General features: G+C 52.1%; 64 protein-coding genes and 1 other RNA gene (1 of these 65 cut by a window edge). 32 read left to right on the forward strand and 33 right to left on the reverse strand.

Translation table 11 applies throughout. The features are described from left to right. The coding region (locus CAG64_RS13050) for an EAL domain-containing protein (protein WP_161489321.1) at window positions 1-481 on the forward strand (481 nt) is incomplete at its 5' end. Between the two features lie 373 nt (window positions 482-854). On the opposite strand, the gene ffs is transcribed toward CAG64_RS13050, so the two are convergent. Both ffs and CAG64_RS13060 read right to left on the reverse strand, forming a co-directional pair. Beyond that, an RNA gene (ffs, locus tag CAG64_RS13055) (signal recognition particle sRNA small type) lies at window positions 855-951 on the reverse strand. A gap of 156 nt (window positions 952-1107) precedes the next feature. Continuing rightward, on the reverse strand, window positions 1108-1845 hold the full coding sequence (locus CAG64_RS13060; RefSeq protein ID WP_161488871.1) for a hypothetical protein: 738 nt from the start codon (window positions 1843-1845) through the stop codon (window positions 1108-1110). 51 nt (window positions 1846-1896) lie between these two features. Between CAG64_RS13060 and CAG64_RS13065 the strand changes: the two genes are divergently transcribed. Then, window positions 1897-2199, forward strand: a complete 303-nt coding sequence (locus CAG64_RS13065) for a DNA base-flipping protein (protein ID WP_161488872.1) — start codon at window positions 1897-1899, stop codon at window positions 2197-2199. Window positions 2200-2229: 30 nt separating this feature from the next. Here the strand turns inward: CAG64_RS13065 and CAG64_RS13070 are convergent, their stop codons facing one another. Continuing rightward, window positions 2230-2658 (reverse strand): YbaY family lipoprotein, encoded by a 429-nt coding sequence (locus tag CAG64_RS13070; protein WP_161488873.1) that lies wholly within the window; start codon window positions 2656-2658, stop codon window positions 2230-2232. A 139-nt stretch (window positions 2659-2797) separates the two neighbouring features. Here CAG64_RS13070 and tesB point away from each other — a divergent pair, with 139 nt between their 5' ends. Then, a complete protein-coding gene (gene tesB, locus CAG64_RS13075) occupies window positions 2798-3661 on the forward strand; it encodes an acyl-CoA thioesterase II (protein WP_021704198.1) in 864 nt (287 codons plus the stop codon). Window positions 3662-3695: 34 nt separating this feature from the next. On the opposite strand, the gene CAG64_RS13080 is transcribed toward tesB, so the two are convergent. Further along, window positions 3696-4163, reverse strand: a complete 468-nt coding sequence (locus tag CAG64_RS13080; protein ID WP_021704199.1) for an Lrp/AsnC family transcriptional regulator — start codon at window positions 4161-4163, stop codon at window positions 3696-3698. 126 nt (window positions 4164-4289) lie between these two features. Here CAG64_RS13080 and CAG64_RS13085 point away from each other — a divergent pair, with 126 nt between their 5' ends. The 3 genes from CAG64_RS13085 (at window position 4290) to CAG64_RS13095 (ending at window position 8075) form a co-directional block, all read left to right on the forward strand. Beyond that, on the forward strand, window positions 4290-5357 hold the full coding sequence (locus tag CAG64_RS13085; protein WP_161453783.1) for a PLP-dependent cysteine synthase family protein: 1068 nt from the start codon (window positions 4290-4292) through the stop codon (window positions 5355-5357). A gap of 259 nt (window positions 5358-5616) precedes the next feature. Next, complete coding sequence (locus CAG64_RS13090) at window positions 5617-6207, forward strand: LemA family protein (RefSeq protein ID WP_021704201.1); 591 nt, start codon at window positions 5617-5619, stop codon at window positions 6205-6207. Then, window positions 6207-8075, forward strand: coding sequence for a M48 family metallopeptidase (locus tag CAG64_RS13095; RefSeq protein WP_161488874.1), 1869 nt, complete (start codon window positions 6207-6209; stop codon window positions 8073-8075). Before CAG64_RS13090 ends, CAG64_RS13095 begins: the two co-directional genes overlap by 1 nt. 30 nt (window positions 8076-8105) lie before the next feature. On the opposite strand, the gene fliJ is transcribed toward CAG64_RS13095, so the two are convergent. The 8 genes from fliJ to CAG64_RS13135 are packed head-to-tail and all read right to left on the reverse strand — an operon-like array spanning window position 8106 to window position 16086. Next, window positions 8106-8552: a flagellar export protein FliJ gene (gene fliJ, locus CAG64_RS13100; protein WP_021704203.1), complete on the reverse strand. Its 447-nt coding sequence runs from the start codon at window positions 8550-8552 to the stop codon at window positions 8106-8108. A gap of 3 nt (window positions 8553-8555) precedes the next feature. Further along, complete coding sequence (gene fliI / locus CAG64_RS13105; RefSeq protein WP_021704204.1) at window positions 8556-9905, reverse strand: flagellar protein export ATPase FliI; 1350 nt, start codon at window positions 9903-9905, stop codon at window positions 8556-8558. Then, entirely contained in the window at window positions 9898-10650 is a 753-nt protein-coding gene (gene fliH / locus CAG64_RS13110; protein ID WP_161488875.1) for a flagellar assembly protein FliH, read from the reverse strand. The genes fliI and fliH overlap by 8 nt, the downstream gene beginning before the upstream one ends. Window positions 10651-10653: 3 nt before the next feature. Beyond that, window positions 10654-11673, reverse strand: a complete 1020-nt coding sequence (locus CAG64_RS13115) for a flagellar motor switch protein FliG (RefSeq protein ID WP_021704206.1) — start codon at window positions 11671-11673, stop codon at window positions 10654-10656. Further along, on the reverse strand, window positions 11636-13384 hold the full coding sequence (fliF, locus tag CAG64_RS13120; protein ID WP_161488876.1) for a flagellar basal-body MS-ring/collar protein FliF: 1749 nt from the start codon (window positions 13382-13384) through the stop codon (window positions 11636-11638). The genes CAG64_RS13115 and fliF overlap by 38 nt, the downstream gene beginning before the upstream one ends. A 3-nt stretch (window positions 13385-13387) precedes the next feature. Next, window positions 13388-13744 (reverse strand): flagellar hook-basal body complex protein FliE, encoded by a 357-nt coding sequence (locus CAG64_RS13125; RefSeq protein WP_021704208.1) that lies wholly within the window; start codon window positions 13742-13744, stop codon window positions 13388-13390. 15 nt (window positions 13745-13759) lie between these two features. Continuing rightward, a complete protein-coding gene (locus tag CAG64_RS13130; protein ID WP_021704209.1) occupies window positions 13760-15091 on the reverse strand; it encodes a sigma-54-dependent transcriptional regulator in 1332 nt (443 codons plus the stop codon). Further along, window positions 15091-16086 carry a MotY family protein gene (locus tag CAG64_RS13135; RefSeq protein WP_161488877.1) on the reverse strand — a complete coding sequence of 332 codons (996 nt, stop codon included), beginning with the start codon at window positions 16084-16086 and terminating at the stop codon, window positions 15091-15093. The genes CAG64_RS13130 and CAG64_RS13135 overlap by 1 nt, the downstream gene beginning before the upstream one ends. A 392-nt stretch (window positions 16087-16478) precedes the next feature. Here CAG64_RS13135 and CAG64_RS13140 point away from each other — a divergent pair, with 392 nt between their 5' ends. The 18 genes from CAG64_RS13140 to CAG64_RS13225 all read left to right on the forward strand — a co-directional run bounded on the left by CAG64_RS13140 (window position 16479) and on the right by CAG64_RS13225 (window position 31484). Continuing rightward, the gene (locus tag CAG64_RS13140; RefSeq protein WP_161457626.1) at window positions 16479-17297 is read left to right on the forward strand and encodes a FliM/FliN family flagellar motor switch protein; all 819 of its coding nucleotides are present in this window, start codon (window positions 16479-16481) and stop codon (window positions 17295-17297) included. Then, on the forward strand, window positions 17294-17662 hold the full coding sequence (fliN, locus tag CAG64_RS13145) for a flagellar motor switch protein FliN (protein ID WP_021704212.1): 369 nt from the start codon (window positions 17294-17296) through the stop codon (window positions 17660-17662). The genes CAG64_RS13140 and fliN overlap by 4 nt, the downstream gene beginning before the upstream one ends. Window positions 17663-17674: 12 nt before the next feature. Continuing rightward, window positions 17675-18433, forward strand: a complete 759-nt coding sequence (gene fliP / locus CAG64_RS13150; RefSeq protein WP_021704213.1) for a flagellar type III secretion system pore protein FliP — start codon at window positions 17675-17677, stop codon at window positions 18431-18433. 12 nt (window positions 18434-18445) lie between these two features. Then, window positions 18446-18715, forward strand: coding sequence for a flagellar biosynthesis protein FliQ (gene fliQ, locus CAG64_RS13155; protein ID WP_021704214.1), 270 nt, complete (start codon window positions 18446-18448; stop codon window positions 18713-18715). Beyond that, window positions 18715-19491, forward strand: a complete 777-nt coding sequence (gene fliR / locus CAG64_RS13160) for a flagellar biosynthetic protein FliR (RefSeq protein ID WP_021704215.1) — start codon at window positions 18715-18717, stop codon at window positions 19489-19491. Before fliQ ends, fliR begins: the two co-directional genes overlap by 1 nt. Beyond that, window positions 19488-20615, forward strand: a complete 1128-nt coding sequence (gene flhB, locus CAG64_RS13165) for a flagellar biosynthesis protein FlhB (RefSeq protein ID WP_161457625.1) — start codon at window positions 19488-19490, stop codon at window positions 20613-20615. Before fliR ends, flhB begins: the two co-directional genes overlap by 4 nt. Window positions 20616-20646: 31 nt before the next feature. Next, complete coding sequence (gene flhA / locus CAG64_RS13170; RefSeq protein WP_021704217.1) at window positions 20647-22737, forward strand: flagellar biosynthesis protein FlhA; 2091 nt, start codon at window positions 20647-20649, stop codon at window positions 22735-22737. Further along, the gene (locus CAG64_RS13175) at window positions 22730-23545 is read left to right on the forward strand and encodes a diguanylate phosphodiesterase (RefSeq protein ID WP_161453965.1); all 816 of its coding nucleotides are present in this window, start codon (window positions 22730-22732) and stop codon (window positions 23543-23545) included. The genes flhA and CAG64_RS13175 overlap by 8 nt, the downstream gene beginning before the upstream one ends. 176 nt (window positions 23546-23721) lie before the next feature. Further along, a complete protein-coding gene (lafA, locus tag CAG64_RS13180) occupies window positions 23722-24588 on the forward strand; it encodes a lateral flagellin LafA (protein ID WP_161453966.1) in 867 nt (288 codons plus the stop codon). A gap of 338 nt (window positions 24589-24926) precedes the next feature. Continuing rightward, a complete protein-coding gene (gene fliD, locus CAG64_RS13185; protein WP_021704220.1) occupies window positions 24927-26264 on the forward strand; it encodes a flagellar filament capping protein FliD in 1338 nt (445 codons plus the stop codon). Window positions 26265-26285: 21 nt separating this feature from the next. After that, the gene (fliS, locus tag CAG64_RS13190; protein ID WP_021704221.1) at window positions 26286-26672 is read left to right on the forward strand and encodes a flagellar export chaperone FliS; all 387 of its coding nucleotides are present in this window, start codon (window positions 26286-26288) and stop codon (window positions 26670-26672) included. Continuing rightward, the gene (locus tag CAG64_RS13195; RefSeq protein ID WP_021704222.1) at window positions 26656-26967 is read left to right on the forward strand and encodes a hypothetical protein; all 312 of its coding nucleotides are present in this window, start codon (window positions 26656-26658) and stop codon (window positions 26965-26967) included. The genes fliS and CAG64_RS13195 overlap by 17 nt, the downstream gene beginning before the upstream one ends. Before the next feature lie 4 nt (window positions 26968-26971). Continuing rightward, entirely contained in the window at window positions 26972-27991 is a 1020-nt protein-coding gene (locus CAG64_RS13200; protein WP_161457624.1) for a flagellar hook-length control protein FliK, read from the forward strand. 20 nt (window positions 27992-28011) lie between these two features. Further along, window positions 28012-28506 carry a flagellar basal body-associated FliL family protein gene (locus CAG64_RS13205; RefSeq protein WP_161453969.1) on the forward strand — a complete coding sequence of 165 codons (495 nt, stop codon included), beginning with the start codon at window positions 28012-28014 and terminating at the stop codon, window positions 28504-28506. A gap of 12 nt (window positions 28507-28518) precedes the next feature. Continuing rightward, window positions 28519-29247, forward strand: a complete 729-nt coding sequence (locus CAG64_RS13210) for a FliA/WhiG family RNA polymerase sigma factor (protein WP_021704225.1) — start codon at window positions 28519-28521, stop codon at window positions 29245-29247. A 9-nt stretch (window positions 29248-29256) separates the two neighbouring features. After that, window positions 29257-30114, forward strand: a complete 858-nt coding sequence (gene motA, locus CAG64_RS13215) for a flagellar motor stator protein MotA (protein ID WP_161457623.1) — start codon at window positions 29257-29259, stop codon at window positions 30112-30114. Then, a complete protein-coding gene (locus tag CAG64_RS13220) occupies window positions 30114-31106 on the forward strand; it encodes a flagellar motor protein MotB (protein ID WP_021704227.1) in 993 nt (330 codons plus the stop codon). The genes motA and CAG64_RS13220 overlap by 1 nt, the downstream gene beginning before the upstream one ends. Before the next feature lie 90 nt (window positions 31107-31196). Next, window positions 31197-31484, forward strand: a complete 288-nt coding sequence (locus CAG64_RS13225; RefSeq protein ID WP_021704228.1) for a hypothetical protein — start codon at window positions 31197-31199, stop codon at window positions 31482-31484. A gap of 244 nt (window positions 31485-31728) precedes the next feature. Here CAG64_RS13225 and CAG64_RS13230 read toward each other — a convergent pair whose 3' ends face one another. Further along, window positions 31729-32643, reverse strand: coding sequence for a pirin family protein (locus tag CAG64_RS13230; protein ID WP_040902273.1), 915 nt, complete (start codon window positions 32641-32643; stop codon window positions 31729-31731). Between the two features lie 69 nt (window positions 32644-32712). Continuing rightward, window positions 32713-33336, reverse strand: a complete 624-nt coding sequence (ycaC, locus tag CAG64_RS13235; RefSeq protein WP_021704230.1) for an isochorismate family cysteine hydrolase YcaC — start codon at window positions 33334-33336, stop codon at window positions 32713-32715. Window positions 33337-33703: 367 nt separating this feature from the next. Here ycaC and CAG64_RS13240 point away from each other — a divergent pair, with 367 nt between their 5' ends. Continuing rightward, window positions 33704-34609, forward strand: coding sequence for a LysR family transcriptional regulator (locus CAG64_RS13240; RefSeq protein WP_161457622.1), 906 nt, complete (start codon window positions 33704-33706; stop codon window positions 34607-34609). An 87-nt stretch (window positions 34610-34696) separates the two neighbouring features. On the opposite strand, the gene CAG64_RS13245 is transcribed toward CAG64_RS13240, so the two are convergent. Genes CAG64_RS13245 through flgB form a run of 12 tightly spaced genes read right to left on the reverse strand, consistent with a single transcriptional unit; the run spans window position 34697 to window position 44687 of the window. Next, on the reverse strand, window positions 34697-35740 hold the full coding sequence (locus tag CAG64_RS13245; protein ID WP_161457621.1) for a flagellin: 1044 nt from the start codon (window positions 35738-35740) through the stop codon (window positions 34697-34699). Between the two features lie 17 nt (window positions 35741-35757). Next, the gene (gene flgL, locus CAG64_RS13250) at window positions 35758-36657 is read right to left on the reverse strand and encodes a flagellar hook-associated protein FlgL (protein ID WP_021704233.1); all 900 of its coding nucleotides are present in this window, start codon (window positions 36655-36657) and stop codon (window positions 35758-35760) included. A gap of 16 nt (window positions 36658-36673) precedes the next feature. Further along, window positions 36674-38047, reverse strand: coding sequence for a flagellar hook-associated protein FlgK (gene flgK / locus CAG64_RS13255; RefSeq protein WP_021704234.1), 1374 nt, complete (start codon window positions 38045-38047; stop codon window positions 36674-36676). Further along, window positions 38048-38596 (reverse strand): rod-binding protein, encoded by a 549-nt coding sequence (locus tag CAG64_RS13260; RefSeq protein ID WP_161453974.1) that lies wholly within the window; start codon window positions 38594-38596, stop codon window positions 38048-38050. A 9-nt stretch (window positions 38597-38605) separates the two neighbouring features. Then, window positions 38606-39727 (reverse strand): flagellar basal body P-ring protein FlgI, encoded by a 1122-nt coding sequence (locus CAG64_RS13265; RefSeq protein ID WP_161457620.1) that lies wholly within the window; start codon window positions 39725-39727, stop codon window positions 38606-38608. Continuing rightward, window positions 39727-40398, reverse strand: coding sequence for a flagellar basal body L-ring protein FlgH (gene flgH, locus CAG64_RS13270; protein ID WP_021704237.1), 672 nt, complete (start codon window positions 40396-40398; stop codon window positions 39727-39729). The genes CAG64_RS13265 and flgH overlap by 1 nt, the downstream gene beginning before the upstream one ends. 29 nt (window positions 40399-40427) lie before the next feature. After that, window positions 40428-41213, reverse strand: coding sequence for a flagellar basal-body rod protein FlgG (gene flgG, locus CAG64_RS13275; protein WP_021704238.1), 786 nt, complete (start codon window positions 41211-41213; stop codon window positions 40428-40430). Between the two features lie 27 nt (window positions 41214-41240). Beyond that, the gene (locus CAG64_RS13280; protein WP_161457619.1) at window positions 41241-41972 is read right to left on the reverse strand and encodes a flagellar basal body rod protein FlgF; all 732 of its coding nucleotides are present in this window, start codon (window positions 41970-41972) and stop codon (window positions 41241-41243) included. An 11-nt stretch (window positions 41973-41983) separates the two neighbouring features. Continuing rightward, window positions 41984-43180 (reverse strand): flagellar hook protein FlgE, encoded by a 1197-nt coding sequence (gene flgE / locus CAG64_RS13285; RefSeq protein WP_161453975.1) that lies wholly within the window; start codon window positions 43178-43180, stop codon window positions 41984-41986. A 27-nt stretch (window positions 43181-43207) separates the two neighbouring features. Continuing rightward, window positions 43208-43888 (reverse strand): flagellar hook assembly protein FlgD, encoded by a 681-nt coding sequence (gene flgD / locus CAG64_RS13290; protein ID WP_161457618.1) that lies wholly within the window; start codon window positions 43886-43888, stop codon window positions 43208-43210. Beyond that, the gene (gene flgC, locus CAG64_RS13295; protein WP_021704242.1) at window positions 43888-44322 is read right to left on the reverse strand and encodes a flagellar basal body rod protein FlgC; all 435 of its coding nucleotides are present in this window, start codon (window positions 44320-44322) and stop codon (window positions 43888-43890) included. The genes flgD and flgC overlap by 1 nt, the downstream gene beginning before the upstream one ends. Before the next feature lie 2 nt (window positions 44323-44324). Continuing rightward, a complete protein-coding gene (gene flgB, locus CAG64_RS13300; protein WP_021704243.1) occupies window positions 44325-44687 on the reverse strand; it encodes a flagellar basal body rod protein FlgB in 363 nt (120 codons plus the stop codon). Between the two features lie 78 nt (window positions 44688-44765). On the opposite strand from flgB, the gene flgA reads away from it, so the two are divergent. The 4 genes from flgA to CAG64_RS13320 all read left to right on the forward strand — a co-directional run bounded on the left by flgA (window position 44766) and on the right by CAG64_RS13320 (window position 47220). Next, on the forward strand, window positions 44766-45557 hold the full coding sequence (gene flgA / locus CAG64_RS13305; protein ID WP_161457617.1) for a flagellar basal body P-ring formation chaperone FlgA: 792 nt from the start codon (window positions 44766-44768) through the stop codon (window positions 45555-45557). Between the two features lie 171 nt (window positions 45558-45728). Beyond that, on the forward strand, window positions 45729-46010 hold the full coding sequence (gene flgM / locus CAG64_RS13310; protein WP_021704245.1) for a flagellar biosynthesis anti-sigma factor FlgM: 282 nt from the start codon (window positions 45729-45731) through the stop codon (window positions 46008-46010). Window positions 46011-46045: 35 nt separating this feature from the next. Continuing rightward, complete coding sequence (gene flgN / locus CAG64_RS13315) at window positions 46046-46492, forward strand: flagellar protein FlgN (RefSeq protein ID WP_021704246.1); 447 nt, start codon at window positions 46046-46048, stop codon at window positions 46490-46492. Window positions 46493-46569: 77 nt separating this feature from the next. Beyond that, window positions 46570-47220: a lytic transglycosylase domain-containing protein gene (locus CAG64_RS13320; RefSeq protein ID WP_161457627.1), complete on the forward strand. Its 651-nt coding sequence runs from the start codon at window positions 46570-46572 to the stop codon at window positions 47218-47220. 40 nt (window positions 47221-47260) lie between these two features. On the opposite strand, the gene CAG64_RS13325 is transcribed toward CAG64_RS13320, so the two are convergent. Together CAG64_RS13325 and CAG64_RS13330 are read right to left on the reverse strand one after the other, a co-directional pair. After that, the gene (locus CAG64_RS13325) at window positions 47261-47581 is read right to left on the reverse strand and encodes a DUF1244 domain-containing protein (protein WP_021704248.1); all 321 of its coding nucleotides are present in this window, start codon (window positions 47579-47581) and stop codon (window positions 47261-47263) included. Between the two features lie 116 nt (window positions 47582-47697). After that, window positions 47698-48570, reverse strand: coding sequence for a Tim44 domain-containing protein (locus CAG64_RS13330; RefSeq protein ID WP_161453977.1), 873 nt, complete (start codon window positions 48568-48570; stop codon window positions 47698-47700). A gap of 176 nt (window positions 48571-48746) precedes the next feature. Here CAG64_RS13330 and CAG64_RS13335 point away from each other — a divergent pair, with 176 nt between their 5' ends. The 3 genes from CAG64_RS13335 (at window position 48747) to CAG64_RS13345 (ending at window position 52262) form a co-directional block, all read left to right on the forward strand. Further along, window positions 48747-49337 (forward strand): TetR/AcrR family transcriptional regulator, encoded by a 591-nt coding sequence (locus CAG64_RS13335; protein ID WP_021704250.1) that lies wholly within the window; start codon window positions 48747-48749, stop codon window positions 49335-49337. A gap of 15 nt (window positions 49338-49352) precedes the next feature. Further along, window positions 49353-51227, forward strand: coding sequence for an MFS transporter (locus tag CAG64_RS13340; protein ID WP_021704251.1), 1875 nt, complete (start codon window positions 49353-49355; stop codon window positions 51225-51227). A gap of 111 nt (window positions 51228-51338) precedes the next feature. Further along, entirely contained in the window at window positions 51339-52262 is a 924-nt protein-coding gene (locus CAG64_RS13345) for a YeiH family protein (protein WP_161453978.1), read from the forward strand. Here CAG64_RS13345 and CAG64_RS23640 read toward each other — a convergent pair. From CAG64_RS23640 to menH, 5 genes are all read right to left on the reverse strand, one after another. Continuing rightward, a complete protein-coding gene (locus tag CAG64_RS23640; protein ID WP_202599388.1) occupies window positions 52259-52417 on the reverse strand; it encodes a hypothetical protein in 159 nt (52 codons plus the stop codon). The genes CAG64_RS13345 and CAG64_RS23640 overlap by 4 nt on opposite strands. 78 nt (window positions 52418-52495) lie before the next feature. Beyond that, complete coding sequence (menE, locus tag CAG64_RS13350; protein WP_161457616.1) at window positions 52496-53908, reverse strand: o-succinylbenzoate--CoA ligase; 1413 nt, start codon at window positions 53906-53908, stop codon at window positions 52496-52498. Then, a complete protein-coding gene (menC, locus tag CAG64_RS13355; RefSeq protein ID WP_161457615.1) occupies window positions 53905-54891 on the reverse strand; it encodes an o-succinylbenzoate synthase in 987 nt (328 codons plus the stop codon). The genes menE and menC overlap by 4 nt, the downstream gene beginning before the upstream one ends. A gap of 103 nt (window positions 54892-54994) precedes the next feature. After that, window positions 54995-55861, reverse strand: a complete 867-nt coding sequence (gene menB / locus CAG64_RS13360; protein ID WP_021704256.1) for a 1,4-dihydroxy-2-naphthoyl-CoA synthase — start codon at window positions 55859-55861, stop codon at window positions 54995-54997. 31 nt (window positions 55862-55892) lie between these two features. After that, window positions 55893-56251, reverse strand: partial view of a 2-succinyl-6-hydroxy-2,4-cyclohexadiene-1-carboxylate synthase gene (gene menH / locus CAG64_RS13365; protein ID WP_161457614.1) — the 3' end only. It continues 427 nt past the right edge of the window; the window shows 359 of its 786 coding nt (coding positions 428-786); its start codon lies beyond the right edge, outside the window — the gene reads right to left on this strand; it ends in the stop codon at window positions 55893-55895.

The raw sequence follows: 56251 nt of genomic DNA on the forward strand, positions 1-56251 counted from the left end.
AAGTATGTTGTATTCAGAGTCAAAGAAAATAATTGATAATTTTTCTGATAAAGCTATTTTGGTTTGTTTTGAATTGACAGAAACAGATATTATTAAAGACTTGGAGTATGGCTCTAAACTTGTTAATAGCATTTCTGAACTTGGTATTAGTTTCGCAATAGATGACTTTGGGACAGGGAATGCTAGTTTTGACTATTTGCAGAAGATCAAATTTGACTTTATAAAGATCGACAGAAGCTTTGTATCTAAAGTAATCAGTGATGATAAAGCATCTAGAGTCGTGAAAGGAATATTAAATTTTTCTAAAGCGTTAGATTTATTGGTTATCTCAGAGGGTATAGAAACAGAAGAGCAATTAAATTTTTTGCAAAAAATCGGGGTTAACTATTATCAAGGATATTTATTTTCCAAGCCTCTTTCTGCTAAGGATTTTTCTAAGTACTTAAAATCGAAGCACGTAGAAATACACCCCAAAACATAGTTGAATAATTCAGGACTTATTGGAAAAAATATATTGTCGAGTCGTTCAGTATGATTATGCGTACAGTTTAACTGATAAATGATATCAGTCTCAGCAAGGTGAAAATTATATTGCGTTAAACAACCATTGTCTTCGAACACTTCCGAAAGACCATGTCGAAGGAGTGCCACCAAATGATGATCCGTACTATGAGAATGTAAAAGTAAATACGTCAAGTAGGTAGTAGGAGGCTAGGCTAAGCTTACGGAACAAATTATGCATCACGCATTCTACATTTACCTACATGATGACTTACCTGAATTGCAAACATAATGGGTACAGTGCTGCCTAGCAGAACCCTGCATGAGTAAGGAATAACGTCGCAGATGGGTGGAGGCCCCAGCCACATCCCGGCACACAAGTCACACGCTGCGGCTGCTTCCTTCCGGACCTGACCGAGTTCACGAGCTATTGTTGCGGGAGGACCAGGGCCTCCATAGATTTTGTATCTCAGGTTGTTCACCAGAGAGCGAGAGGGATTATCAGGTATCCGCTTGCCTATTGCAACCCATAAACCGGGAAAATCCCCGTCACTGCCGTTAAGTGCCTAGCAATTAATCGATTTGACGGATTGGACGGAATCAGAACTACACTTCTTCGTTCTCGTCCAGGCTTTTGAGGATGTAATCCGTCATCCATGCGGTGCCAAGCAGACAAATCCACACCACAAATACCGGGTTGGGCACTTCAATGTCCGGCATGACGACCAAAACCGCAAACCCGACCGTCGGTAGTATCCAGCACAGCAGCTTGCTCCACTGAAACGACGCGCGGTTGAGGCTTTCCAGCGAAGCGATAATGCCTGTTGCGCATAACGCCACCAACGCCGCGTATGGCAGATCGGCCAGCCACAATGGCAGCACCAACCCTAGCGCCCACCAGCTGTGTTGCCCGGACGGTTTCCAATAGCGAGTCGCCCACCAGGCCAGAATGACCGCGATAGTCTGGACGACCGTCACAGACGCACTGCCGCCCAGTTTTCCGGCCGATTGCGTCACCATGATCCCTACCTGGAGCGTGATCACGATCAGTGCCGTAGTCAGTATCACTCCAATACTGCTGCGTCTCGAAAACACCACCATCATCAACGGGAACAATATCCATACTGAAACCGATAAGGCGATTGGCTGATAAGGCAATGTCAGGCCATAAACTGCCATCACCGCCAGCAGCAATAACCCCGCCACCCCACCCTGTGGCAATACCCATAATACGGGAATGATCAGTGCCAACACCGGGATGTCCCCTTCACTCAAGCTGATAGCCCGAGCACAAACAACAGCCAATACCGTTGTGATCAGAAATTGAAAGGTAGAAAATACCATGCCCACTCCTTATACCTATCCGTGGTAACAATGAATTAGGACAATGTCAGTATGAATCAATTCTTGTCTCAAGTCTTTGCGGTAATTCACCAAATTCCGGCCGGAAAAGTGTCGACCTATGGGGACGTTGCTCGAATGGCGGGGTATCCGGGGTATGCCAGGCACGTTGGCAAAGCGCTCGGGAACTTGCCTGAAGGCTCTAAACTCCCCTGGTTCCGGGTCATTAATAGTAAGGGCGAGATCTCGTTGAAAGGACGGGATTTAGAACGACAAAAAGCGCATCTGGAAGCCGATGGGATCGAAGTGAGTCCGACAGGCAAAGTCAAACTCCGTAACTACAAATGGCAGCCCTGAGGCTGCCATTTTTATCAATTCACAAATTTATTACTGCCCAGCGACACTAATTAGACGCAGATCGACTTTTTGTGTGTTATTTTCATCAGTAATGACGGCATTCATCGTATCGGTGATGAAGCGTAGCTTACCGTCAATTTCGATACGAGCGCTGATGCTGTAAGTGTGGCCCGGCTTAATTTTGCTGCCGTCATACTCAATATCGAAGTTGAACGGAACCTGAGCACCGTTGGTTTCAAACTGAGTGGTTGAGATAACGTCGGCAGCGACATCCATTAGCGAAACGTCCTGTAGTGAAACCGTTACAACGGCGTTGTCTGGCAAAGCCACGCGCTCACGGTAAGCAATTGTCCCTGTAATGTTTTGCATGGCCGCTTCCTTTTCAGATTCTGATGACTGACAACCGAAAAGAACCGAACCCAATACCACTGACATGACCAACAACAGTGCCTTTTTCATAAAGCCTCGCATAAAGAATTAAAATCCCAAGGATTATAGGTGCTGTTCGGTAAAGAGTCATGGTCCGACCATGGTATTGACAAGATTTTGACTGTGTAAAGTTTTGAATACTTTGACGTTGACACTATAGGCAAGAGTTATGAGTAAACCTTTAAACGAACTGTTGAGTCTGTTGCAACTGGAAAAGCTGGAAAAAGGCCTGTTTCGCGGTCAGAGCGAGAACCTCGGCTTACCACAGGTTTACGGAGGTCAGGTGATTGGTCAGGCGCTGTCTGCCGCCCGCTACACGGTTGAGTCCGATCGTACCGTGCACTCGTTTCACAGCTATTTTCTCTATCCGGGCGATCCGGAGAAACCGATCATTTACGACGTCGAAAACCTGCGTGATGGTCGCAGTTTCAGCACTCGCCGGGTCAAGGCGATCCAAAACGGCCGGCCTATCTTCTACCTGACCGCGTCCTACCATGGTGAAGCGCCGGGTTTTGAGCACCAGATCAGCATGCCTGAGGTGCCGGGGCCCGAGAACTTTGCGTCGGAATCAGAACTGGCATCGCGCATCGCGCAGTATCTGCCTGAGAAACTGCGCCACACCTTCTGCGGTGAAAAACCGATTGAAACCCGTCCGGTGGTGGTGGTGAATCCGCTCAAACCCGAGAAGAAAGATCCCAAGCAGTATTTGTGGATCCGTGCCAACGGTGCGGTGCCGGACAATCAACTGATCCATCAATATTTGCTGGGTTACGCTTCGGACTGGGGTTTTTTAGTCACGGCATTGCACCCGCATCAGGTATCGCTGATGACACCTCATTTTCAGGTTGCCACTATTGATCACTCCATCTGGTTTCACCGTCCATTCAAAATGGACGAATGGCTGCTGTATGTGATTGAAAGCCCGACGGCGAGCAACACCCGTGGCCTGGTCCGCGGCGAGATCTACAATCGCAGCGGCGATCTGGTCGCGACAGCGGTTCAGGAAGGTGTGATGCGCTACACCAACAAATAACCACTGGCCCGCTCTCATCTGGAGAGCGGGCGCCTCAACTATGCCGGATTGGTAGTGCCGTGGTGTATTTGAGCGGTTCCATGGCAAAGGTAGACGTAACGTCTGATATCCCATCCACACTGTTGACCAGCTTTTTATAGAATTCATCAAAACATTTCATGTCTTTGACCTGAACTTTCATCATGTAATCGTACTCTCCGGCCATACGGTAGAACTCCATGACTTCAGGAAATTCCACCACCGTTTCGACAAAGCGGTGATACCACTCATGCGAGTGGTCACTGGTTTTGATCAAAACAAAAGCGGTGAAAGAGAGCTCTAGCCTTTCCGGATTCAGCAATGCAACCCGCTTTTCAATCACTCCCGATTCTTCAAGTTTTTTCAATCGCTTCCAGCAGGGGGTGGTCGTCAGGTTGACCGCTTCTGCCAAATCGTTGAGTGACAGCGTCGAGTCTTCCTGCAGCAGCGCCAGAATACGCTTGTCGGTATTATCCAGATTCATTTCTCCACCTCACCAATAAAGAGAATAATTTTCTCCAAATTCTAAAATCCATGCACAAAAAAGCAAAGCATTTCTCCATAGGAAAGGATACCTTATCATCATAATAACTCTTACGGAGAACACCCTATGTGTACCGACCACAACTGGATTAACGATGCGATTCGCAAAATTGAAGCGGATTACCAGCGCTCTGCCGACACTCACCTGATCAAGCTGGATCTACCGGTCCTGGATGGCATCGATATCTATCTGAAAGATGAAAGTACACATCCGACCGGTTCTCTGAAACACCGTCTGGCACGTTCGTTGTTTCTGTATGCGATCTGTAATGGCTGGGTTGGCCCAGACACCACCATCATTGAATCTTCGTCAGGCAGCACTGCCGTGTCTGAAGCCTATTTCGCCCGGTTGCTGGGGCTGCCGTTTATCGCCGTGATGCCTAAATGCACCGCGCGTAAGAAAATTGAACAAATTGAGTTTTATGGCGGCCAAGCTCATCTGGTTGACCGCTCGGATCAGATCTACGCAGAATCACACCGCTTGGCGCAGGAACTGGGGGGGCATTACATGGACCAGTTTACCTACGCCGAACGCGCAACCGACTGGCGCGGCAACAATAATATTGCCAACTCTATTTTCAGCCAGATGACCATGGAGCGCTACCCTATTCCTTCTTGGGTGGTGATGAGCCCGGGAACTGGCGGAACATCCGCCACCATCGGACGCTTTATCCGTTACCAGCAACACGACACCAAACTGTGTGTGGTAGACCCGGAGCATTCGGTGTTCCACGACTTTTATCGCAGTGGTAACCGTCAGTTGACTGGTGAGCGCTTTAGTAAAATCGAAGGCATCGGCCGCCCACGTGTCGAACCCAGCTTTATTCCGGGTGTGATTGATGAAATGCGTACGATTGAAGACGCTGCCAGCATTGCCACCATTCACTGGCTGGAAAACGTGCTTGGCCGTAAAGCCGGCGCCTCGACCGGAACCAATCTGTATGGTGCACTGCAACTGGCGAGTGAAATGAAACAACGCGGTGAAACCGGCTCGATTGTGACCCTCTTGTGCGACAGTGGCGAACGGTATCTGGATACCTATTATGATCAGGACTGGGTGAGAAATCACATTGGCGATTTGCAGCCCTATCTGGCCAAACTGGAAACTTTCCAAGCTACCGGCCTGTTGGACTGAAGCCCCCAGACAAAAATTTATTATGACAACGTTATGGACAATGCCCGGCTCTCGCCGGGATTTTTTCTGTCTGGCGCCGTCTCTTGTGCGCTATTGCGCAAACAGACTCAACCTCGGATAAGCCAGGCTTATCCCAGCTTATGTATTACCCTTCTCTTGATATTGCTATTTTAAACAGCACGTTATATAAGCAAAGCTAGTCATTGATGCACATAATGGCATCACTGGATATCTCTATAACCAATAAACAGGACAACTTATGACAACGTCAATCATCGTGCTGGCTGTGATTCTGTTGGTGGTGTTTTACGCCATCGGCATCTACAACAAACTGGTCACACTGCGCAACCGCTTTAAAAACAGCTTTGCCCAGATCGAAGTGCAGCTTAAACGGCGCTACGACCTGATCCCAAATCTGGTGGAAACCGCGAAAGGCTACATGAAACACGAGCAGGAAACCTTTGAACGCGTAATTCAAGCGCGTAACCAAGCTCTGAGCGGGTTAAAAGCCGCCAGCGACGCTCCGGACAGCCAATCGGCCATCAATCAGTTAGCGCAGGCGGAGGGCATGCTGCAAAATGCACTCGGCAAACTCAGTGTAGTGGTTGAGGCCTACCCTGAGCTGAAAGCCAATCAGACCATGATGCAGGTCCAGGAAGAGCTGACCAGTACAGAAAACAAAATCTCATTCGCGCGTCAGGCATTCAACGACGCGGTCACCAGTTACAACACGTACAAACAGACTTTCCCACCGGTGTTGTTCGCCGGCCTGTTTAAGTTTCAGGACGGAAAACTACTCGAGTTTGCCGATTCTGAGCAGATTCAGACAGCGCCTAAGGTGAGCTTCTGATGAATTTTGCTCAACATCAGGATCGTGCCAAAACACGAACCGGATTGCTGGTAGTGTTGTTCTTTCTCGCCTTACTGTCGATTACTGTCGTTGCCAGTCTACTGATCGTCATCGCGACGTCCTGGGACAACGGACATACCTCCCTCAATCTGAACGAGATCCTGGCCTTTGGTGCCATCAGCTTTGTCTGTGTTGCCGCGATTGTGGGCATCTCTTCCGCTTACCGCCTCCATCAGTTGTCCAAACACGGCGGACAAGCCGTTGCTGAGCAACTGGGCGGAAAACTGATTTCGACCAATACCAGCGATTTCAAACAGCGGCGACTACTGAACGTGGTGGAAGAGATGGCGCTGGCGTCGGGAATGCCGGTACCGCCAGTGTATCTGTTGGCAGAGGAGCATGGGATCAACGCCTTTGCAGCGGGCATGAGCATTGATGATGCGATTATTGGCGTGACACAAGGGGCGCTTGATACTTTTAACCGAGACGAGCTACAAGGCGTAATGGCGCACGAATTCAGCCATATTCTCAACGGCGACATGCGACTCAATACCCGGCTCATCGGCACCTTGTTTGGCATCACCTGCATGGGGTTATTGGGTCAGGCTCTGATGCGTGGCGCCATGCAGTCGCAACGCCGCGCATCACAGTTTCGCTCTTCCAATGACAAAGACAAAGGCAGCGGCGCTGGCTTGATTTTAGTGATCGCGTTGGTGCTGACCGTATTTGGCTGGCTGGGGACACAGTTCGGCTCCATGATTAAGGCGGCCATTTCACGTCAACGCGAATTTCTTGCCGATGCCAGCGCGGTGCAGTTCACGCGAAATGATCGTGGTATTGCAAACGCACTGAAGAAAATTGCCACCCACTCTCAACAGTCGCAATTGCAGGCAGAGTCAACCAAAGAAGTCAGTCACATGATGTTTGGTCAGGCGCAGCTGAGCGGTTTATCCGCCATGTTGTACGCCACGCATCCCCCGCTGCACGAACGGATTCTTCGCATTCAACCTGACTGGGACGGAGACTTTGCCGAGCACGCTCAAGTCAGGACAACAAACGATGAAGTCGCCGGAATGAGTGGCTTCAGCGCTCCCCAAAGCCATGATGCACCGCTGACCTCAGAGCAGAAGAGCCAGGTTGGGCAACGGGTTATGCAGCAATTGCCAGACGCGTTGCTCGAATTGGCACGTGAGCCTTACAGTGCACGCTTTATTCCGCTGCTGCTGATATTCGATGGCAGTGACGAACAGCGTGAGTTGATTGACCGCATGCTGCCGGAAGGCTCTCATCAGGAATACATGCCTTGGCTTGATTTTGAGCTCAAAGCCCATTTGCGTCTGCCGCTGCTGGAACTGGCGGTACCTGCGCTGAAAAGCATGAGTCCAGAGCAAATCAGCAATTTTTGTCGCGGACTGACGGAGATGGCCAAACTGGATAACCATTACGCCCTTAATGAGTGGTGTGTGATCAACCTGATGGAGAAATTGGTGTCTCCCCCAAAACACCCGGCGCCACAACGTAAGACACTGCAACAGGTAAAAGAGAGCGTGATTTGGGTACTGCGCGAGCTGAGCTGGCTCAGCCAGACCAGCGCACAGGCGTCGGCCACGGCGTATCAACGCGCGTTGCAACACCTGACGCTACCAATGACCGAGCTGGATGCCGCCAATCCGAACTGGTCGTTAACGCGTTCTGCACTGGAACAACTGGTTCAGTTACGACCGGCAGACAAACAGCGCTTTCTGGAGGCCTGCAAAATGGTGATTGAATCCGACGGGAAGGTGTCTGTCAGTGAAGGGGAACTTTTCAGGGTCATCGCCAGTTTCCTCGAAGTGGCTGTCCCGCCACTGACGATAGATGCTGAATAAAAAATAAAGGCCACATCACTGTGGCCTTATTCATATCACGCGCTTTTTCAGTCTGGCATTGATGAGATCTTCCAACTGCTTCTGCTCTTTGCAGGCCTGCTCATAACGCTGTTTGGTACGCCAGCGTTCAAGCACTTTTTCCAGCCCCATCACGCGGGCGTGTTTGTGCTCCAACTGCTTCTGGACAGAAGAACATTGCGCCTGCATGACCGCCTGCTCATGCTCATGGTGACGCAACAGCTTTTGTAACATGGTGTCGACCCGGCTGAGGTTCATCAAGGTCGCGCTATTGAGCACCGGAGTATTAAGCGCAGACTGCCCTGAATGGTTCTTCAGTTTGGCTAACTGCGCCAGTTGAAGCTGGACGTGCGCATGGCGTTGCCGCATCGATTCCAATTGCTGACCGACCTGGTCGCGACGTTTTTCTTCCACCTGCTGAAGGCGACCGACCGCTTTCAGTTTGGCACCGTCATCCATGTGTTACTCCTGTCCCTGGAACAATTGCGCCAATGCACTCAGGCTGGCCGGGAAATCGACCGCTTCATTGGCTGGCTGCTGAAGATAAGCCTTAAGGTGCGGATACATTGCCACCGCCTGATCCAGTTCAGGATCCTGGCCCGGTTGATACCCGCCCAACGGCAGCAACTCTTTGACCTGAAGGTAGTTAGAGTAGAGTTGACGAAACTGATTCGCCACTGTGCTGTGTGCCGTTTGTGTGCACGCGGCCATACAGCGACTGATCGACGCATTGATGTCAATCGCCGGATAATGCCCTTGCTCTGCGAGCTGACGCGATAACACCACGTGACCGTCGAGAATTGCCCGGGCAGAATCGACAACCGGATCATGCTGGTCGTCCCCTTCCGCCAGAACGGTGTAGATCGCCGTCAGGCTGCCGTGCGGGTTTTCGCTGTTTCCGGCACGCTCCAACAACTGTGGCAAAATGCTGAAAACCGACGGCGGATAACCGCGTGAGGCGGGCGGCTCACCCAGCGACAGAGCTATTTCGCGCTGCGCCATGGCGTAACGGGTCAATGAGTCCATAAGGAGCAAGACGTCTTTGCCCTGATCGCGAAAATACTCCCCAACACGATGGCAAAGTAATGTCGCACGCAGACGCATCAGCGGAGACTCATCGGCCGGCGCCGCAATGATCACCGCTTTTTTACGCGCTTCGGGAGTCAGATTACGCTCGATAAACTCGCGGACTTCCCGTCCCCGTTCACCAATCAAACCAACCACAATCACATCGGCTTCGGTGTTCTGTGTGATCATGCCCATCAGGACACTCTTACCAACACCACTGCCGGCCATCAGGCCAATACGCTGACCTTTGCCGACCGTCAACAGACCATTGATGGCGCGCACACCAACATTTAAAGGGGTGTCGACCGGCCGGCGCTTAAGCGGGTTGATCGGTTTGGGTTCAAGTGAAACACGATCGCCCCCCCTCAGCACCGGCCCATCGTCCAACGCATCGCCCAGACCATTGACGACCCGACCCAGCCACTGCGCACTTATCTGCACCGTGCTGTCCCCTTCCAGAGGCACCACTTTGGCGCCAGCGAACAGCCCACCCAAACGGCGAATGGGCATCAGGTACGCCACACTGTGGTCAAAGCCGACTACCTGAGCTTCAATCATGTCGCCTTCGGCGGTTTCCACCAAACAGCGCTGCTCCAGCTTGAAACGGCAACCGACCGCCTGCAGCATCAGTCCGTTGACTTTCACCAGTCGCCCGGTTACCCGGGCAACCGGAACCGAATCGAGCGAGGCAATGGCCTCGCTCAGACGTTCCGACAGGATTTCGTGCGCCCGGCTGTTACTCATGGCGACCTTCTGTCTGTGTTGGTGCTGGCGCGACCTCATCTAAGAGATGTTGCTTCACGTTATCCATACACGCTTGCAGACGTGAGTCACAGCTGGCGTCGGCTTCGGCCTCTTCCGTGACCAAGTGACAACCGCCGACCGGAAGTTCGTTGTTCGGCACCAGTTTCCAGCTCGCCGGCAAATCCGCATTGATGTGGCTGATGCGTTCCAAATCCTGAGGGTTCAGGTGTACCGTCACTTTCTCTGTTTTGCCTGGCATGGCTTCCAGCGTTTCATCCACCAGCGACAGGATTTGTTGAGGCATCAGGGTCAGTTCAGCACGAATCACCTGCTGCGCGACTTTCTGAACCAGTTCACAGATCATATGACGCTGTTGCTGCTCGCGCTCTGCCTGCCAGCGGGACAAGCTCTTAAACAGTTCACTGACTGGCTTAGTGGCTTCGACAAACATCTGTTTGCCCGACTGTTCGCCAGACACAAAGCCTTTCTGGAAGCCCTCTTTCTGGCCATCCAGCAACCCTTGCTGTTTGCCCTGATCCAATCCCTGACGGAACCCTTCTTCATGTCCTTGCTCCAGCCCTTGCTGAAACCCCTGCTCCAGCTGTTGCTGAATGTCGTGCTGGTTGTCTTGCTGCCAGCCCAACTCATCGTCAAACTCGTCTGCCACCACTGGCTGAGCCAAAGGTGGAAAACGGTGCAGCCGGTAGCCAGAAGGCGGCAGATTCAATACTTTATTGGTTGGCATGGCTTACTCCACCGTCGGCTCTTCATACAACAACAACTCAATTTCGCCGCCGTCGTCCATCGTACGAACGATCTGCATGATCTCCTGACGGGCCGATTCGACTTTACTGAGAGGCACAGCACCACGCGACTGCATGTTTTCTTCCAGTGCGCTCGCCATACGTTGCGGCATGGAGCGTTTGATCGCCTGTTGCAGCGTGATATCGGCGCCTTTCAATGCCAATGCCCACAGATCCAGCGGGACCTGTTGTACCAGCAGATCCATGGTTTCTTCGCGCTGACGACCCAATACCATAAACTCAAACATGTTCTGTTCGATTTCACTCACCACATCTTCATCATGCAGCTTGAGCATTTCCATCAGACCAGCCCGGTCGCCTTCGAAACGGTTGATGATGTCCGCCGCCTGTTTCACGCCCGATAACGGAGCGCTCTGGTTGGCGGAAACTTTCTCAATACAACGCTCGATCAGCTCACTGAGGTCTTTGGCAACCTGATGATCCACATCCTGCAAGCGCGCGATACGGAATAACAGTTCATCGTGATAGTCTTCTGGCAGGAACTTAAGCACTTCTGACGAGCTTTCCGGCGGCAGATAGGCCAGGAAAATGGCTTGCATCTGCGGGTGTTCATTAGTAATAAAACGCGCCAGTGTTTCCGATTCCACCCACTGCAAACGCTGCATATTGTTACGAATCTCATCGCCATACAGGTTGTTCAGCAAGCCTTTGGCCAAATCGTTGCCAAGCGCTTTGCGTAAAGTATTCGACAGATACTCTTTCGACGCGCCGCGAATGCCACTGTGCTGGCGGAAATCTTCAAAGAAATTCTGAATCACGTTGCGGGCGCTGTCGCTTTTAATACCGCTCAGTTTTGCCATCGCTTTGGTCACCCGCTGGGTTTCATCGCGGGAGAAATGACGCAGCACTTTAGCCGCTGCGTCCTCACCCATACCCAGCAACACCAACGCGGTTTGCTCAACGTAACTAAGCGTCTGCTTTCGAGTGAATTTTGCTGTGCTCATTGATGTTTACCCATTGTTTCAATACTTCGGCTACGCGCTCAGGCTCTTCGTTAGAGATAAGCTGCAGATGTTTAAGTTGGATTTCCAGCGGCGAGCCCGGAGGCGGCAGCATATCGCTGGTGCTGTCGAGGCCTGAAGAGAACTCAATGCCCTGTTCAGACAGACGACGGTTAAGCGCTTCTTCATGCTCGCGCTCTTCGCGTGTTTGCAGGTTCTCGTAGACCGGTTCTTCCTGCGGCGGCTCGGCAAATTCTAGCTCCTGAGTCATACGATCTGCGCCAGTCAGGTGCATGATCAACGGACGCAAAACAAAGAAAATCATCGCCAGACCCAGCATGCCACCAATCACGTAACGCAATGGTTGCTGAACGGTCGGATCCTGCCACCATGGAATGGATGGCGCTGCATCGATTTCAATCGGCGTAAAGTTAAAGCTCATCAGGCTAAAGCTGTCACCGCGGGTGGCTTCAATGCCTACCGCATCGCGCAGCATCTGCGAGATCTGCTCTTTGTCACCATCACTCCACGCGCTGCCATCCGGGGCAGCGGCTGAGTTCAGCAACACAGAAACACTGAGATTTTTCACCTGACCCTGTTGATACTGAGTACGGCGTACACTGCTACCGACAGCGTATTGACGATTGACTTCCGAACGTGCGTTGGTGTTCTGGCTGTCCTGAGTCGGCACTTCCCCGGTGACGGCCGGTTGGTTGCTCAGCGTGCCCGGAACCCCAAGAGCAATGTTATCAATCGAGTTGTTCTGGATAGTGTGCTCGTTACGTACCACCGGTGCGTTGTCGAGAATTTCCTGCGTCTCTTCAATTTGGCTGAAATCCATATCGGCCGCGACCTGGACACGGAAGTTACTCGGACCGACGATCGGCGTCAGCATGTCGGCGGCGCGCTGGATGATCTGCTTTTCAACGTTCTTCTGATATTCCAGATATTTCGCGTTCACTTTGCCCGCTTCTGCCGATCCCACATCGGCGCTCAACAGACGGCCATATTGGTCAATGACCGAGACAAACTCGGGTTTCATGCCCGTGACACTGCCCACCACCAGATTGATGATCGCCTCAACCTGACCGGTTTTCAGATCTTCACCAGGCTTAAGTTCCAGCATCACCGAGGCTGACGGATTTTCACTGTTCTGGCGCACAAACAGGGTCTGACGAGGAATCGCCAGGTGCACACGTGCGTTCGTCACAGCATTGAGTGAGATGATAGTGCGGACTAACTCACCTTCCAGACCATGACGATAACGGGCCGTCTCCATAAACTGGCTGGTGCCCAGAGAACTGTCTTCTTTCAGAGAATCCAGGCCCGTTGGCAATTGTGCTTTTACGCCTTTGGCCGCCAGCAACATGCGGATACGTGCGACTTCGCCTTCCGGCACCAGCACCTGACCGTTCTGCTCTTGCAGGCGGTAGCTGATCCCTTCGCTTTCCAGTACCGAGACAATCTCACCGGTATCAAAACGTTCCTGCTGGCTGTACAGCGGACGGAAGCTCTGAGTCGAACTCCACAGCGCGACCACGATGATTGCTGCGACAATCGCCGCCAGAACGGCCGACAACACCAGGTTGCGCTGGCTGCTCGACCAAAGCTGTTTCACTTTTGTGGTGAACTCATCCATGCCTTTCGGTGCGGACATACTGCCCGCGCCCGGATTCATAGAGGCTCCTGCTACATGAGTTGAAATGTCTGACATGATTTACACCGGCATCTTCATGATGTCTTCAATAGACGAGACCACTTTGTTGCGCACCTGCATCAAAGCATCGAACGAAAGACTGGCTTTCTGACTGGCGACCATCGCACCGACCAGATCGTCGCTGGCACCGGTTTCTACCGCCGTCATTTTCTGACTGGCGAAAGACTGATGCTGATTCACCACATCCAATACACTGGTCATCGCCTGTGAGAAAGACAGAGGTGCGTTGACCGTTTTCATATCGAGAGGATTCGCGCTGATCACAAAATCAGGCTGAACCTGGTTGGTCATCATGTCCATCTTGGCCAGCATCAGCTGCTCGGCCGATACCGCTTGGTTAATTGGTTGACTTGCCATAATACTTTTTCTCCTTTAGGCAGCCGAGCCCAGCTCCGACTGTAAATCAATACCTTGTTCGCGCATCGCCGCCAGCTTGTATCTCAGCGCGCGGGTTGATACACCAAGGGCATTCGCGGTCTGAGTCCGGTTGCCACCGAACTGACGCAGTTTGTCTAAAATGTACTGGAATTCCGCCTGCTTCTTCGCTTCGATATGACCGAACGCTTCCGAAGGCATCGCCGCAGGCGTGGACGCGGTCACTTCCACCGGCAGCATCAGATCCTGAGCTGTGATGTAATCACCATGACGCATCACCAGCGCACGTTGAATAACGTTTTCCAGTTCTCGGATATTGCCCGGCCAGTGGTACTGACTGAGCGCCGATTTGGCATCATCGGACAGGTGGCATTTGCTGCTGTCCTGATATTTGTTGATGAAGAACTGGCTGATCGGCAGGATGTCTTCCCGTCGCTCGCGCAGCGGCGGCCAGTGCAGCGGCAAAACATCAAGACGGTAATAAAGATCTTCGCGGAACGTGCCCTTTTGCACTTCCTCGCGCAGATCTTTGTTGGTCGCTGCAATCACGCGGATATCCAGTTGGATCGCTTTGTGGCTGCCGACCCGCTCCACTTCACGCTCTTGAAGCACCCGCAGCAATTTGGCCTGAACCGCTGGTGACATCTCACCGATTTCATCCAACAGAATGGTGCCGCCATTGGCCTCTTCGAATTTACCGCTCTGTGAGCCAGTCGCCCCCGTGAACGCGCCTTTTACGTGGCCAAACAGCACCGCTTCCAGCATCGACTCCGGAATCGCGGCGCAGTTAACAGCAATAAAAGGGCCTTCTGCACGAGGTGAATGCTCGTGGACATAACGAGCCAGCACTTCTTTTCCGGTACCGGACTCCCCGGTGATCAGCACACTGGCACTGGTACACGCCGCGCGATGAGCCAGTTGCAATACCTGTTTGCTACGCCAACTTTCAGCAACGATATTGGCCATTGGGCGACCCAGTGCTTCCACCCGACGCAACAAATTAAGTAACTGATTGGACTCAAACGGACGCAATAGATAATCCGTCGCACCCGCTTTCATCGTTTCAGCAGCCAGAATGCCCTGCTCCTGATCCACAATCGCAATGGCAACACCGGCGTTGCGCTGTTTCTGATGGCAAGCCACCCATTCACGTACACACATGTCCGGCAAACTGGAGCTGACCAGAGTAATGGTCGCAGAAACATCGATCAGCGCACTGCGTCCGGTACGGGCATGAGTCACACGGTAGCCCGCGTCTTCCAAGACCTGGATAACCGGCTGAGCGTAATGATCGTTAGGCTCAACCAACAAAATTTCTGTTTTCAACATCATTGAACCTTAACTGTTTCAGTGGAAGCGGCAGGCACCACACTCTCATTGTCACGAACCAGGCGCAGCGTTACCCGACGGTTTTTCGCGCGCCCCTGTTCGGTCTTATTGGTCGCCAGCGGGTAGCGGGCGCCGTGAGCACGCACTTCCAACATCTCCGGTTTCACGCCCAGCGTTTTCAGCTCTGCGGCCACAAGTTCGGCACGCTGACGAGAAATATCCAGATTAGAAACAGTTGAGCCGACGCTATCGGTGTAGCCATCGATCAGGATGCGGGTTACGCGCTTATCCGCTTTAAGGTAGCTAGTCAGTGCTTTAAGGCGACGGGTTTGCGCCGTGGATAAATTGCGCTGACCAAAGGCGAATGACAAAACCACATCCCGTGCTTCGGAATAAGACATGGCGGGCAGATTATCGCGGCAACGGGTAAAGCGACTGATGGCATCAGCAGCCTGCATCGTTGGAATAATCAGTGCCTGAGAGGCGGAAGTTTTATTTCCGCTCAGAGAAAGTTTGATCCAATGACCGGTTTGCATTGCGAGCAATAATTCATCAATGCCCTGAAGAAACCGCGCGGATTGTTTTTCATCCAGTTTTGCGCTGGACAAAGGCACGCTGGAGGAATTAACCGCCCAAGGCGGTGCCTGGTAATATAACTCACCTGAAACAAATTTCTTATTAATATTGCTCAGATCAATTTGAAAAAATAATTTATTATTGGGCAGTGCGCGGAAATAAAACTTCCCTTCCGCTACTTCCGTATGTGTCAGTTTGCATTCAAACTGGTTTCCATTATATATCCACTTCGACAAGTCCATCGGGACTTTTATGTCTTGCTCGGCATAGACAGGGAAAGAAAGGGCAAAGAGCCCTATGCAAGATAAGCCTGAATATATTAAAGCCCTCGAGTGACAGAAATATTTCTTACTTTCCTCTGACTTTTGTTTTTTATAGAAATATGCCAGCGAAAATAAATTTTTGGCATACATAATCATATTGTAATCCTAATCTGACATGGCAACCCAGCGCACAGAACCTTAGAGCAAGGCGGTTCTACAACCTTGTACTCTGGGTAAAAGTTAATAAATCAAAACAAAGATTTAGCTAAAAAACGCTCAATCGGTCCTTTAAGAACCTGTTTTGGAACAATGAGTTATCTATCATCAACTCGTTTGTTCATTTTTTATTCTGACGAATTATTATTATTTGTTATGAAAGCTAACTCCTTTCGATATTTATTTGAAGACCAATTCTTGAAGTTCAAATCAACATGTGAACTAAAGTCACAAACTTAAAATTAGAAACTAAAAAACAATAAAAAAGTCTGTGTAGACTAGCCGCATTAAAACGAAATAGTTCGTAATTGTTAAGAAACGGTAAAATACACATGGAACCACAGATCCATAAATCTATTTCTGAGCCAAAACCACTTAGCGTTGAGTTGCTCGGAAAACCGATTCATATTGTCAGAGATAAACTAGAAAACATTATTCAGGACTCCAGTCACTGTTTAGTGAACGAGTTACAACACTGGCTAAATACGAATCAAGTCGAAGTCGTTTTTAATCAGGTGAGCTTACACACTCTCGCTCCGCTAGAGATGGATAAGTCACTGACGTCGGTATGTCGGCACCAACAAGGCGGTCTCGTGTACGTCTATTGCGACACTCCGCTGCTGATTAAACTGGCTGATCGCTTTTACAACGCTGACCTTGAGCGCAGCAAAGGCACACTGACCAGCAGTGACCTGCGCCTGCAAGAACGCATGACTCGTCACATCATTGACTGGATTGCTCCTGGCGATATGTGGCGTAACAGCGATTTCGAGCTCAGCTACGGGATTGGCCTGAAAACCACACTGGATATTCATTTTGGTGAACACAGCGGCACGCTGACGATGGTTTTTGACAGCCAGTTAATTCAGACCCTGATTGACCAGCTCGATCTGCATCAACAGGACGACCTGCACGATCCGTTCTGTCACGCACTGGAGTCGGCACCGGTAAAACTGAATGTTCTGCTGAGCAAGAAAACCCTGCCACTCAGTGATGTGTTGAATCTGGCTCCCAACGACATTATGCCAATTGAGCTGCTGAGCACGGTGCCAGTCAGCGTTGGCAATGAACGCCTGTTTACCGGCCGCGTGGCCGAACAGGAAGGACAACTTGTATTAATTTTGAACGACGATAAGGAATCGCTACGATGAGTGAATCACCTGAAAACAACACCTTTGATGGTGAAGAGCTGAACTTTGATGATTTTCAACTGGAAGACTTCTCCGGCGACGTCGCGACTGAAGCGGCTGAGCGCCCGGAACGCGACCTGAGCTTTTTCAAAAATATTCCAGTGACGGTCACTCTCGAAGTAGCCAGCAAAGAGATTGCACTGGGCGATTTGATGAAAGCGGGCGAAGGCAGTGTCATTGAACTCGACAAACTCAACGGTGAGCCGCTGGACGTCAAAGTCAATGGTTCACTGATGGGGCATGCTGAAGTCGTTGTGGTCAATGAAAAATACGGTCTGCGCCTGATCGATGTGCTGGATTCAGCACTGACGTCGGTTGGTCAGTAAGGTTCAATTCAGATGGAAAAACTGCGTTCCCCATGGGCATGGATGCCTGCCCTGCTGTTGGCGTTGACGCTGGTTGCCATGCCGACGCTGGCAGCCGATAACGGACTGACCATACTCTCCGTCACCGACGGCCAGAGCGAACAGGAATACAGCGTCAAGTTGCAGATTTTGCTGCTGATGACCGCGCTGAGTTTCCTGCCCGCATTCATTCTCATGGCGACCAGTTTTACCCGGATTATCGTCGTACTGGCGATATTGCGCCAGGCACTTGGCTTACAACAGAGCCCGCCCAACCGGGTTCTGGTTGGCATTGCACTGACGCTGACGCTGCTGATCATGCGCCCGGTTTGGAGCGACATTTATCAAAATGCGTTCCAGCCTTACGACAACGGAGAAATCACGCTGATCCAGGCGTTTTCGGTGGCGGAAAAACCCATTCGCCATTTCATGCTGGCACAAACGCAACAGAGTTCACTGGAGCAGATGTTGCGAATTGCCAACGAACCGCTTGATCAGAATGTTGAGGACATCTCGTTTGCGGTGGTACTGCCTGCATTTGTCATCAGCGAGTTGAAAACCGCATTCCAGATTGGTTTTATGCTCTTCATTCCTTTTCTGATCATTGATCTGGTGGTCGCCAGTGTGCTGATGGCAATGGGGATGATGATGCTTTCCCCGCTGATCATTTCGCTGCCGTTTAAGTTGGTGATCTTCGTCCTGGTGGACGGTTGGGCCATGACTGTCGGCACTTTAAGCGCCAGTTTCGGCTAAACGGAGGACCTCATGACCCCTGAGTTAACCGTAACTCTGTTTTCCAATGCCGTGTGGCTGATCATTACCATGGTTGGCGTCCTGGTGGTGCCCGGACTGATTGTCGGTCTGGGCATTGCTATCTTCCAGGCTGCCACACAAATCAACGAACAGACACTCAGCTTCTTGCCGCGTCTGATGGTTACCTTGCTCATGGTGATTTTCGCCGGCCATTGGATGCTGCAAAAAATCATGGACCTGTTCGACTACCTGTTCCATAACATTCCGGGGATGATCGGCTGATGGCACTGACCTTTGCCGAGCTCTCTGCTTGGTTGGGCCAACTTTGGTGGCCGTTTTTTCGCGTTGGTGCGGTGTTTCTTTCGATGCCATTTTTTGGTGACGCGCTGATCCCACTTTGGGTTCGTAGCCTGCTCGCCTTATCTCTGGTGGTGATCACCGCGCCGCTGATGCCCGCCATGCCCGCCGTCGACCTGTTTTCAATGACTTCCCTATACCTGGCCTTTGAACAAGCGGTTTGGGGCCTAATGTTCGGGCTTATCCTGCATATGCTGTTCAGCATTTTCACCACGCTGGGGCAGATTGTTTCGTTACAGATGGGCCTCGGTATGGCGATGATGAACGACCCAGTCAATGGCATGTCGGTGGCGATTCTTGGCCGGATTTTCCTGATTTTCAGCACGCTGCTGTTTCTGGCACTGGAGGGGCACCTGCTGGTCATTGATATTCTGATTCAAAGCTTCACCATCTGGCCGGTCGGCTCCGGGATCACCATGCTTTCACTGCAAGGCGTTGTGTCGATCTTCGGCTGGATGTTTGCTTCCTCACTGGCACTGGCCCTGCCGGCGATTGTTTCCATGCTGCTGGCTAACATCAGTTTTGGCGTCATGAACCGCGCAGCACCGGCACTCAACGTCTACGCACTCGGCTTTCCGATGACCATGCTGCTCGGCCTCTTTAGTGTGCTGATCTCTGTGTCCGGAGTGCCGAGCCGGTACACGGCACTGGTGCACGATACACTCAACTATCTGAATACCTTTATGCTGGGGGGCGCATGAGCGAACAATCGTCTCAGGACAAAACCGAAAAGGCTTCCCCCCAGAAGGTCAAAAAAGCCCGCGAACAGGGCCAGATTCCCCGAGCCAAAGAGTTTACCGCTGCGGTCATTTTCCTCGCGGTGGCGATCTACTTCTACAGCCAGTTAGCCACCATTTGGCAGAGTATCTCCGGGGTATTCCGTTTCAATATGGCGCTGACTAAACAAGATCTGGCGACACCGGAAAAAATGGTTGAACAGCTCGGCCACAGCCTCGGCATCGTTCTCGAAATGCTATTGCCGATGTTTGTGGTCATCATCGTGGTGGCGGTCGCCAGTTCGCTGATTCTCGGCGGCTGGATGTTCCGTCCGGCCAACGTGCAACCTAAGCTGAGTAAGCTCAACCCGCTCAATCGCCTCAAGCGGATGTTCTCAACCCGCTCTCTGGTTGAGCTTCTGAAATCTACCCTCAAAGTGAGTGTGATTTTTGCGGTGCTGTACGGCTACCTGGACAATCACCTCCAGCCACTGCTCGGCATGCAACGCCTGCCACTCAGTCAGGGAGTCAGCCTGATCATGACCATTCTGTTCGAAGGTCTGCTGTTGATGGGCGTGGCTCTGCTGATTTTCGGGGTAATAGATATTCCTTATCAGCGCTGGGAGCACCTCAAAGAGCTCAAGATGACCAAACAAGAGCTCAAAGAGGAATACAAAAACAACGAAGGCCGTCCGGAAGTAAAACAACGCATTCGCCAGATCCAACAGCAGTTTGCCCGCCGGCGTATCGACAAAATGGTGCCCACCGCTGACGTAGTGATCACCAACCCGACGCATTACGCAGTGGCACTTAAGTACGACCCATCCCTGTCGGATGCGCCGTTTGTGGTCGCCAAAGGCGTGGATGAAACCGCGATGCACATTCAGCGTATCGCGCGTGAAAATCAGGTGGAAATCATCAACTCGCCGCCACTGACGCGTTCCATTTATCACACCACCGCGATTGAACAAGCCGTTCCGAGCCAGTTGTACATCGCCGTGGCCCACATTCTGACTTACGTCCTGCAGCTTAAATCGTTTCGCAAAGGCGAAGGTGAGCAACCACTGCCCTTGCCACACTTTTCGATTCCTAAGCACCTGCAGCACTGATTAACCAGCATTAACCCAAGGATAAGAAAGCATGCTTAATCGCTTGAAACAAATTCAGTCGTCGACCAAAGGCTACATCGGGATACCGATTGTGTTGTTGATGGTTCTGGCCATGGTCATCCTGCCATTGCCACCCTTGCTGCTGGATGCGCTGTTTACTTTTAACATCGTCCTGGCCATTCTGGTTCTGCTGGTCAGTACCACAGCTAAACGCCCGCTAGATTTCTCGATATTCCCGACCATTCTGTTGGTTGCAACCCTGCTGCGCTTGACGCTCAACGTCGCGTCGACCCGTATTGTTCTGCTGGAAGGCCACAACGGCGGCGATTCCGCCGGTAAAGTCATTCAGGCGTTCGGTGAAGTGGTGATCGGCGGTAACTATGTGGTTGGTATGGTCATTTTCGTCATCCTGATGATCATTAACTTTGTGGTGATCACCAAAGGTGGCGAACGGATTTCCGAAGTATCGGCACGTTTTACCCTGGATGCCTTACCGGGTAAGCAGATGGCCATCGATGCCGACCTCAACGCTGGTCTTATCGATCAGGAGACGGCCCGCCAACGCCGCCGTGAAGTGGCCAATGAAGCAGACTTCCACGGTTCAATGGATGGTGCGTCCAAATTTGTGCGCGGCGATGCCGTTGCCGGCTTGATGATCCTGTTCATCAACATCATCGGCGGTATCAGCATTGGTGTGTTTGAGCACGGCCTGCCCGCGTCTGAAGCGTTTAAAACTTATGCTTTGCTGACCATCGGTGACGGTCTGGTTGCTCAGATTCCGTCCCTGCTGCTGGCGACAGCTGCTGCTATCATCGTTACCCGCATTAACGACAGCGATAATGGCATGTCGGAGACCATGCACAAGCAACTGCTGGCCACCCCGACCACACTGTTCACCGTTGCAACCATTATGCTGGTAATCGGCCTGGTTCCGGGTATGCCTCACTTGGCATTCTTCACCTTTGCAGCGGCGCTCGCCTTTGCGGGCTGGCGTCAGAGCAAAAAGCCGGTTCACGATCCGCAAATCGAAGAAGTGGAAGCCCTGTCACAGGCGATGCAGGACGACGATGCCCCGCTGACCTGGGAAGACATTCCCCACGTGCATACGCTATCGCTGGCTTTGGGCTACCGATTGGTTCACCTGGTGAACAAAGAGCAAGGTGCCCCGCTGACCCAACGTATCCGCGGTGTCCGACGTAACTTATCGGAACAGGTCGGCTTCCTGCTACCGGAAGTGCGTATTCGCGATAATCTGAGCCTCAAACCGAACCAGTACACACTGTCGCTTAACGGTGAAGTGATTGAGCAGGGCTTTATTGAACCTGAACGTCTGATGGCAATTGCGGTCGGTGACACCTACGGCGAAGTCGACGGCATTCTCGGCAGCGATCCCGCTTATCAGTTGCCGGCAGTCTGGATTGAGCACAACGACAAAGCGAAAGCGCTCAATATGGGTTATCAAGTGGTGGACGACGCCACAGTGATCGCAACGCATATCAGCAAAGTCATGAAGTCGCACCTAGCAGAATTGTTTAATCACGATGACGTAGAAGCCATGAATCAGCGCCTTACTCAACAGGCTCCGAAACTGGCCGAAGCCTTGGGCGCCGCGCTGAATCCGGCGCAGCAGCTCAAAGTTTACCGTCAGCTGCTGCTGGATCAGGTACCACTGAAAGACATCCGTACCATTGCTAACACCATGTTGGAGTCATCGGAAAACACCAAAGACCCCATTCTGCTCGCCGCCGATGTCCGCTGCGCGCTGCGCCGCACTTTGGTCAACCTGATTGCCGGCCAGAAAAACGAAATCAGTGTCTATGCATTGTCGGATGAGCTTGAGCAAATGCTGATGACCTCACTGCAGCAGGCTCAGGCCAGCGGCGCAGTGATGCTGGACAGCTTCCCTATTGAACCGAATATTCTGAGTCAGTTCCAACAGAACCTGCCGTTGATCCGCCAACAACTCAAACAACAGGGTCTGGCGCCGATTTTGTTGGTTATGCCGCAACTCAGACCTTTAATTGCCCGTTATGCCCGCAGTTTCACACAGGGTCTGGCGGTCTTGTCTTACAATGAAATCCCAGAAAACAAACAAATCAACGTGGTAGGAAACCTTGGCTAGTCTTATATCAAATCAGGCAATGTATCATTACTTGCGCGAACTGATTGAACAATATGTCGTCACGGATGACGACAAAATTATCTTTGAAGCTTTTCTGCAAAATGATGTCCGACACGCCTGTCAGGCGATTCGTGATGCGTACAGCGGTGAAGTGGAGTATCAACACCTCACTCTGCGCTTTGGCAACCGCAGTGAGCAGAGTGTGTATCAGTTTGACCTGTCACAGACCATGCAGTACTGCCTGGATCTGTACAGTCTCTATCTGGCGCTGCGCCAGACACGCTTTCAAATGGAAACGTTTCATCCGGATCTGATCAGTAACGTGGTTGTGCCGATCCGGATGAGTGCTTTGCTGTGGGAGCCGGGGCTGGAATTTCTCCATCAGATTTTCCGTCATCATCAGGATGCGTTTGCCCATGTGATTCCATCCCTGCAGATGACACCGGAAAACTTTACCCGGGCAGACAGCACCGAGCTGGTAGAGCAAATTCGTACTAACGCCTATGCGTTGTGGTTCGAATTGTGCGCGCCCGGCGAACACTTCGAGCCCTACGCCGACTTTAAACCGGACATGATCAAACTCTCCTTTACGCTGGAAAGTAAAGAAGATCGCAGTAGCTTTCTGCCCATTATACGTTTTCTGCGTAAACACCGTTTGAGCTGGACCGCCGGACGCGTTGCCAGTCAGATAGAGCTGAACCAGTGCAAGCTGCTGGGTGCAAGCCACTATTTTGGTTACTTCAGTGATATTCCGACCTCTGTGTCTTTCCGCTCTTTCGATGAAGCCGACAACGAGGAATGTCGCTAACCCCCAATAAAAACGCGAATTAATGGAATTGAGATCACCAAAAACCACCTAATTTCATTAATTCGCTATTTTTTTTCAACCCCGATTAAATCCTGCCAAACAAGTAACCGCCTCTAGTTAGTGACCAGGGAAATTCCCAGAGCCTGAAAGACAGTTAGCAAACCAAGGAGACTAAGATGGCTTTATCTATGCACACTAACTACGCTTCACTAGTAACTCAAAACACGCTAAGCAATACAAACAACCTACTGAACACTGCAATGGAGCGTTTGAGTACTGGTTACCGTATTAACTCAGCAGCGGATGACGCAGCGGGTCTACAAATCTCTACCCGTCTTGAGTCTCAAACTCGCGGCATGAGCGTAGCAATGCGTAACGCACAAGACGGCATCTCTATGATGCAAACCGCTGAAGGCGCGATGGATGAGATGACTAACATCGTTTACCGTATGAACGATCTGGCAACTCAAGCATCAAACGGTTCAGCCTCTGCTGCAGATAAAACTGCACTGAACAGCGAATACCAACAGCTGAACGAAGAACTGGCGAACATCATGAGTTCAACCAACTTCGGCGGTCAGAAAATGTTCCAGACCACAGGTTTTGCGGCTGGCGCAGTGAACATCCAAATCGGTACTAACTCAGGTGAACAACTGGCTATCGACGTATCGACTGAAATCGGTAATCTGGACACAGCTGTAGGTGCTGCAGGTGCTTTTGCTCTAGGTGACATTTCAACTGAAGCGGGCGCACAAACTGCACTGGACACGTTGACTGGTGCAAATGGTGACGCAGGCGTTCTGGCTCAAATCGGTACAGTACGTTCAAGCTTTGGTGCGAACATCAACCGTCTAGAGCACACTATCGTTAACCTAGGCAACATGGTTGAGAACACATCTGCTGCGAAAGGCCGTATCACTGATGCAGACTTCGCTGTTGAATCTTCCAACATGACTAAGAACCAGATGCTGATGCAAGCCGGTACTACAGTTCTGTCTCAGACTAACCAGCTGCCAGGCATGGCAATGTCTCTGCTTCGCTAAGACGCCTCCTGATTCTTATCTACTCCAGTTACGCAAAGCCTCCTTCGGGAGGCTTTTTTTATACCTGTGCTTCCCTCTCAGCCCCGGCGGCCCAGCTTAATTCTATGTCCATTCCGGTCGCCCTACTTATAGAGGAAAGTTGTTCAGCCCTTTCAGGAAAAAGCGGAATTGCCCATTAGGAAGCAGCACTTCCGCTTTTGACACAAAAACAACTTAATACATTGAATTTAAAGACTTTAATTACTGGCACACATCTTGCAATTTAGCAATTCAATTACTAACGATTGATGAATCGGCCTGATGATGGGTCATCAGTCTGAGTTACAGGGAGCAACCCGATGAGTTCATTCGATCCAATTAACATGGCCACCCAACTGGCCACGTATGACGTTCAACCATTCCAGAAGCGTTACCAGATGCAGGCGGACAAATACCAGTCGCAGTTGACCGCGCTGGGTAAAGTGGAAAGCGCACTGCGCGACTTCCGCTCTGCTGTCGATGCAATGAACAGCAGTACCAGCAGCATCATCAAAAATACCGCCACCTTGTCTCAGGATGGGTATTTGTCGGCGAACGTTGACGCGAAAGCTCTGGTCGGCAACTACCAGATCTTCGTAGAGCAGATCGCGACCGCGCACCAGGTCTCAACCAGTATGCCGGCTGACTTGGATGCCACAACCGAAATCCCGACCACAGGAACGCTGGAGTTCACCATCAACGGTGAGAGCATGACGCTGGATCTGTCCACGGTCGATAGCGACGGCGATGGTAAAGCCACCATGGCGGATCTGATTTCGACCATCAACAACGACAGCAACAACCCGGGTGTAAACGCCACGCTGGTGCGCTCAAATGGCCAAACCCACTTCATGTTGTCCAGCACAGAAACCGGTGTCGAGAACCAAATCAACGTGTCTGCCTCAGGAACGGGAGCCACTTGGTTTGAAGATGCCTTCACCAACCTCAATGAAATCAGCGCACCTCAGGATGCTGTCATCTGGCTGGGCGCGAAAGACACGGGTCTGAAACTGACTAACGCCAGTAACACGTTCAAGGGTGTGATTGACGGGGTGGATGTCACGGTCAACAAAGCGCAAACGGCTGGCGAGAGCCCAATCGGCATGACCATTGGTGCCGATAACGAAGCGACCAAAGAGCAGGTCAACAAATTCGTCGACGCCTATAACACGCTGATGTCGACCATCGATGAGTACACCTCCATCGGTGGCGAAGACAAAGCGCGTGGCGTTCTAGCGAGCGACCCGACTTTGCGTTCGATCGAAAGCCAACTGACCAGTTTGGTACGTGGTGAATACAACGGCATGCGTCTGAGCGAAGCCGGCATCAGCATCGATCGTAACGGCAAAATGAAACTGGACGCGAAGAAGTTTGAGGCAGCGCAATCCAACAATGGCGCCGCGCTGGAGGCGATGTTTAACGGCGACGGTAACCTGCTTGATTCCATTGACGACATGGTGGAGCCGTTCCTTAAGTTTTCATCTGGCCTGTTCTCTTCTCGCAAAGATGCCCTGAAACAAAACATCAGCCGCATCGACGACAAGCAAGCCAACCTGGAACGCAAATACGACATGGCGTACGACCGCTATCTCAAACAATTCACTCAAATGAACACCCTAATGACCCAGATGAACCAAACCATGTCGATGTTTGGGTAAGTCTATTCAGGAGAAGTACTTATGCTAATGGATTCCGGCTACGACTCATATCAGCAGGTGGATCTGGATGCCCAGGCCGCCGCCGCTAACCCTCACCAGTTAGTGGTGATGCTGATTGATGGCCTGCTTGACGAAATCGAACGAACCCGCGGCCATATCGCCGCGGCTCGTCTGGCCGAGAAAGGCACCAGCATCAATAAATGCATGAACATACTAATCGGTCTCGACAGTGCGCTGGACGAAGAGAACGGCGGTGAAATCGCACAGAATCTGCATCAGTTGTATGACTTTTGCCAGATTGAGCTCTACCAGGCCAGCGTTCAGAACGACGTCGACAAACTGGCCAATGTAGAAAAAGTAATGGCGAATATTCGAGAAGGATGGGTAAGTTTTGGCAAGCACGCATAAAGTCTCTCCCGAGCGATTTCGTCATCTGTCAAAGCTGATGCAAATTGCGACCAAAACCGAGGACTGGCATGCCCTGAAGCGCTACGACCTACAGTTGCGCGAATTGCTGACCAGTCATAAAGCGTATTTGAGCGATCCTCAACTGGCACCGGAAATTGCCCGTGCTAAGGCCATTCATCAGGAGGCATTCGACGCCTTGGAAAAGGCCACTGGCGAACTGCGTCAGGAGATGAACAAGGTTAACGCTCAGCAAGAGCGTGCCATGGCATATCAACTGGCGATGACGATGGAGTAACCGCATGATCACTACCTCTACCCTAGCCTCATCTGCGGTGAAATCAGCGGGCGGTGAAACGGGCAAAGTGCACGAAGCGCGAGTGTTCGGCGAATCGACACCAGCAAGCGGCGCATTTCGTCTCGGCCAACCATCGACAGCGATGGATCCCGCATTGTCGTTCACGCAAAACGGTGAGCACTCAACAGGCGAATCGCAGCAAGATGACACGCAACAGGACATTCTGACGCTGCTGCTCAGCGGGCTGACCAGTGCTGCGACTCCAGAACGGAATCCGCTTCACGCCAGTGCACCAGCCAACGAACGTCTCGGCCAGATGAAGCTCCACGGCGAGCACGCGGCGGTGAATCAACATCGAGCAGACACGGCGGTCACAGCGCAAACAAGTGAGCTGCGCCAGAGCCAGGCAGCGGCTTCCGTGAGCGAGCTGCCCAGTCAAGTCAAACTGACGTCACTGAGCAATGATGTGTTGTCGTCTGGTTCGTCTCAGCCATTGGCGCAACCACTAATGGCCGGTGCCGCATCGGCTCAGTCTCACACCCTGCAAAGCGCGGCCACAACCGCAGCCTCAGCAACCAGTGCCCCTCAGACCGCAGAATGGGCCAGCGTGCGTATTGATACTCAGGCCGGACGCTGGGGCGAGCAGATGATGCAGGTGTTGCACGACAGAGTCTCTTTGCAAGCGCAACAGAACCTGCAAGAAGCCAAAATCCGCCTGGATCCGCCAGAGCTGGGCAAACTCGATCTGCTGGTGCGGGTGGAAGGCGATCGCCTCAGTGTTCACATTAACGCGAATGCCAGTGCTACCCGCGAAGCGCTGATGCAGGTTTCCGAGCGTCTGCGCGCCGAATTGCAGGATCAGAACTTTGTCCATGTCGACGTTAATGTCGGTTCGGATCAAGACGATCAAGCCAGTCCCTATTCACCAACAGACGAGCAGGCCACCATATTTGCCGCGCGCGATCTGCGTGAAGACAACTCTCACACATTTACTTCTGACCACTGGCTGAACACCCAAGCCTGATTGATAACGAGGATAAGGTCATGACCAAACAACAATTGATTGCCGCTTTCATCGCAATGATCGTCACCAGCGCCCTCGTATCGGCCATTACCCTCGTGGGTGGTGTCTGGTATCTGAAAAAAGCCAGCCAGGACGATTCCGCTGACTTTTTTGAAGGCTCCTCCCTGTCGTTCCTGACGGAAGAACCTAAGCCCGTCAACACGCCAAGCTTTCACGCACTGGATAAAATTGTCCTGAGTGTCAAAGGCAAGAAACAATCGCACTTCGTGATGTTGGAAGTGGCGGTTGAAACCCGTCGTCCGGAACGCATCAAGGACATTGATGACTACATGCCGGTCGTCCGCAACTCGCTGCTCAAGCTGTTTGCTGATAAATCCTTCGACGATCTGCAGCGTGAAGGCGCGATCGACGATTTGCAAAATGAAGTGAAACAGACTCTGCTGATGGCCTTCGCCAAAACAGACATTGTTCGTGACATCGATGACGTGCTGCTCACCAAATACGTGGTGCAGTAAAGGAGCACCTCTATGTTGGATATGAACTTACAGGAAGGCTACAACGCCACGGAGGAGATCGCTTCACCGTCGGTGCCTATCGATGAAAATCGCCTGTTACAAAAGCATCAGATCCTGGTTAAGCGCGTGGTGAATCAACTGCGTGCCCACGCCAACACGCATTGCGGCGTGGAAGACATGCAGCAAATCGGACTGATTGGCCTGCTCGAAGCGGGACGTCGGTATGGCAACATTGACGACGCCAACTTCCCTGCATTTGCGGTATGCCGTATTCGTGGCGCCATTCTGGATGAGTTGCGTCGCCTGGACTGGCGTTCTCGTAAAACCCGTCAGCAGGCCCACGAACTCAACGACGTGACCCGGGATCTGACCCGTAAGCTCGGACGTCAGCCCACAGATGCGGAGATCATCAAAGCACTCGGTACCGACGTCCGAGACTACTACTCGCGTCTGAATGCGTCGCTGGCTGGTGAAATGCAAAGCCTGGATCAATTGATTGAGAATGGCGTCGAAAGCCATATTGACAGCCACTATGACGGCATGGCTCACGAGCAAATCCGTCGCAGTCTCGATCAGGCGCTGACCAGGCTACCAAAGCGTGACCAACTGCTGCTGACGCTGTTTTACCAGCACGAACTTAACCTACATGAAATCGCCCTGGTTCTGGAGCTGACGCCACCGCGCATCTGTCAGTTGCACAAGCAGGCGCTGAAACAACTTAACCAATACTTGTCCAGTTAGGAGTCACTGATGCAAAAGTTTTTTGGTGCAATTACAGTCTTGATATGTGTCTTTGGCGGCTACGTCTGGGCAGGCGGCAGCCTGGCCGCGATCTGGCAGCCCGCGGAACTGCTGATCATCGGCGGTGCCGCGCTCGGTTCGTTGATCATCGGTAACCCACCTCAGGTGCTCAAGGAGATGCGCCGTCAGGTGAAAATGATCATCACTCAACCGAAAGAGGAACAGGAGTATTACATGGAGCTGATGGCCGTGCTGAAGATTCTCTTGGAAACCGCACGCAACCAGGGCTTCAAATCACTCGACAGCCACATTGAGACACCGGAACAGAGCTCGATTTTCCTCGCTTACCCGAACATCGCCTCGGATCACCGCCTGATCTCTTTTATTACCGATAATTTGCGTTTAATGGCGATGGGCCAAATGTCGCCTCATGAATTAGAGGGACTGCTGGAACAGGAAATCGACGCCATTCAGACCGATCTGCTGCTGCCATCACGCTCGATGCAGCGCACAGCAGAGGCTCTGCCTGGCTTCGGTATTCTGGCTGCAGTGGGTGGCATCATCATCACCATGCAGGCGATTGATGGGTCGATTGCCATGATTGGCTATCACGTTGCCGCCGCCCTCGTGGGAACCTTTATCGGGATTTTTGGGTGTTACTGCTGTCTGGATCCGGCAAGTAACGCTATGGCCCAGCGCGTTAAGCGCAACATGACAGCGTTTGAATGCGTGCGTGCAACCCTGGTTGCCTACGTCGCGAAAAAACCAACGCTGCTGGCAATTGACGCGGGCCGTAAACATATTCAGCTAGACATCAAACCCACCTTTAACCAAATGGAGAAATGGCTGGCTGAACAGGAGGGATAATGCAAAAACAAGAACATGTGGTGTTCAAACGCAGCAAATCAGAGTCGCACGATGAACTTCACGGTGGCGCATGGAAAGTCGCATTTGCCGATTTTATGATTGCGCTGATGGCCTTGTTTCTTGTGCTGTGGGTCATGCAGGTGGTGGACAAAGAAGAGCGTAAAGCGATCGTCGCTCACCTGCACAGCTCCAGCGTGTTCGACAAGAGCTATGGCAATCCCTTTGATACCTCGCAAAGTATCTCTCCGATTGATCTGGCGGCTGAGTCTTCTGTACCCAGCCGTCATGATTCAAACCACACCGTCACCTCGTTTTTCCGTGGTGATGGTGACGGACCGGAGTCGGACTCGCTGATCCCGGGCAACTTCGATACACAGGAACGCCTGGCGGTACTGGCGAAAGTTGTGGAAGAGATGGTGCGTCAGATCAATGCTCAGGGTAACGTCAACGTCACTGTGACACCGCAAGGCCTGCGCATTGTGCTTCAGGACGACTACAAGCAGAACATGTTTCGTCGTGGCGGCGCTGAGCTGACCCCGTTTTTTGAAGACCTGTTGCTGGCGCTGGCGCCAGTGTTCAAGCGAGTCAGTAACCCACTGATCATCAGTGGTCATACCGACTCCACGCGCTTCAAAAAACATTTCAGCAATCGCTCCAACTGGGAACTCTCCGCCTCCCGTGCAAATGCTGCCCGGCAGACGCTGGTCTCAGGCGGCATGCCGGAAGAACGTGTTTTGCAGGTTGCGGGGATGTCTGACCGTGCTCTGATCAACGAAACTGAGCCGGATGCGAGCGAAAACCGCCGAATTGAACTGTTTGTGCTGACCACGCCTGCAGCCGAGGTTCTGGAAACCTTGTTTGGCCAGCAATCTGACAGCGAGTTACTCAAAGCCAGGGAAAAGGCGCAGTTTAATCAACCAGTTATTCGTCAAGAGACGATCAACTATCCTATACTCTCTGAGCAATCAGAGGAAACCCTGCAGAATCTCTAAGCAGAGACTCTGACTTTCCTTTACCGCCCTGTCTACAGGGCGGTGAATCTCCCAACCCTGTTCGTTACTAATGGAAGATCCGAGCAAGTTATGTATCAACACTCTGGCGACGCACCAAAAAAAGATGGGTTACAGAAAGCCTTACTCTGGCTAATCGTGATTGATTACTGCCTGCTGACGCTGTTTCTCAGCCAGTTAGCAAACCTGACCCTCAGAGCCGGCACTGGTATCAGCACCTTACTGGTTCTGTACAACGTGCTGTTGTCCTCACTGTGCTTTCAACGCACCAGTAAGCGGGACTCCTACATTATCTACCCAACCCTTTCAGCCACCTTGTTGGCGTTTACCTTCTTCCTGTACTTTTTCTTTCTGATTTAGTGACAGGCATTCACACCGTCTGTTTAGCAGACAAAGAATGCGCCTCAATACGCCCTGTCATCTTTTCGTTCTGGTTTTAACACACTTTTTTCTCTCCCTTTAATTCACCAGACGGACACGCCAAAACCCGGTCTTCAAGTGACAGGCTTGAACCGGGTGGCAAAGCTTTTGGTTGTCGAACACAACCATTCAGATAAGTACCTGTAGCCACATATTATTGATGGCTGATGGCCGACAAAACCGTCTAGTCTGGAAACGGAATAAACTCATCTTCATCACCAGGCACCGTGGCAAAATGACCGGCTTTCCAATTCTCTTTTGCTCTGTCAATCAGCGCCTTATCTGTAGCAACAAAATTCCACTCCATGTAACGGGGTCCTATGGCCTCGCCGCCAACCAGTGCAATCACACTGTCTTGGGTTGCCATGACTTCCACGCCAGAGGAGCCATCCAAAATGGCCATCGAGTGCGCCTCCAGCTCCGTATCCTTGAAACGAACATGACCACTAACCACGTACACCCCTCGTTCTGGCACATCGGGTAGCACCAGTGTTCTTCCCGCCTCAATGCTCGCTTCGATATAGAGTGTTGGCGAGTACGTCATGACGGGCGAAGTGCGTCCATAAGCCGAACCAATCAGGATCCTGATGGACACACCGTCATTCAGGATGAAGGGAAGCTGTGCCTGATCATAGTGATAAAACGCCGGCGTCGTTTGCTCTTGTTCTTTGGGTAAAGCCAGCCAAAGCTGAAGTCCGTTCAAGGTGTTATTGGCGGTTTTGATTTCCGGTCGTTGCCGCTCCGAGTGCACAATGCCATCACCGGCCACCATCAGATTAATGTCACCGGGAAGAACCCGAGCTTCAGTGCCCAGCGAGTCACGGTGGAGCATCTCCCCTTCAAACAAATAAGTGACCGTGGCTAAACCGATATGAGGGTGAGGTCTGACATCAACGCCCTGTCCGGGCGCAAAGGTTGCAGGCCCCATGTGATCAAAGAAAACCCAAGGTCCAATGCTTCTGCATCCTTTGGTCGGAATCGTTCTACGAACGCAAAATCCACCCAGATCTTTGTCTTTGGGCGTTAATATTTTTTTTACCGCATCACAACCATCAGACACGCCGCAAGGCAGTTCAAGCTCTTGATTCAGGTTACTCATCATCGTTTTCCGTTAACGCAAAAAGGGGGATCACTCCCCCTAAAAATAGCTGACTTTCCAGCACTGTGTTTAGTTACCAGCCAGTGTTGTGTAGCTTGTAATAAGATTGCGATAATCCGGGATATGGTTTGAGAACAACGTGCCCAAGCCTTCAATATCGTTGCGCCAGTCTCTGTGAAGCTCACAAGCGGCGCCAAACCAAGTCATCATCTGAGCCCCCGCCTGAGACATGCGCTCCCAAGACGCGTCACGAGTCATCGGATTGAATGTGCCGGACGCATCTGCGATCACAAAGACTTCATACCCTTCTTCCAAAGCCGATAGCACAGGGAACGCGACACATACCTCGGTGACCACACCGGCAACAATCAGCTGCTTCTTACCGGTTGCTTTGACAGCAGAAACAAACTCCTCGTTGTCCCACGCATTGATTTGTCCCGGACGAGCAATATAAGGCGCATCAGGAAACATCTCTTTCAGTTCGGGAACCAATGGTCCGTTTGGACCAGTCTCAAAACTGGTCGTTAAAATGGTGGGCAGATTGAAGTACTTAGCCATATCGGCCAGAGCCAATACATTATTTTTAAACTTATCAGGCTCAATATCCCGTACCAGCGATAACAAACCGGCCTGATGATCAACTAACAATACCGCTGCATTGTTTTTATCCAAACGGTTGTATTTAAAGCCCATATTCGACTCCTTAACTATAAAGTTTTCGCTATTTTGGGCCAGAATTGACACGCACCTAAACGACCATATCTAAGGTCTGCAATCACCTGGATAATGTCAGTTCCTGCCTCATCGATTGCACAGCAAACATACCGTCTTCGCCGATGGCATCGCTGCGTGATAGTTTGCCTTATATACAATAGACAGGATTTCTGCCTCTCAGTAAGAAAGCCATTTCCTATCCGCTGCGATGCTGTTTGGTTGACGATATTCACAACAGCGTTGATGGCCTATTCCATGTACAACGCCTATACAGATAATACATTTGGCACAATAATCCGGTAGACTGCTAAAATGCGAATCAGTGTTCCATATATAGGACAATAAAATGCAAGATCTCAACGATCTGTATTACTTTGTTCAGGCTTGTGAATACGGTGGCTTTGCCCCGGCAAGCCGGGCATTGGGAATCCCAAAATCCAAACTAAGCCGACGAGTCGCCGGACTGGAGGAACGCTTAGAGACCAAATTGATTTATCGCTCTACCCGCAGCTTTCACCTCACGGAAGTGGGACAAACATATTTCCAGCACTGTAAAGCGATGTTGATCGAAGCCGAATCGGCTCAAAATGCCATCGACTCACTCAAATCTGAGCCAAGAGGGACAATCCGGCTAACTTGCCCTATTGCGTTATTACATGCCCATGTTGGCTGCATGCTGGCCGACTTCATGATGAAATACCCAGAGGTTAATGTTGTACTGGAAGCAGCCAATCGCCGTGTGGATGTGATCTCAGAAGGCATTGATGTCGCCATTCGAGTCCGGCCAGAGCCCATTGAGAACAGTGAACTGGTGATGAGGGTATTGGCCAGGCGCAGCTTGCGCCTCGTTGCCAGCCCTGCCTTAGTCCGTCAATACGGCGCGCCAGACCAATTGAGTGACTTGGCCAACTGGCCCAGCTTGGGCGTTGGCCAAGCTCAACATCAGTTCGTATGGCACTGGCAATCTCCCGAAGGCCGCAACATGGAAATCGCCTATAAGCCCCGCTTGATCACCACGGATATGGTGGCATTGAGAAATGCGGCGCTAGCGAGCGTTGGTGTGGTACAGCTACCAACGCTGATGGTGACCGAACAACTGCGCGACAATACTTTGATTTCGTTACTTCCCGACTGGACGGCGCCTGCAGAAATCATCCATGCCGTTTACCCTTCCCGCAGAGGACAGTTGCCCGCGGTCAGAGCTCTAATTGATTACTTAGTGGAGCGTTACAAGAGTTTTGAGGAGCAATAAAAAAGCACCCATTGTCAGTCACAATGGGTGCTTTTTGTTGGTGCGCTAAGCCGTCATTCAGTCCGACGAACACTGGCCTACATTGTACTATTTCAACAACGCAACAACGGTGTGACGCTTGACATTGGCCTGCGCATTCAATGCCTTGAAGGTGGCAGTGAACTGACCCGCTGAAGCGTGCAGTTCGTCCAGTTTCTGATTGACTTCGCGGTTGGAAATCACAGGCGTCTGCTGACGCAGCGTCTGCATACTAGCCGTGAGTTCTGAGTGGAAATCTCTGGCCTGTTCCAGCCCGGTCTGCACCTGGCGCAAATGCTGATTAACTTTGGCGATGCCCTGCTTAACGCCTTCGCGAGTACTCAGATCAAAGCTCAATTCAGCGATGCCATCCGGCTCGGATTTCAGATTCAGCGCGTTGGCCTGCCCGGCAGGAAAACGGTGCCCTTGCCCCGTGACCAGCACTTTTTTCTGCATCTGCTGATACGATTTTTCCGACGCTTCAAATACGATGGTGCCATCTTGCGCCAGTGACGCGCGCATGCCCATTGGGAGCAGGCTGCGGTCAAGCATTTTGATGGTCCGCTGACTGTCCGCCTGGCCATCAAACTGAATCATCACCGACTTGCCCTGCGGAAAATCGAGACGAATCTGCTCGCTGCGATCACTCAGGCGATGCACATTCAGGCCAGGAATAGAGAAGCGGCGTAGATCCGCCTGATCCAGCTTAAGCTTCAGCTCATTGTCCACCACGCGTTTGCCATCAAAACGAGACTGGTCCAACACCTGCTCAATATTGTGCTTGGCACGACTGAGATTCTCTTTCAGGTTCGGCGTGTTGTGAGCGCCCTGGTTCATCGCTTGCGTCAGACTGCGTTTGATGGTCGTCAGCTCTTTACCAACGTACTGCAGTGAGCGGCTGGCAATCTGCACCGCTGTTGCGTTCTGCTGGCCTTTAGTCACCAGCACGCCCGACATCGAATACGACGGTGCCGTGGTCACCGTTTGTGGTTTTATATAGCGCTGGGTAATCGCTGTACTGTCGTCCGCAGAGCGCGACGGCGCAATTGAAGCCTGCTCCTGTCCGGTGAGTCTGATACTATGCGGACGGACCTCGACGGTACTCATTGCCATATCTGTGTTCCTTGCCCTTAAATGCGGTCAAATAGATTGAGATCGTTGATTTTTACGTAGCTCGCCTGCGTCGCCTGCAAAGCGGCCATGTAATTGCTCAGACGAACCGACGCTTCGGCGTAATCCAACGCCGATAAATCGCTGGTGACTTTATCGACAAACAGCTTATTTTCAGCATGCGCCCCATCCATCAGATCGAGGTTGTTGTGGCGGCCGCCGATTTCTGTCATCGCAGTCAACGTATTCGCCAACGTACCATCAATCGCATCCAGAGTGTTTGCAACTTCGGTCTGGAAATTTGGACTCGGTGCCTGAAATTCGGCTACCAGTACATCAATCTGGTTGAGTACGTTGGCGCCACCGCCCAGTTCAAGGATTTCCTTGGCCGTCATATTGGATTCCATCGTGACGCCTTTGGCGACTGTCACCACACGCTTGTCGGCATTCCCATCGATCACATAGCTGCCGCCACCGTTAGATACTGCGGGTATATCGGATTTTGTGCCCGAAAACAAAAAGTGGCCTTCTTCGTCCTGAGCATTGAAAGAGGACATCACCGAGTCACGCAGACTTTGCAGCTCAATAATCATACCCGAACGGTCTTCTTCGGTGAGCGTGCCGTTCGCTCCCCACAACACCAGTTCACGCATACTTTTCAAGCTTTCGCTGACGGAATCCAGATATACTTCCTGGCTCGACAGCGTTGTTTTTACGTTGGCGATGTTATCTTTATATTGACCAATCGCACTGTTTTCCCGGTCAAGGTTAAGCAGTTTGATCGATGACATCGGATCATCCGACAACTTGGTCAGGCGATCACCGGTCGACATTTGCTGGAGTACCTGCCCCAGACCGGCATTGTTTATCTGCAGACTCTGCAGCATCATTTGACTGAATTGAGTATCACTGATTCTCATAGGTTTTTCCTGCTTATCAGAACAGTTGCAGCACAGAGTCGAACAGTTGGTTCGCGGTGCTGATCACTTTCATGTTGGCGTTGTGAGCATTGGCAAAGGTCATCAGATTGGCTGCCTCTTCGTCGCTGTTCACTGCACTGACGTTGTTGCGTGCTGCTATCGCCTGTTGATTCATGGCATTTTTGGCCTGGTAATCAGAACTGGCCTGACGCGCTTTGATCGCCGTTTCACCAACCATGGAGGTGAATGCATCGTTCAATGTCAGCGAGCCAAAGCCACTGATCGCGACTGGCTTATTGCTAAGCGCAATCAGCGCCGTCAACACGTCACTGTTCCCCGGAGCGCCATCACCTGACAAAGCCAGTTGCTCGGGCTCCAGTTCGGTAATATTGAGGCTGGTCGCCGGATGAGCCGGGTCATAGCTGAATAGCGGCGCACCGACGTTGCCGTTGAGATCCGTACCTGTGGCCAGCACCGCGTTGAATTCATCCGCCAACGCAGCGGCCATTTCATCAATGGAGACCTGGTAAGGCTTGAGCACTTCTTTTTGGTAATCGTTCATTGCGCCCAGCTCACCACCGACCGAGCCATTGATGGCGAAAGTCTGATTGCCAAAGGCCACCTGCAGATCCGCCATGTAAGCGTCGCTGGGGTCAGGCTGCGCGGTCAGTTGCCCGTATTCCCCGCCCATGACCAGCGGCTGACCAGAGGACAGCGAAACTTGCAGGCTACCGTCCGCCTGAGCGGTGGTTTTGACTTCCAGCACTTGCGACAACTGACCAATCAACAAATCTCTGGTGTCCAGCAACTGAGCAGGGTTACCGCCTGTGCCTTTGAGTTCAACGATTTGCTTGTTCGCATCAGCAATGTTGGCCATCAGGCTGTTGGCGTGCGACAGCGCAGCCACGCGCTGTTCACTCAGATCCCGATGCTGATTGTGCATCGATTCGGTCAGCGTATTGAAACGGCGCGCCAGCGCTTCTGCTTCATTGATGATCTGCTGACGAAAGGGAATCGACTCAGGTTTCACCGTGGCGTCATGTAACGCCGCGTACAGAGTATCCAGACCCGCAGACAGGCTAAAACCGTCCGCCCCCAGAGTGTTCTCCAACTGGCTGAAGTTGGAAGTGTAACGGGACGCGTAAGACGACGCGCTGCCGGTTGCCCAGGTCTGCTTGATCAGAAACTCATCGGTGACCCGACGGATGCTGGTGACCTCGACCCCCATACCGGCATCCAGCTTATCGAAACGTGCGCCGGTGACCGAGGCCATCAGTGCTTGCTGACGGCTGTATCCCGGAGTATTGATGTTGGCTACGTTCTGTGCCGTCACATCCAGCGCGACACGGTTGGCGTTAAGGCCTGATAAGGCGATATTGACGATGTTCATTTACAACTCCATTTTTCGGATCAGCGGCTGGGTAAACGCGCTGGTCACGCTCACTTGTTGCAGCAGTTGCTTAACAGAGGCGACCGCTTCAGCGCTGGAGTTAATCAGTTGAGTCAGCTCACTCTGTTCATGCTCATCCAAACGTGAGCTTGCTTCCACTTCATTACGTGGTGGTTCATCGTTCGCCGGTGCTGCAACACGAGTGTCGAACTGCGCTTCTGCCATCGATGGACTCAGTTGCTTCACCAACATGTCAGCAATGCCAGACTGTTGTTTTTTCGCCATTTCGATGGCCAGCTGGCCATCGTACATGTCGCGGAACACCCCGTGCTGTTGGCTGGAGAACGGGCTGTCTTTGTCCGCCAGCACATCGCTGGAACTGCGCATCTGGCGCAGCACCATCTGTAAAAACATGGCTTCAAACTGACCCGCAACCGTTTCCAGTGCCGCTTTGTGGTCGCGACTGTGTTTGATATTGGTTAGTGCGTTGTTATCGTGATAGAGCACGGCGTTCATCTGCGCCTGATCTTTCATCGCATCCAGTTTCATTGCTCCTCCTTAAATCACAACCAGCTCGGCATTCAGCGCTCCGGCCTCATGCAACGCTTGTAAGATTGACATCAAGTCGGTCGGCGTCGCACCCAGGCTGTTCACCGCGCTGACGATCGTGTTCAGTTCCGTACCCGGTGGCCACACCACCATTTGCGCCTGATCTTCACTGATGTCGATTTTGGACTGATCGACCACGGTGGTGTCACCACCAGCAAACGCATTCGGCTGGCTGACCTGCTGCGACTCGGAAATGCTCACAGTCAGATTCCCGTGGCTGACCGCCGCTTCGCTGACTTTGACGCTCTTACCGATCACGACTGTGCCGGTACGAGAGTTAAACACGATACGCGCTGGCTTCCGCCCTTCTGTGACGCTCATCTCTTCGAGCATCGACATCATGGTGACGCGCTGTTGTGAGTCTTGCGGGGCACGCATGTCAATCCGAGCGTTATTCACCGCGACCGCCACATTAGGACCGAACGTCTGGTTAATTTTGCGCGCGATGTTCTTGGCCGTGGTAAAGCTGGCTTTGCGCAGGTTCAGTGTGATCTGCTCTCGCTGGTTGAAATCACTGGAGATCTCACGCTCCAGTGTCGCACCATTAGGAATACGGCCAGACGTCGGCGTGTTCACGGCCACTTTAGAGCCACTGCGGCCTTCAGCGGACAATCCACCCACCACGACGTTACCTTGCGCCACAGCATAAACTTCGCCGTCAATACCCCGCAGAGGCGTCAACAGCAGCGTACCGCCGCGCAGGCTTTTGGCATCACCAATCGATGACACCACCACATTGAGTGTCTGACCGGGGCCGGCCATCGGATCCACCGTTGCCGTCACACTGACCGACGCCACATTGCGCAGTTTCGGGTTCATACTGTCATCAATCTGCACGCCGAACTGGCGCAACATATTGGTGACCGACTGAGCGGTAAATTTAACCTGGTTGCGGTCACCCTGACCGTCCAAGCCAACCACCAGACCATAACCCACCAGTTGGTTTTCGCGGATGCCCTGAACATCCACCAAATCCATGATTGGAATTTCGACCTCAGCCTGAGCCGTCGCCGATGTACCCAGACTCAGCACCATGAGAAAAGTGGCGAAAAATACGTGAATTCGTTGCATTAGAATGGCACCCATGGACTGTTAAAGAATTGAGTCAGCCAACCGGAGGCATTGCTGTCTGCAAGTGCGCCACGGCCGGAATACGTAATGCGCGCATCACCGATACGCTGTGAAGAGACTTGGTTATTACGGCTGATGTCATCCACTCGCACAATCCCGTTGAGGCGAATAAATTCATCCCCTTGGTTGAGGCGAATCCATTTTTCGCCACGAATCCGCAATACGCCGTTAGGCAGCACTTCGTGCACGGTCACCGTGATGGCACCTTTGAGCTTATTGCCTTGCGAGCTCGAGGCACTGCCATCGAAACCACGATCAGCATCAACACTCACACCCAGATCATCAATGGTTTTGGCACCAAATACCGGCGCGGTAAAATTCACGTTGGACGATTTGCCGTATTTGGTGCCGGCTTTTTTGCTCGATTGCGTCTCTTCTGATAACACCACCGTCAGGATATCGCCGACCCGGTAGGCACGACGATCCTGAAACAGAGTCATGGTGTACTGATGACGATAAAGGCTGCCATGTTGGGCTTCGGGCAAAGAGTAATCCAGCGTGGGTGGCGCGTACTCTTGCGTATCCGGCTCCGGCGGTAAAAATTCCTGACGTCCGGCACAGCCGGCCAGCAGTATGACCGCGACTGTCCAACTTTTAGAAAGCCATTTCATTGCATTATCCTTCATCATCACCACTTTACTTACACTGACTGAGCGACGAACTTAAGCATGTCGTCCGCTGCTGATACTACTTTGGCGTTCATTTCGTAGGCACGCTGAGTGGTGATCATGTCCACCATTTCTTCTACGACCTGTACGTTCGAACCTTCCAGAGCTCCCTGTTTAATGGCACCGACGCCATCTTCACCGGCGATCAGCTCATCCGCCTGACCACTGGCTTCTGTTTCACGGAACAGGTTGCCACCAAGTGCTTCCAAACCGGCCGGGTTAATGAATTTTGCCAGCGTGATCTGACCCAATTCCTGTGGCGCCGGGTCGTCAGCAGTGGTCGCTGTGACCGTGCCATCTACCCCAACCGACACTGAAATCGCGTTGTCCGGGATCTGAATTTGCGGTTCCAGCGGCAGGCCCTGACTGTTCACCATCAGACCTTCCGAGTTCACGTGGAACTGGCCGTTACGGGTGTACATGATCTGTCCGTCTGAATTTTCGATCTGGAAAAAGCCCTGGCCCATGACGGCCAGATCCAGCTCTTGGCTGGTGTTTTGGGTATTGCCCTGCGTGAACACTTTCTGCGTGCCGACCACACGTACACCACTACCCAGTTGTACCCCTGTTGGCAGTTGGTTGATTTCATCGACCTGTGCACCAGGCTGGCGCTGAATGCTGTAAAACAGATCTTCAAACACCACGCGGTCACGTTTGAAACCAACCGTGTTTACGTTCGCCAGGTTGTTGGAAATAGCGGTCATCTTCGTGTCCTGAGCCGCCATCCCGGTTTTGCTTACCCATAATGCTGAATGCATCGTTTGTTCTCCTTACGGACGCGCGAATTAACGCGCGCTCATCAATTTGTTTCCGGCCTGAGCCAGTGTTTCTGCGGTCTTCATCATGCGAATTTGCATTTCGAAGTTCCGTGTCAGTGACATCACGGTGAGCAGCTCATCAATGGCAGACACGTTACTGCCTTCAATGTGCTCCGGCGCCAGTTGCACCGTCTCATCGGCTTCAAACGGCACGCCCGCTACGTTGTGCAGTAAACTGTCACTCTCTTTTTGCAGCTCTTCCATCGGCGGCTTGACCAATTTCAACCGGCCCACTTCCAATTCCGCACCGCCGCCCGGTGGAATCACCGATACCTGGCCGCGCTCGCTGATTTCCACTTTCTGGTAATCCGGCAATATCAGCGGGCCGTTGTCGCCCATCAGCGGGAATCCGTTGACATACAAAGCACCGAAGTTATCCACTTCGATGTTACCGGCACGGGTATACGCTTCCTGCCCTTCCGGTGTCTGTACGGTGAGGTAACCGTCACCCATGATGGCGACGTCCAGCGGGCGACCTGTTTTCACGATGTCGCCAGCATCAAATCGGGTCATGGCCGAATTGGTCGCCACCATAGTGCGGCCATCAAAACCAGAACCGTGCAGTGGTACGCTGCGTACTCGCTCCATATCGGCACGGAAACCGGCCGTGTCCGCATTGGACAAGTTGTTGGAGCGAACATGCTGGGCTTTGAGAACCCGGCTGGCGCCCGAGGTGGCGGTAAATAACAAACTATCCATGTGAAGCCTCGTTAAACTGCGTTAAATAACGCCTGGGTCAGTTTGTCATTGGTGGAGATGGTTTTCGCATTCGCCTGGTAGTTGCGTTGCGCGGTCATCAGACTGACCAACTCACTGGTGAGATCAACGTTAGAACCTTCCAGCGCTCCCGGCGTCAAATCACCTAACGTACCGCTGCCCGGAACGCCCATCACTGGCGCGCCTGAGCTGTAGCTCTGTGTCCATGCAGTGCCGCTGACTTTCGACAAGCCCTGAGGGTTGGCAAAGTTCGCCAGAATCACCTGGCCTTGCAGTTGCGACTGACCATTGGTGTACGTCGCATACACCATACCGTTGCCTTCAACACGCACGCCCGCCAGTTCTCCTGAGGTGTACCCGTTCGGGTTATTGGTGCTGACGCCAAATGCCGCGCCAAACTGAGTGCTGCCCGCCAGGCTGAGATCAACGCTGACCGGATTGGCACCCGCTGCCGGGAAGCTGACGTTAAAGGTACCCGTTGGTGAAGACAGAGTGCCGTCTGCATCAAAGGTCATCGCCTGAGTGGTCACTGGCGTCGCGCTGCCATCCACCTGTACATTCACTTCCCAGGTGTTGTCTGCGGTCTTGGTGAAGTACTGTGTCACCGTGTGCGAGTTACCCAGAGAGTCGTACACTTTTGAGGTGTAAGACGAGTTGAATGAGCTAGGATCATTCGGGCTGAACGGGTTGGCGGTTTGATCGACAACATCCGCGCTGGCATCAAAGTTGGCCACAAACTCGAGTTTGTCCGTCGCTTTGGCGTTCAGAGACGAAGTAGAAATTTTGATGTCACCGGTTGAACCGGTCAGCAGGTTGTTGTTGCCATCCACGCTGTAACCTTGCAGTTTTGCACCAGTGTTACCAACAACGTAGTTGTCTTTGTCCGTACCGAAGACGCCAGCACGGGTATACAGTGTCTGACCCATGGTGTCTTTGGTGACAAAAAAGCCGCTGCCGTTGATCGCCAGGTCCATAGAACGACCCGTGCCAGACACAGAACCGTTCTTGTCGAAGTTCTGTGAGATGGCAGCAACTTCTACCCCGCCTGGCTGCATGCCGTTGTAAACCGCAGCAAACTCTGTACGCGCGCCTTTGAAGCCGTACGTTGATGCGTTGGCAATGTTGTGGCTGATGGTATTTAATTCTTTATTGGTAGCATCCAGGCCACTTAGTGCGATATTGAAACTCATGACTAACCTCTTGTTTCCTTTATTTGGTTATGCGCCAAACTGTGTAATTTGATAGAAAGGTACGCTGCCCACGCCGGCCACATTGACCATCGCTGCACCGCCTGTATTAGGAATACGAACTTGCTCGACCTGGCCGGCCAGCAACACATTCGGACGGCTCTGACCGTCCTGGACATCAACCGAGACCGTGTATTTGCCCGGTTTCAGGCCCAGCTCTTGCGGGTTAACCGAGAAATCCACTTCACCGGCAGTGTGCGCGCCAAGCGGCACCTTAGTGGCTTGCCCGTACTCATCTTTGAGTACCAGCGTGACCTGGTTGGACGCATGCTCCAGTTGAACTTTACCACTCTGAACACCGTCAGTGAGGTCAAACTCATTGGATGAGACGTACACAGTCTGGCCGACCAGACCCGCAGTCGACAGCACTTGCATGTTGTCGAGCAACACCATGCTGTTTTGCATCAAACCAGACATGTTCTCCATGCTCTGTACCTGAGAGAATTGCGCCAACTGGCTGACGTACTCGGTACCGTCTAACGGATTAAGCGGATCCTGGTTTTGAATCTGCGCCACCATCAAAGAAATGAACTCGTTTTCCAGTGATGCCGCGCTGTTCATGTCCTGCGGGTTCGAGGCAATTGCCGCATCCGCCGCATTATTCTTCGTTGGTGAGTCCGCGCTGAGCGCGGTGTATTGTGCGATGCTCATTAACTGCCCTGCCCTAACTTGAGCAGACCCTGCTGCATGCTTCTGACGTTGGACAACACTTCCACGTTAGTTTCAAAGCTGCGGGTCGCCGACATCATGTCGGCCATTTCCGACACCACATCAATGTCCGGGTAGTAAACGTAACCTTCGCTGTTGGCCAACGGATTATTCGGTTCGAAACGTTTCTCCGCCTCAGCCGAACTTTTCACCACATCGACGATGCGTACTTCCGCGTTGGGATACACGCTCTCGTTAGCCGTGAGTTGGGTTTTGCCGTAAACGGTTGCAAAAACCGGCTTGAGTGCTTTATACGCATCATCCGGATTTGCAGACACGGCGTCTGCGTTAGCCAGGTTACTGGCCACGGTGTTCAGACGCACGGTTTGCGCTGTCATCGCCGATCCGGCGATGGAGTAGATATCAGTGAATGACATGATTATCGTCCCTCGATCGCTTTCGCCAGGCCATTAAACTTCATGTTGAGAAACGTCAGGCTGGTCTGAAAGTCCATGTTGTTTTGAGTGAACTTGGCTTGCTCCACACCCAGCTCAACAGTGTTGCCGTCTTTGCTGTTCTGATATGGAATCGAATACTGAGCCGACACCTGCAGTTTCGGCACCGGTTTATTCACGTTTCCGGGTGACATACTGCTCATCACAGTATTGAAACTGAGGTCTCTGGCCTGATACCCCGGGGTATCAACATTTGCTAGGTTACTGGCCAGGACTTTGGTACGCTGAACGCGAAAGTTCAGTGCTTCCGGGTGTACACCTAACGCATTTTCAAAACTTATCGCCATGCATCTTTCCTTACAGTCGGCTCGAATACCCATACACTGAAACAAGATGCGTGCCATAAAATAAAACAAGTAATATCAATGATTTATAAAAAAGGAAGGAAGTGCGACTTCCGCTTCACGGAAACAACTTTCGCAGGGAGGAAGCCTCAAACTTCCTCCATAGCGCTGCTGCTGACTCTCACAGGCGGACTCTGGTTGGCCCCGGCCCATGGCAAGACTATGAGTGAGCAAAGTCTGCGTGAGGAGGTAGCCCATACCTATGAACAAGAGCTGGCACAGTACGCCAGTATCAATGACTGGGGACCTTATCAAAGTGACTACAAAATCTGGGTTCCCGGATCAGCCAACCACCTACCGCAGTGCGCCAGTGAGCTGGTGATCAGCGGCCGGGATCATCAATCTGTGCCCGTCGGCAATCTCAAACGCTCTGTCAGTTGTGAAGACACGGACAACAACTGGCGCCTCAATGTCACCATCAAAGCCAGCTTAACGCTGGATGTAGTGGTCACGGAAACCGCCATCGGCCGCGACCAAACCGTCACGGCCCAGAGCCTCAAACTGGAACAACGTACCTTAAGCCGCGATGATCGCTTCTTCACTGCCATCGCCAACGCAACAGGCTTGCAGACCCAACGTCGGATACGCTCTGGACAGATACTCAATCCGCGCTTGCTGAATGCGCCCCCACTGGTTGAAAAAGGGAATCAGGTGGTGATCATCGCCACCAAAGACGGATTTACCGCCAGCACTCGGGGCGTGGCACTGGAAGACGGAGGAAAAGGTGAGCAAATCGACGTGGAAAACAGCCGCTCAGGTAAGGTCGTACGGGCGGTGGTCAGCGGTTTGAATCAGGTCCATACCCAATTCTGAATTTGGACTCAGGTTATCACTTTTGAGCTTTGGCGCTCGTCAGTAGCGCCAAAAATCAGGTACATATCTTCGCGTCGCGCGTTTTTTTCAAAAAAACGTGCAAAACACTTAATGCCAGCCTACACATGGTCGCCACTAATGTGTAACTAGTGATGATTGAGGATAACCAGCATGAAAATCGACAAAGTCGCGGGCGGTCACGTCCCACAGACCGACTTCAGTCAGGCGAGTAAAAAACCACTGGAAGCGCCTGCGCCACGTTCACCCGAAGCCGCGCAGTTTAACGCCAATACCGCCGCGCTGGATAAAGCTCAGAGTGAACTGGCTGCTCTGCCAGACGTTGACATGGCCAAAGTTGAACAGGTTCGAAACGCCTTAGTGCGCGGTGAACTGAGCCTGGATACGCATGCTCTGTCACAGGCCGTCATGCGTTTCCATACAGGCCACGAATAACAGACTAACCCTCACCTTTTCGTCAGGAGCGAGAAATGGCGCAGACCAAGTCGCAACGCATTCAGACCTTTTTCCGTTCAGTCGGGGATGACATCAAACTGTATCATCAGTTGTTACCCCTGCTGAAAAAACAACAGACCCTATACCTGGCATTTAATGGCCCGGAGCTGAGTGAAAACATTCGCCAACAGGTGCCGATTCTCAATCAATTGAGCCAATCGGCGCAGCAACGCGCGCAATGCATGGAAAGCCTTGGCCTGCCAGCCAGTGAACAAGGGGTTCAATCTCTGCTCAAAGTGTTGCCGACAACCTTGCGTAACCAGGCAACTCGTCAGTGGCAGAGTTTGCATCAGTTGGTGGATGAATGTCAGCAGTGCAACCAGAACAATGGCAAAAGCTCGGCAGCATTTCATGAGATGTTGTCACAACTGGTGTCTCCGGGACAACACACATACCAAGAGCAGACATTTCCCTCCGCATGACCCGTTTCAGGTTGCAGCCGTTGTTCCTCTTGCTTTGGCCATTCAAAGTCAGGTGGCTGCATCCACTTTTCTTCCTTATGCTGGCGGCGCCTGTCGCCAGCCTTGCATCGCCCTCCAGTCAGTCGATTGAACAGCAACTACGCATCCTGACGCCCTATCAGAGCCATATCCAACAGCGACTGGAGCAGTTCAGCCCGCTGATTCAGCAGATTTTCCATCAACTGGAAGAACAAACCTTACCTGTGTCACTGGCACTGGTGCCAATGCTGGAATCTTCCTACGATCCGAAAGCCGTGTCTCACGCCAATGCAGCCGGATTGTGGCAGCTCATGCCAGCAACGGCACAACGTTTTGGTCTGACGGTCACCGCTCAGCAGGATCAGCGCTTTGATACCGACGCCAGTACCCGCGCAGCCATTCGCTACCTGGCCTTTCTTTACCGGAAATTCGACGGTGATATGGCACTCACCTTAGCGGCGTACAACGCAGGAGAAGGACGGGTAGCCAGAGCCATCAAAGCCGCCGGGAGCCGCAGCTTTCCAGAGCTTACCTTGCCTCAGGAAACACAAACTTATGTCAGTCGCTTTTACGCATTGAGCCACCTGATTGACATCAATCAGCTGCGCCGCGAGACATTCAGCCCACTGTTTCTGTTTGGCGGCCAACAACCAAACACAACCCGGCCTTTAATAGATCTGACGCCGTTGCCACCGTTGATTTCGTTGTAAGCTGAAAACGATACGCCCCGGACGGATGCCGGGGCGAAGATTATTTTTTGTTCTGGCGCGCGTCAAAGGCTGCCAACTGTTCTGGTGTCGCAGGAGGTTGGTGGTTCTTTTTCCACTCGTCGTATGTCATGCCATACACGCGTTCACGCGCGTCATCGATATCCAAATCCATACCTTGGTTATCGGCTTCAGCTTTATACCACTTGCTAAAGCAGTTGCGACAGAATCCAGCCAGAATCATCAGATCGATATTCTGGACATCTTTGTTGTCATCCAGATGAGACAACAAACGACGAAATACCGCCGCGTCCAGTTTGTCCTGTTCTTGCTGTGACAAGTTTTTATATTTGAATTCAGCCACTTTACTTTCCTTTCTTTGATTAGTGCATGCCTTTAGTATGCGTCAAGCAGAGCAGAATTTCGATACAAAAACGCCCAGTACGAAGCTGGGCGTTTTACTGCAGGATAAAGAGAAAATTACCCCTGAATACCCACAATCAACCATGGCGCATTAGGGGCGGTCAAATCACGCTCTAAATGCCAGATATCTTCGATCTCTTCTTCGATACCTTCCACTGCGTCACGGTAACGACCGCTGAACTGCAAGCTCAATTGTGCTTTGTTCGCGTCGTAGTCAGCGCGGACGATTTCTGCGTCTACGTACATCACATCAGTATGTTGTTCACCTGAAAGTTTGGCACGCTCTTCTTTGAGATCCTCAAACAGGCTCGGTGAGACGTATTCTTCAATCTTGTCCAGTTCATTATGGTTCCATGCACCTTGCAAAATTCGATAGTGCTCGCGCGAACCGTTCAGGAAGGCTGCCTGATCAAAACCTGGAGGGTAATTGTGCGGAATGTCCGTTTGGCCGCCAAAACCAAAGCCACCTGCGTTGGTGTTTGGCTGTTGCTCAAAATTGTGCACATTTGGTTGCTCGAACTGACTGGTGTTGCCACCAAACGCCGGCTGTTGACGATGCTGGTTCATGCTACCCTGTTTCGCGCCCAACATACCGCGCATCAGTTTGAATAACAGGAAAGCCACCAGACCAATAATCAGAATATCCATGAACTGGATACCTTCAAATGCGCCACCAAACATCGCGGCCAGAAGGCCACCCGCTAACAGGCCACCCAGAAGACCACCCATCAGACCTTTTTTACTCGCGCTTTTGGTTGCGCTCTGATCTTTGCTCAGGGTGTTGGTGTTTTGCTGTTGTTGTTTTGGCGCTGGCGCCGTCTTGTAGCTTTTGCCAAAAGACTTACCGCCACCGAATTTTTTCGCTTCCGCAATTGGTGTTATCGCTACCGATACCATCAAGAATGCGACCAGGGTAAAAAGACGTTTCATGCTCTTCCTTTGAAGTTTATAGAGGCAAGTTAATAATAGCCGCAGAAACTATGCGAAGAAACCATGCCAGACAGAATACATGTATCAGAATATTGCAAAATACGACGGTATGAGTTGCAGATCGGTTTGTTGCTAACATAGAATTATTGAACAATGTTCTTTAAAGACTAACTGAAATGGCACGACGAAACGACCACACCAGAGAAGAGCTTGTTGCTCTGACACTTAACACCGTTAAGGTGTTCCTCAATGATCATTCACATCATGAACTCAGCCTGCGCAAAATCGCCAATATGATCGGTTATGTGCCAAGCACTCTGGTTAACGTTTTCGGTAACTACAACCTGCTGTTGTTACACGCGGTGGCACAAACACTGGATGAGCTGGCGGGCGAAGCCCGTACCGTGATGTCAGCCAGCCGGGATCCTCAAGCGGCTCTGTACGATCTGGCCTACTGTTATCACGATTTTGCCCAGCGCTACCCACATCGCTGGCAGCTTATTTTCGAACATAATATGAATGGCGACGATCTGCCACAGTGGCAGGCGGAACGAATCGATAACATGACTGGAATGCTGGAAGATTTACTGAAAGTGCTGGCACCACATCGCACTGACTCAGAAGTATTGCAGGCCAGCCGGGTTTTATGGGCCGGAGTACATGGAATTACTCTGCTTAGTGTCGACGATAAATTTTTTGCCGCAGAACCCATTGATGGAAAAGAGTTAATCGAGAATCTACTCTCCAATTATCTGGCCAACTGGTAAGCTCAGGGAAAGGCAATGCCACAATATCATCAGACGTCTCTACTCGGGCAGCGACGCTTTCTGCCCTACTTCGTCACTCAGTTTTTCGGCGCGTTTAACGACAACATTTTTAAAAACGTTCTGCTACTCTTCGTTGCGTTCGCCGGTGCTAACGTGCTGCCCGTATCCAGTAACCTGTTTATCAACCTGGCGGCGGGCCTGTTTATCCTGCCATTCTTTCTCTTCTCCGCCAGCGCCGGGGTGCTGGCCGATAAATACGAGAAGTCCGCATTTATCCGCAAAGTCAAACTCGCGGAAATTCTGATCATGTGTCTCGGTGCCATCGGTTTTATCACCGAAAGTTACGGTATTTTACTTCTGCTATTGTTCCTAATGGGCACTCAATCGGCATTTTTCGGCCCTGTGAAATATGCGCTGCTGCCACAGCAGCTAAAACAGCAGGAGCTAGTACCGGGTAATGCCCTGGTGGAGACAGGGACATTTCTGGCGATACTGCTTGGCACACTCGGAGCTGGCGTAATTGCCTCGGCTGATAATGCCAAATACGTCGCTGCAGGCGCCGTGGTATTGTTTGCCGTGCTCGGCTATCTGGCCAGTTGCTACATTCCTGACGCCCCCGCCGCGGATCCAAATCTCAAGTTTCGCTGGCAACCCATCAAACAAACCCGCCAGACCATCGCCATTGCTAGGTCAGATCGGGTGATTTTTCTTTCACTGATGGCAATCAGCTGGTTCTGGTTTCTCGGCGCAGCTTATCTGACTCAGTTTCCCAACTTCACCAAAATTCACCTTAACGGCAACGAAAGCGCGGTCTCTTTCCTGCTGGCGCTGTTTTCCATCGGCATCGCAGCCGGTTCAATGGCCTGCGACAAACTGTCTAATCACCGCATTGATGTCGGCATCGTACCGATTGGTAGCCTTGGTATCACCATCTTCGGGTACCTGATGGCCAGTGCGGTCCCTGAATACCTACCGCAATTTACCTCTTTTTCAGAATTTGTCAGTGAACGAAGTTTGTGGCCGGTGTTTGTTTATTTGTTGCTGATTGGCGTCTCTGGCGGGATATTCATTGTGCCTTTGTATGCTCTGATGCAGCAGCGCGCCAAACCCGAGCAGCGTGCTCAGGTCATCGCGGCGCTCAACATCTACAACTCATTACTTATGGTGGGCAGCGCAGTACTTGGCATCGTTTGTCTGACCGTGCTGGGCATGTCCATTCTGCAACTGTTTATCCTGTTGGCGGTGCTCAACTTCCTCGTTACTGCGTATCTGTTTTTACAGGTCCCCATTTTCGTGGTGCGCTTTGTAGTGTGGATGCTGACCCACACCATGTACCGGGTTCGACATAAGAATCTTCATCATCTTCCAGAGGAAGGCGGAGCCCTACTGGTATGCAATCACGTCAGCTATATGGATGCGCTGCTGCTAAGTGCCGTATGTCCGCGACTGATTCGTTTTGTCATGGAAGAAGACTACGCCAACTTCCGCCCTGCCCGACGGTTTCTCAAACGCGCGGGAGTGATTCCAATTTCGGCCAGCCGGCGAAATTCCATCCGCCGGGCGTTTAATGACGTGGAACAAGCGCTGCGTGACGGGCACATTGTGTGCATTTTCCCAGAAGGTCGGTTGACCTCTGATGGTGAAATGAATGAGTTCCTGCGCGGCATGGATCTGATCCTCAAACGCAGTCCGGTTCCCGTGATCCCTTTGGCGCTCAAAGGAATGTGGGGCAGCTACTTTAGCCGTTACAAAGGTCGAGCCTGCAAAGGAATACCGTGTCGCTTCCGGGCCAGGATTGAAATTGAAGCCGGCTCACCGGTTGAGCCCAAAGCAGCGACGACACAGCTGATGTTCGACAAGGTCGCCGCGCTGCGAGGCGACTGGAAGTAGCAATAGGCCATGAGCGTTCAGTTTTTCTGAACGCTCATTCAATTGATTAAGACAGATTGATCCGAACGCTTCCGCTAGACTAGAGCGTTCAACTCCTTAACTTTACCGATCATGAACCGAGCCCTTCAGCAGTTACCTTTCTGGTTGCTTATTCTTGTATGCCTGACCCCTTATGTATCGTCACCGTCAGCTCTGGTGCTCGGTTTTCTGCTCTCCAGCCTCGGTCTGGTACCGAAAGAATTTGCGCTGGCCAAAGTGACCAAGAAATTGCTCGCCTACTCAATCGTTGGGCTGGGTTTCGGGATTCAGTTTCAACAAGCGCTGGCGGTCACTTCTGATGGCATTGGCCTGATCATCGCCACCATTGTCGGTACTCTGGTGGTCGGCTGGTTCGCTGCGCGCGCCATCGGCCTCAACCGCAAGACCGGTTATCTGATCGCCTCCGGAACGGCGATTTGTGGCGGCAGTGCCATTGCGGCTGTCGCACCGGCCATCAAAGCCAATGATGAACAAATTGGCCTGGCACTGGCGACCGTATTTGTCCTCAATTCAGTAGCACTGTTTTTGTTTCCACTGATTGGTCATGCGCTGCATCTCGACCAACATACTTTCGGCACCTGGGCGGCCATCGCCATTCATGACACGTCTTCGGTGGTGGGGGCGGCGTCCGCGTATGGCGAGGAAGCGCTGACCACGGCTACGACTCTCAAGCTGGCGCGTGCGTTATGGATCATTCCGGTTGCGTTACTCAGTGCGTGGCTGTTTCGCAGCGACTCGAAGAAAGTCACTATTCCATACTTTATCGTGTTTTATTGTGTCGCTATTTTTGTCAGCGATATGTGGCCGCAATTTGATGTGTGGTATAGCGGCATTTTCGCGCTGGCTAAAAAGGCGTTGGTGGTGTGTCTGTTTTTTATCGGGTGTGGTATTTCCATCGACCGCCTGAAATCAGCCGGACCGAAACCGCTGCTGTTTGGGGTGAGCTTGTGGATCGCCATTTCAGTCAGTTCACTGAGCTGGCTGATGTGGGCTTAATGTCCGACTGGCGGTGACCGACGCTTTGCATTGAGCATTAGTACCACAACCAGTAAAAACGCCGACAGCTCGACCACCGAGCGGATCAAGCCTTGCGTCTGGGTCGCAACAAACAGCTGCATCAGTACCGCCAAAACCAGAATAATACGCACCATGTCTTATTCCCCTGAAGTCAATAAACTTCACTTATTATGAATCAGGGTTATATCGAGCTTAAATTCTGTTTTGGACTATCAAATAACCAGATAGCCACCCGGTTGACGAGACAGCCAGCTTTTGATCGCTTGACGCGAGATTTTGATGCCACTCATCGACAGCTGCGGCATCGCGACGAACGCATCGGGGATCTTGAATTTCTCAGTCTTACCCAACATCCAACTGGCGAGATCCAGTTCATTCACATTGGCGTCACTTTGCACAATCGCCACCGGGCGAGCACCAAACTTCTCATCCTCTACTGGCACGACGATCACCTGATTCACCTGTGGATGCCTGGCCAGAACCGCCTCAATCTCCTCACAATGGATGTTTTCTCCGCCGGAGATAAACAGATTATCGGCGCGGCCGATGATCCGCAATTCATCCCCCACCCACTCACCAAGATCGCGGCTGTCAAACCATCCGGATTGCTGTCGAATTGGAGTCAGCGCGCCTTGATGATAGTAACCACTAGCTAATGTCTCTCCGGCAATGTAAATACGCTGCCCATCTAGCATCACTTGCCGGAGCTGTAACACCCGTCCTGCGCTCACAATATTATCAATACGTTTGGCCGTGACAGTCGAGGCGGCTTCCGTCATACCATAACCAAGCCAGGTTTCGATGCCGATCGTCGCTGCGCGCTGGCTGAGGCTAAGCGGTACATGACTCCCCCCCAGTAACACATGGGTCAGCGCCAGTGTCTGCTCGCTGTCGAGTAAACCGCGCAGTTGCGTAGCGACCAAAGAGGCATGCGTCGCGCCCTGAATATCCTCGCTCAGGTTACCCTGCCCGATTTTCAGACACGCTCCGCGATACAGCCAGCGATAAACAATGGCCAGACCGGAGACGTGGTACATGGGTAAACTCAATAGCCAGCAATCATCGCGCTGAAATGAAAATGCCTCCAGCAGCCCGGCTGCCGAAGCCAGATGCTGCTGTGAGGTATGCGCGACCGCTTTCGGCATACCGGTTGACCCGGAAGTAAACACAATGGATGCCAGACGCTCACGCCCAGCGCCCAGTACCACAGAACTGGCCTCACCACGTTGTAGGCTCACTCTTCGAGTACGCTGTTCCAGTTGGTTGAGTTCAAAAGAGGTGTACTCCGCCACCACTTCCGGACTGAGCCACAACGCTGATGCGTCTTGATTGCGGTACAACACTTCCAGCTTGGCCTTTAGCATGTCCAACGGCTGCGGCATGGTAAACGCTGTCACGGCGCCACGTTCAAGACAAGCCAGAAACAACAGCAGCATGGCGGCACTATTTTTGCCCACCAGCGTCACCACATCACCGCTCTTCACACTCTGCGCCGCCAAACCGGCGCCATAGCCCTGGATGGTGTCACTCAGTTGCTGCCAGGTGTAATTGCGCTCGGGCGTTTGCAATGCAATAGAAAGCGGGCTCTTTTGAGCCCACTGAGAGACCAGAGAGGACAGTGTCATGACTGCCACAACAAGGCTTGTTCGTGTAATGGCACCACCGGCAAATCGCACCCCGGCCAGCCTTGTTCCAACTGAGTCTGAAACAGACGAACAGTATCAAGCCCTGGTACTTCATCCGGGAGTTGCCACTTCGCTAGACGCGCAAGTTGGGTGAGACCAAGGCTCGACTCAATACTCGAGCTGATAACAGCCTGAATGCCCAATTCTCGCGCACGTTCAATCAAGCGGATACACCGCTGAACCGACCCAATCAAAGTCGGCTTGATCACCATCGCTTTCACACCGGTGAGATCTTCCAAACGGAAGTCACTTTGTTGCACCGCATGCTGGAGTGTTTCATCCCAGGCAATAGCAATCCCCGTATCGATAGCGAAAGAGAGACTGTCACCAGGTTGCAGGCAAGGCTCTTCCAGAAACGCAATCCGCTGACGCAACGACGGAGCGATATAGCTGGCAAACTGGTGTGCTTTTTCCGGTGTCCATGCCCGGTTGGCATCCAAACGTAGGGTGAGATCCGGAATGGATTCCAGAAACAGATTCACCAACATGCCGTCACGAATGGTTTCGTAAAGGCCCACTTTAATTTTGGCGACTTTCTTACCCGGCATTCGCTCTAGAACGGGCAGTAGCTCATCCGGGTCCCCGGTACACAACGGTGCCGCCAGATAATTACCCTCGCGAGGCAACACCCCGTTTAACTCCAGCTCTGCCATGGAAAAACCCAGTGCCGCTGACGGGCAATGCTGATCGCAGTCAAACGATTCACCGCGCACCCAAAGTTCGGCCATAGCCTGAACGTCTAAACCCGCCTGTTCAAGGGTTTCATGGCTAAAGCCTGGCAGTGGTGCCACCTCCCCTCGGCCGGTGACGCCATTTTCTGTCAACTCGACAATGTATCCGATGCGTTGCGTTAATTTGTTATCCCGCAGAATAACCCCGCTATCCATCGGCAGTTGATAACGATACAGTTTGGCTGATCTCATATCCCTTCCCAATCCTTACGCTGGCCCACCGGCTACAGCCGGAGGGGTATTTTCGTTATATGACCGTTTGTTCCAGCCATTTATTGCTACGTATGCAGCACGATTAAGGATTGCGAGGGTACTTATTGAAATCCGGACGGCGTTTTTCGTTGAAGGCATTGCGCCCTTCCTGACCTTCATCCGTCATGTAGAACATCATGGTCGCATTGCCCGCCAGCTCCTGCAGACCTGCCTGACCATCACAGTCAGCATTCAGGGCTGCTTTCAGACAGCGCAGTGCCATCGGGCTGTGTTGCAGTGTTTCACGGCACCAGCGTACGGTCTCTCGCTCCAGTTCTGCTAGTGGCACCACGGTATTCACCAAGCCCATATCCAGCGCTTCCTGAGCATCGTAAAAACGACACAGGAACCAGATCTCACGCGCTTTCTTCTGCCCCACGATGCGCGCCATGTAGGAGGCCCCCCAACCGCCGTCGAACGAGCCGACCTTCGGACCGGTCTGACCAAACTGTGCGTTGTCGGCCGCAATCGTCAGGTCACACATCATATGCAGAACATGACCACCGCCCACAGCCCAGCCAGCAACGGCGGCAATCACAGGTTTCGGACACGTGCGGATCTGACGCTGGAAATCGAGTACATTGAGGTGATGAGTGCCCGACTCGTCTTTGTAGCCGCCGTAGTCACCACGGATCTTCTGATCGCCTCCCGAGCAAAACGCGTCTTCACCAAGGCCAGTCAGAATGATCACCCCAACGCCCGAATCATAGCGCGCGTCCGCCAAAGCATGAATCATCTCCTGCACTGTCTGAGGGCGAAAAGCATTGCGTACCTGAGGTCGGGCAATGGTGATTTTAGCGATGCCATCCTCAGATTTGTGATAATGAATGTCTTCATAATGACCGCTGCAATCATGCCAGTTAACCGGTGCGTAGAGTTCTTCTTCGGTGATGCCTACTGTTTTAGCCATGGTGATTCCCATTGTTCTGTGATGGCTCACATCAAGTGAGCACAATTGAATTCAGTTGCGCACTTATCGCCTGCGCAAAGGCGTGCGGAGCTTCCTGATGCACATTATGGCCGACTCCGGCAATCTGGCAGAAAGAGAGCTGACTGTTGAGCGCTAACGCGCTGAATTTCTCATCTTTCTCACCACAAATGTAATGGATGGGGAGTGTCAGTCGTCGTAATGCATCCAACAGGTATGGCTGCCTGGCCAGCGAAGTAGCACGTAACATTCCCGCTATCGCCCCACCAAGATTAGCACTACGTCGAGTGATCAAAATTTGTCTTTGCTCATAATTTAGTGAACTAAATACGGCTTGTTGGTACCAATCGGCCAATACCTGCGCAATCGGTT

The sequence above is a fragment of the Vibrio sp. V38_P2S17PM301 genome (genome assembly GCF_009904845.1).
Lineage (GTDB): Bacteria > Pseudomonadota > Gammaproteobacteria > Enterobacterales > Vibrionaceae > Vibrio > Vibrio proteolyticus.

Coding starts and splice junctions, on each gene's coding strand:
- CAG64_RS13060 (WP_161488871.1), bottom strand. CDS start 1,845: ATGGTATTTTCTACCTTTCAATTTCTGATCACAACGGTATTGGCTGTT.
- CAG64_RS13065 (WP_161488872.1), top strand. CDS start 1,897: ATGAATCAATTCTTGTCTCAAGTCTTTGCGGTAATTCACCAAATTCCG.
- CAG64_RS13070 (WP_161488873.1), bottom strand. CDS start 2,658: ATGAAAAAGGCACTGTTGTTGGTCATGTCAGTGGTATTGGGTTCGGTT.
- tesB (WP_021704198.1), top strand. CDS start 2,798: ATGAGTAAACCTTTAAACGAACTGTTGAGTCTGTTGCAACTGGAAAAG.
- CAG64_RS13080 (WP_021704199.1), bottom strand. CDS start 4,163: ATGAATCTGGATAATACCGACAAGCGTATTCTGGCGCTGCTGCAGGAA.
- CAG64_RS13085 (WP_161453783.1), top strand. CDS start 4,290: ATGTGTACCGACCACAACTGGATTAACGATGCGATTCGCAAAATTGAA.
- CAG64_RS13090 (WP_021704201.1), top strand. CDS start 5,617: ATGACAACGTCAATCATCGTGCTGGCTGTGATTCTGTTGGTGGTGTTT.
- CAG64_RS13095 (WP_161488874.1), top strand. CDS start 6,207: ATGAATTTTGCTCAACATCAGGATCGTGCCAAAACACGAACCGGATTG.
- fliJ (WP_021704203.1), bottom strand. CDS start 8,552: ATGGATGACGGTGCCAAACTGAAAGCGGTCGGTCGCCTTCAGCAGGTG.
- fliI (WP_021704204.1), bottom strand. CDS start 9,905: ATGAGTAACAGCCGGGCGCACGAAATCCTGTCGGAACGTCTGAGCGAG.
- fliH (WP_161488875.1), bottom strand. CDS start 10,650: ATGCCAACCAATAAAGTATTGAATCTGCCGCCTTCTGGCTACCGGCTG.
- CAG64_RS13115 (WP_021704206.1), bottom strand. CDS start 11,673: ATGAGCACAGCAAAATTCACTCGAAAGCAGACGCTTAGTTACGTTGAG.
- fliF (WP_161488876.1), bottom strand. CDS start 13,384: ATGTCAGACATTTCAACTCATGTAGCAGGAGCCTCTATGAATCCGGGC.
- CAG64_RS13125 (WP_021704208.1), bottom strand. CDS start 13,744: ATGGCAAGTCAACCAATTAACCAAGCGGTATCGGCCGAGCAGCTGATG.
- CAG64_RS13130 (WP_021704209.1), bottom strand. CDS start 15,091: ATGTTGAAAACAGAAATTTTGTTGGTTGAGCCTAACGATCATTACGCT.
- CAG64_RS13135 (WP_161488877.1), bottom strand. CDS start 16,086: ATGATTATGTATGCCAAAAATTTATTTTCGCTGGCATATTTCTATAAA.
- CAG64_RS13140 (WP_161457626.1), top strand. CDS start 16,479: ATGGAACCACAGATCCATAAATCTATTTCTGAGCCAAAACCACTTAGC.
- fliN (WP_021704212.1), top strand. CDS start 17,294: ATGAGTGAATCACCTGAAAACAACACCTTTGATGGTGAAGAGCTGAAC.
- fliP (WP_021704213.1), top strand. CDS start 17,675: ATGGAAAAACTGCGTTCCCCATGGGCATGGATGCCTGCCCTGCTGTTG.
- fliQ (WP_021704214.1), top strand. CDS start 18,446: ATGACCCCTGAGTTAACCGTAACTCTGTTTTCCAATGCCGTGTGGCTG.
- fliR (WP_021704215.1), top strand. CDS start 18,715: ATGGCACTGACCTTTGCCGAGCTCTCTGCTTGGTTGGGCCAACTTTGG.
- flhB (WP_161457625.1), top strand. CDS start 19,488: ATGAGCGAACAATCGTCTCAGGACAAAACCGAAAAGGCTTCCCCCCAG.
- flhA (WP_021704217.1), top strand. CDS start 20,647: ATGCTTAATCGCTTGAAACAAATTCAGTCGTCGACCAAAGGCTACATC.
- lafA (WP_161453966.1), top strand. CDS start 23,722: ATGGCTTTATCTATGCACACTAACTACGCTTCACTAGTAACTCAAAAC.
- fliD (WP_021704220.1), top strand. CDS start 24,927: ATGAGTTCATTCGATCCAATTAACATGGCCACCCAACTGGCCACGTAT.
- fliS (WP_021704221.1), top strand. CDS start 26,286: ATGCTAATGGATTCCGGCTACGACTCATATCAGCAGGTGGATCTGGAT.
- CAG64_RS13200 (WP_161457624.1), top strand. CDS start 26,972: ATGATCACTACCTCTACCCTAGCCTCATCTGCGGTGAAATCAGCGGGC.
- CAG64_RS13205 (WP_161453969.1), top strand. CDS start 28,012: ATGACCAAACAACAATTGATTGCCGCTTTCATCGCAATGATCGTCACC.
- CAG64_RS13210 (WP_021704225.1), top strand. CDS start 28,519: ATGTTGGATATGAACTTACAGGAAGGCTACAACGCCACGGAGGAGATC.
- motA (WP_161457623.1), top strand. CDS start 29,257: ATGCAAAAGTTTTTTGGTGCAATTACAGTCTTGATATGTGTCTTTGGC.
- CAG64_RS13220 (WP_021704227.1), top strand. CDS start 30,114: ATGCAAAAACAAGAACATGTGGTGTTCAAACGCAGCAAATCAGAGTCG.
- CAG64_RS13225 (WP_021704228.1), top strand. CDS start 31,197: ATGTATCAACACTCTGGCGACGCACCAAAAAAAGATGGGTTACAGAAA.
- CAG64_RS13230 (WP_040902273.1), bottom strand. CDS start 32,643: ATGAGTAACCTGAATCAAGAGCTTGAACTGCCTTGCGGCGTGTCTGAT.
- ycaC (WP_021704230.1), bottom strand. CDS start 33,336: ATGGGCTTTAAATACAACCGTTTGGATAAAAACAATGCAGCGGTATTG.
- CAG64_RS13240 (WP_161457622.1), top strand. CDS start 33,704: ATGCAAGATCTCAACGATCTGTATTACTTTGTTCAGGCTTGTGAATAC.
- CAG64_RS13245 (WP_161457621.1), bottom strand. CDS start 35,740: ATGGCAATGAGTACCGTCGAGGTCCGTCCGCATAGTATCAGACTCACC.
- flgL (WP_021704233.1), bottom strand. CDS start 36,657: ATGAGAATCAGTGATACTCAATTCAGTCAAATGATGCTGCAGAGTCTG.
- flgK (WP_021704234.1), bottom strand. CDS start 38,047: ATGAACATCGTCAATATCGCCTTATCAGGCCTTAACGCCAACCGTGTC.
- CAG64_RS13260 (WP_161453974.1), bottom strand. CDS start 38,596: ATGAAACTGGATGCGATGAAAGATCAGGCGCAGATGAACGCCGTGCTC.
- CAG64_RS13265 (WP_161457620.1), bottom strand. CDS start 39,727: ATGCAACGAATTCACGTATTTTTCGCCACTTTTCTCATGGTGCTGAGT.
- flgH (WP_021704237.1), bottom strand. CDS start 40,398: ATGAAATGGCTTTCTAAAAGTTGGACAGTCGCGGTCATACTGCTGGCC.
- flgG (WP_021704238.1), bottom strand. CDS start 41,213: ATGCATTCAGCATTATGGGTAAGCAAAACCGGGATGGCGGCTCAGGAC.
- CAG64_RS13280 (WP_161457619.1), bottom strand. CDS start 41,972: ATGGATAGTTTGTTATTTACCGCCACCTCGGGCGCCAGCCGGGTTCTC.
- flgE (WP_161453975.1), bottom strand. CDS start 43,180: ATGAGTTTCAATATCGCACTAAGTGGCCTGGATGCTACCAATAAAGAA.
- flgD (WP_161457618.1), bottom strand. CDS start 43,888: ATGAGCATCGCACAATACACCGCGCTCAGCGCGGACTCACCAACGAAG.
- flgC (WP_021704242.1), bottom strand. CDS start 44,322: ATGTCATTCACTGATATCTACTCCATCGCCGGATCGGCGATGACAGCG.
- flgB (WP_021704243.1), bottom strand. CDS start 44,687: ATGGCGATAAGTTTTGAAAATGCGTTAGGTGTACACCCGGAAGCACTG.
- flgA (WP_161457617.1), top strand. CDS start 44,766: ATGATTTATAAAAAAGGAAGGAAGTGCGACTTCCGCTTCACGGAAACA.
- flgM (WP_021704245.1), top strand. CDS start 45,729: ATGAAAATCGACAAAGTCGCGGGCGGTCACGTCCCACAGACCGACTTC.
- flgN (WP_021704246.1), top strand. CDS start 46,046: ATGGCGCAGACCAAGTCGCAACGCATTCAGACCTTTTTCCGTTCAGTC.
- CAG64_RS13320 (WP_161457627.1), top strand. CDS start 46,570: ATGCTGGCGGCGCCTGTCGCCAGCCTTGCATCGCCCTCCAGTCAGTCG.
- CAG64_RS13330 (WP_161453977.1), bottom strand. CDS start 48,570: ATGAAACGTCTTTTTACCCTGGTCGCATTCTTGATGGTATCGGTAGCG.
- CAG64_RS13335 (WP_021704250.1), top strand. CDS start 48,747: ATGGCACGACGAAACGACCACACCAGAGAAGAGCTTGTTGCTCTGACA.
- CAG64_RS13340 (WP_021704251.1), top strand. CDS start 49,353: ATGCCACAATATCATCAGACGTCTCTACTCGGGCAGCGACGCTTTCTG.
- CAG64_RS13345 (WP_161453978.1), top strand. CDS start 51,339: ATGAACCGAGCCCTTCAGCAGTTACCTTTCTGGTTGCTTATTCTTGTA.
- CAG64_RS23640 (WP_202599388.1), bottom strand. CDS start 52,417: ATGGTGCGTATTATTCTGGTTTTGGCGGTACTGATGCAGCTGTTTGTT.
- menE (WP_161457616.1), bottom strand. CDS start 53,908: ATGACACTGTCCTCTCTGGTCTCTCAGTGGGCTCAAAAGAGCCCGCTT.
- menC (WP_161457615.1), bottom strand. CDS start 54,891: ATGAGATCAGCCAAACTGTATCGTTATCAACTGCCGATGGATAGCGGG.
- menB (WP_021704256.1), bottom strand. CDS start 55,861: ATGGCTAAAACAGTAGGCATCACCGAAGAAGAACTCTACGCACCGGTT.